Origin of the sequence: Clostridium sp. OM02-18AC, from assembly GCF_003481825.1 — a bacterium.
GTDB lineage: Bacteria > Bacillota > Clostridia > Lachnospirales > Lachnospiraceae > Brotaphodocola.
Window position 1 is genome coordinate 1 of the sequence record NZ_QULW01000012.1, and the last position, 57,671, is coordinate 57,671.

Below are 57,671 nucleotides of genomic sequence, written 5' to 3' on the forward strand. Positions count from 1 at the left end.
AAACTGGTAAGTCTATCTTACATCAATTTGAAGGTTTACACAAACTTTGGGATACTCCCGGTGATATGTTTTGCTTTTACCGTGTGTCCACTGTTTTGCTGGCGTATACGCCAAGGTGATGCTCATTGACTTCCACTTTTGCAGGAACAAAACGGTATCTGCTGGGTATGCTTCATCTTTGCAGAGGAACGTCCAAATCGATTTTTATTAGCTAGGACAATCTGTTCCATCATGGCCTGCATCTTATCATCCAGTGACTTCAGCTTGTCATTGAGCTGTTCTAACTGTTCCTGCTGATGCAAAAACATCTGAACCAGCATAGACTTGTCAACTATATTCAATTGTTCTTCCGTGTATTTCATCGCCATGGCAGGAACTCCTTTTCTGATGAGTCCATTGTATCAGATTTACGTTATTTCTGCCACTTGGATGCTGTTTTCCTTCCGTCATGAAAATTTCAGAATACCTGCAGTGCCTTGAATATGCTCTATATTCCAAGTATAATGTTAATATAAAAATAATTATGAGAGGGAAATTTGATGTTACTTGGGTTTCTCGCAACGATTCAGAATGAGTAAAAAAGGAACGGGAGAAGAATGTCAAATGGGAATTATATACAAAAGACCAATAAAATTCACATATTATAAAGTTTGTTTAATGTCTACAGAGAGTGACAAAGAAAAAGCAAAAGATTATGATCTTACGAATTGGCTTGCTTCAGTATCAGAAGAAGATCAGATGTATAAGAATATTGAATTGACGGATACAAAAGTGAATTTTCAAGAATTATATCATGATCCAAAAGAGGAACTATATGTATTCCGGGTTTACAAATTACGGGATTATAATGTTCCGTCTAAAATTAGAGAAGGACAATCGGCAGAACCTATTGATCTTGAGGATGATGAGTCTCTTGGCGAAGATATGACCGTTTTGTATGATTGGAAGAATTCTATCTGTATGATACAGCAGAACCGAATGTCAGTAGGTGTTTCCAGACTGGCTGAGTGGATTAACAAGGAGAATGGATACGATGTTTCGAAAAAAGTAGTTTTCTATCCTATTTCTGATCATTTTACGAAAAATAAACTGCGAAATAAATACATAAGGACGATTGAATTTTCGTTTTCAAATATGGAATCGGTGAATGAAGACGGACCTTTGAGCAGTATTATTAACAGCATTGGCAGATATGATGGAGTTTCTGCAAAAATTACAATTAGTGTTGGACGTGCAAGGGATGCGCAGCTAAATCCTCAAAATTCCTATGATCTGATTGAAGACATTCAAAAAAATTCTGGATGTATCGGAAGTGCGCGGGCAAAATTGAAAAGTATGTCAGATGACGATAAAGCAAGAATTGAGATGGTAGATATCTTTGAAACCACATCTCATGATTATATTGATTTCGACATAATCGAAAAGAAACCGCTTGATTTTCTGCAGGCACGTAGAAAAATGTGTAGAACATATCTGGAGAGGAGAAAGGACCTGTTGAGTCTCTGTCAGCGATAATAATGAAAAAATTATTGTTGTTAAAGGAAAGAATATATCCGTATATAATAGCGGCTTCTGGGGCATGGTTGATTTGGAAATTTGGTTCAATAGAGTTTTTGGCAAGCGATAATTTGAATGACGCATTGACAGCTATTATTACGGTCACGTCGATTATCATTGGTTTTATAGGAGCAATTTTGCCGGTAATTCTAAGTATGAAAAATGATTCTACTCTCGATGAAATGAAGTATGATTTTGGAGAAAATCCAGACTGAAACTTTCAAAAAAAGCAGCCAAGGAATCCTGTTGTTGATTAGTGAACCATATGATAGACTACAATTACAAAATGCTTAGAAAATCATTGTTTTGGCATTTAAAAGAATACGTATGGTGCCAGAATATCGCATCTAAGAAAAGGAGCAAACATGAGAGTTAGTGCTAGAATAAAATCGACATTACAATTTGTAGCGTTTGCTTTTTATCCGAAAACGACACTGATTGCCTGTGCTGTTTTTTCTGCAGTAGTCATGGCGGCACTTGGTGTGGTTATGGCAGTAATACCGCAGGACTCCATCTGGTATGATCTTGTTTTTGCCCTTACAACCGGTGCGGCTGGCTCTTTCTTTGTCTCATTTATTGTGGAACTTACAGGCAACTATAGGCATAACAAGTTGGCCTGGCAGGAGTTGCAGAATTACTATGCAGCGGTTATGTATTACGAAACTTATAAACAGATAAAGATGCAGATGACTCCGCATCAGCGGGCAGAGAAGAAAGCGTATGAAGAATTTGTGGCTGCTGGCGGGATAGACGAACGGAACGAAGACGAGAAGCCAAAAGACAGGATTCAGATAACATGGGAACAGTTGCCGGATATAATTCCGGTTTTCAGACGGACGTTTGAGGAGAAAAAAGAATTTTTGAGCGATGCCGAGATTTGGGAATTGGAAAGAATTCTTTCGGAATATGAAGAGATTCAGCATGTTATTCGTGAGCGTATTTTGATGTCACCGATGACCTATGATGCGCTTAACCATCCGGATGAAACGTATTTAGAATCAAGCTATCCGCTGGATGTCATCAAAAACATGCCGGATTGGGTAAGAAAACATCTGGCCAGCATGGAGAGCCAAAAGGCATGTGAAAAGTATGCGGATGCAATTCTTTCCGATACGTTTTTGTTACTGCAGTTTATGAAGAATTATGAGGTATCGGAGAAAGGTCTTGCGTGGCATTATGATGTGGAAGACAGTTTGAACGAAGAATCTGCCGAGACGGAAAATATCGATTATGAGAAACTTGATTTTGAGGAAGCAGATGATGAAGAATCGTTTCGGGCACAAAATGAAGAATTTGATAAGCAAATGGAAGTGCAGCAAAGACCATTTGTAAGCTGGCGTTTGAGTAGTTGTTGTAAGAACATATCTGAAAGTATGGATATCCTTGAAAAGAGTATTCTCAAGAAACCATATTATGGAATGATGATAAAATTTAGCCGCGACTCCGCAAGACAACCGCTTGATGACGATATGTCAGTGTTGTCGTATGAGTATGAAAAGATACGGTTGGATGAGATACTCTACTCAACAGACAGAAGAAACTCTTCGGACCTCGCTGGGGAAGGCTTTGACAACGATTCTGGAGTGCCGAAACGATGAGGAATATTATTGGGAGTTTTACTGGGAATGATATTGAACAGAAGACTCTTCCGATCATTAAGATGGAGGGCTAAGATGGATAAAGAAATCAAAGACGTTTTTACACTGGATTTAGAGACCACAAATGGAAATACCTCTTTCCACAGAAGAATGCAGCGCTATTATGAGGTACTGAGGGGCAAGAAAAACCAGAACGATAAAACAGATACACAGGAACAAAAATGCGGCAATATGGAATGAACGGATAAAACCTGAATAGGCACTGGGCAGCAGTTAATCATTCCGAGAGATATATTGGGACGCATAGCCGAAAAGAATTCCAGAATGCGCCAAGGCTTGGTTGTATCTGGACCGCATTATCAGCCAGGGCATGTTACATACGCTTTCTTACGGATTCAGAATATATCCGAAAATACCATTGTTCTACATAAAGGAATAAAAATTGCGCAGATTATGTTTGAACAGTTGTCGGAAATTCCAGATATGCCATATGATCAGCAAAATAGTGCTGCATTCCAGAATGAAGAACAATATCGTGGCTTGGGAAATTACAGGGTAGAGTATGAAAAACAAACTTGACAGAAGATGGAAAAAGTCAAGGAAGATGTAGAAGATAAAATTTGAGAATTTGAATACTATCTAAAATGCGAATGTGTCTTGGAGTAAGATACATTCGCATTTTTATATATTTTTAGATGTTTAATTCTTTGGCGATATGATCAAGAGGATATATTTTTGAAAAATCGTTTTTTACATAGTGAGATAAAGCGCTTTGACTTAAATAACTATTCAAATTGTTAATAGAAATATCCATATATTCCATAACGTCTTGCAATGGAAGGGTTTCTAGTAGATGATGGAACACCCATTTACGAATGTTTTGAGGAGTTAATAATTTGGAAAAAGCATCTTCAGGATCCGTATTTGCGATACTTGTTAGAATGTCATTAATTCTGCTTTCTTCAAGCGGACTTTTAAAATCAGTTCCAAGATTACCAAAAACATAAGTAGCATTTTTGGATGTCTCATTTTCAAATACTAGTTTTTTTAGCCAGTTGCCAAGATTTTCAGGTATTGCTTTGGGAACATTGCCTGTATTCAGCATACGGAAGTCTTCTGATATATCTATCCACTTCAAATGACATAATTTCCTTCTTTCTGTACCAAAAGTAAAGAGAAACAAACACAGCGTGATATTTCGGGTAGAATTATAATTTTCTTTTTTTGTATTATTTTCAAAGTTTTTTGTATTTTTGAAATATCAATCTTGGATATCTCAATTGCAGTTTTATCTGGAATGGAAATTAGTGTATTTAATAATGTTTTACTGCTTATAGTATAGTCTTTATTTGTTGTTTTCTTCAACATAAAATCTTTTATGTAAAAAATTGATTTTTCACGGTTGTTTTTGAGGTTATTGTATTTCTACTTTCTATGTATGTTTTGAAATGGCGGATCTGTATGGCGTCGTATGGATTGCTCTTTGGTAATGAGTCTTTCGAACTCCATCAGGCATTACTTTCTGTATCGAAAGCGTATGCGGCCCGCAGACTTCTTGATACGCTGACTGCTACTGGGGCATTTATTCATATTTATGGGGTGGAAAAAATCGTAGAACAGGCGGTTCATTGTATGGTGCAGGTATACTACGGTCGGAAAGCTGAGAACTGGTTGGCAATGGAGCACTTATACAGAACTTCCGCTGTGCATAGCACGTATACGATAGATCAGGAACTGCTGAAGTATTTTGAAGAGACTAAGACGAAGCAGGAATTGTTTGTCCGCCTTTTACGGGATAGCCTGAGTCAGGATGGGCATTACGCGCAGACATATCTTTTGCGTCGTTTGTTGGATGAGCCGGTGTCTGTATGGATTTTGGAGCAGTATCAGGAGCGAAAGTTGAGGGATGCTGAGGCAGCATATTGCCTGGATCTTATGAATGCCGGAAATCTGGTGTATGAAGAACTGCGGATGTTGTATCAAGACAGGACCGGGAACATCATTCATGTGCGACCTTATATAGATTATGAAGCATGTCGACGCACAGGGGAAGCTTCTTATCAGAGGGCAGTGGGAGACCGTGCACATTATCTGGAATTGTTGGAAGAATGTTTGCGACAGATAGATGTGGATGACTTAAGTTCGCAGGAAGTGTGGGAGTTAGATGATATTTTTTATCACCTAGAAAGTCGAATGGATTTACAGAAAGTGATTCAAGATTATCATGTTTGTGCAGGAGAGAGGAAAACAGTGCGGCAATGGATGAATCTGCTTGCTGGAAATGACTAGGTATGGGAAGCACTTCAGGTGCGGCTTGTATGGCAGTGGCTGCAGGATCAAAAGGAAAGCGAGATTCCATCGGTTATGAGAACAGTCGCAGAAACATTTTATAAAAAGTATATGGAACAGGTAGACTTTGCCGGATGTGAGGTATGGAAAGAAGACCATACGTATGATGGGTCTAGGGACTGGAAGCGGAGGAAATTCGCATGACAGTGTATGAATGGTTGATTCAGTTACAGGATATTCGCGGGTTGCGTGCTTACCGGGAACTGCTGGAGCAGAAGCAGACAGTACCAGGAAATCCAAGTTATGCTGGGCCGCTTGAGTCCATTGCGATGGTGGAAGATCCAGTGCTTTGGTCAGAACTTGCCCGTTTGACGGAGCTGTGTCTGAAACCGGAATTTAAAGACCGCGATTTCTGTGGCCTTTCTACTTACTTGTCTCGTGCACTGAATAACGTGGCTGCCGGAAGCGAAGAAGGATATCGTTTCGTATGCGATGTATTGGAACACCAAGGGCAGGTTTATGTGAATGATTTACAGCGTGAAGCTTGGATCAATTTGGAAAAATCGGAGGCCGCGGAGGCGTATAAAACGAGCGTGCAGCGACGTTGGCGCGTGGAGCAGGTCTTGAATTTTCAAGAGAATAGAAATTTATAATATTAGTTAACATTCATATTGATTTTAAGGAGAAGATTTATTAACATAGAAGAAAGAACGTACGTTTTGGGCAGACGTCAAAAGGGAAATTTTGAAAGAAGGTTGGAGGGATAGAAATAAAGTGGGTGAAAAAACTTTTGATAAGCAACATCTTCATAATGCAGAGGGTGCTGTGGAAAAAACGGATATATGTGTTTCCTTTATAGATATTAGAAATAGTTCCAGCGTTGAAAGATTGTGGATGTATTATTTCGCATTTATGCGTAATAAAGGGCATGATACGGAGCAGATATGCCGGAAACTGGAAAAATCATTAAATGATGAAAAAATCAAGATATTTTTGGAAATCCAGATAAAACAGAACACACAGCAATTGGTATCGGATAGCATTACATTGTATTCGACAATCGAACGTGACAAAAAAACAGTGCCGGTTCGGTGTATCAATCGTCTATGGAGTGCCCTGAAAGAATTGGCGGAAAGCGAAAAACACTGGGAAAACTGGATATATGAAAAAATTCGGAACATAGCAGATGGACGACCAGTTCTTCAAAAAATTGCAGCAGTTATGCTGGGAGTGGCAATTGGTTTTTCTGGAGATTTCTTACATGATGCAGTGCAGGAAACGTATTTCCAACCGAAGCAGAATGCGGTAACTATAATAAACCAGTTTTACATGCAAAATGGAAACTGGGATATAGAATGGCATGGAAATAGAAATGGAACTGGGAATAGCAGCATCAGCCCGGAAGGGAACGGTGCTTCGCTGGCAACAGCTTCGGATGCAGTCAAGCCTTGATTGGGATGTGATTCCGATCATGCCTTTTTCCCATTCAGAATCTCCAATCCATGAGCTGCAAGCTTGTCGTTGATGGCATCGATATCAAAATTTTCCAGGTTGATCGCAGTGGCGATGATGATATCGCGGGAATCCTTGACGTAAAGATCGCGCAGTTGGAACAGTTCCAGCGTGCGGCGCATTTCTTTCCGGTTCATGTGGGCAGCGAGACAGAGAATCAGGATGATATCCCGGGAAGGTTGTTCTTTCTGACCATTTAACAGATCATATACATACGATTTGGAGATCAGTCCGCTGCAGCGTCTGGCGATCTCTGCAGTGGTGACAGAGTGGCTGGCAATATAGTCGTTGAAGTAATCGCGGATGGAGGTGGTGACAGTGTGTTGGGCTAGATACTGTTCCATCTCTTTTTCGGTGCGGACTTTGGAAAAAAGATGGAAAAGTTCGGTGGTATCGGACTGAGACATGAGTGTTCCTTCTTTCGTGGATTTAGGGCTAATATAGTTATGAGATGATACCCAGGGGCAAAAGACCTTTTGTTCCCAACATCATTATATCAGAAGATAAATAAGGGGAAAAGAGTTTGTAATATGACATTACAGGAAGAGTATGAATTGTCTTGCTACCGGGTGCTGGATCGCCTGAAAGAGAAAAAAGAAGTCTATCTGGTGCGTCATGTGGAGACGGGGCAGCTGTGTGTAAAAAAACAAATCGATCTGTATAACCGTAAGGTGTACGAACGCCTGAGGACGCTGGAGATTTCAGGGATTCCAAAGATTTATTGCAGCGTGGAGCAGGATCAGAAACTGGTTGTGATTGAGGAATACATTCACGGAAAAACATTGGAGGAATATCTGGAGGAACATGGAAGCGTGCAGGAGGATACCGCTGTTTCGTTCATGCTGCAGCTATGCGAGATTCTGAAACAGCTGCATAGCCTTCAGCCACCGGTCATTCATCGGGATCTGAAACTGTCGAACATTATGATCAGCAATGATAGGGTGATCAAGCTGGTTGATTTTAATGCGGCGAAAGAAGTCCAGGCGGGGCAGATGGAAGACACTTATCTGATGGGAACTCGGGACTATGCTGCGCCGGAACAGTATGGTTTTGGGCAGTCGGATGCTCGCACGGATATCTATGCGCTTGGCATTATATTAAATAAGCTTTTGACAGGAGACTTTCCTAAAAATAAACGATATGAGGGAACATTAGGAGTGGTGATCCAGACCTGTATTCAGATGGATGTGGAGACCCGTTATCAGAGCGTGGAAGATTTGAAAATGGCACTGAAACGCTGTTGTTTATCGGAAAAGAAGGATTCTGGGACAACAGAAAGAAATGCTAATGTGAAGAGAAAAAACGCTGCAGAGAAAAAAGCAGGTGCAAAGAGACATGCACAGGAAAAGCCACAAATGGATCCGAACAATGATTCACAGAAACGAAAACGAAAAAATATCGGAAAAGAATATAAGGAACTATATCCCCCAAAATGGTATCTGCCGGTTGGGTTTCGGACTGGCCGTATCTGGAAGATTCTGACAGCGGTGTTTGGCTATTGGATGATCACGTATTGTTGTCTGGGGATGGAGTTTCACGATAAAAACGGAGCATTGTATAGCGGATATGCTCTGTGGGTAAACCGGATCATGGTGTGGATATACATGCTGTTTTCTGTCTTTTTTGTTGGAAATTATGCGAAGATGCGGAAGAAATTTCCTGCAATGAAAGGCAGTGCCTGGAAACAGTTGTTATTTGGATGTGGGTATTTGTTCTTGTTTTTATGTGCAGCAGCATTGATCATAAGTATTCTCGGAGGCTGAGAAAGCGGTTAAGAAAGCAGTACCGGAGGGCAGGTTGTCCGCTGGCAGCGGACGAGAAAAGACTCTGTCTGTGGTAATCTTAGGAAAAAGGAGGTTACCATATGAGAGAGAATATGACAGAACGAGAGCATCTGGTATTGCCGGTTTACTTAAATGAGAAAGTCGTGCTGGATATGCTTGCAATCCTGCAGAATGGATTTTCCATGGTCAGCGAGATCAGTACGACATCCCAGGACAGCAATGCAGTGAGTGGAACCACGAAAGCAGAAATGAATACGGGCAGTTTGCTGAGCCGTGTGCTGAAAATCAAACTCGGAGCAGAAGCTTCCGGAGAGAAAAAACAGGAAGATCAGTGGGTGAGCAAGGAAGCGCGTTTCCATACGAGTGCATCGCTGTTCTCGGAATTTCGCAGGCAGTTGATCGAGCAGGATATGCTTACCTGTATGGCATCAGATCCGCTAAACATTCGTGAAATTCATACGGGAGATTTCATTGAGGTGGAAGGCGCTTTGATGAAAAATCCATTGATCGATATTTTAGAAAAGTTCCTTTCGGTTTACCGGATGAGTAAAATTTTCACGGAACCGGCTGTGGCTGCAGTTGGGCAGAAGAAGCAGATGGCGCAGAAAAAGAATCAGGAGGATATTCAGGTTCAGCAGATGGAAGCATTGCTGGAGGAGCTTCGTGTTACGGAGACCCTGGATTTTGTATTGAAGAGCAATTGTGCGTCCCTGGTATTATCTGCGCAGGAAAAATATCTGGAAAATGACAATATCTCGGAATTGATTGGGGGCAGCTTCAAAGTCCTGGGCAAGGTGATCAAGGTCTGTGCGGAGGATGGGGAAGGCGTAAGTTTATTGAGGAAGACAACACTGGATATTCTGGATGCAGATACTTTGAATGGATTGCTTCAGATATTTGAAAGCGATGAACTTAGAAATTTACACTTGCCGGAAGTTGAGTTTCAGATTAAGGCTCCAGCAGCGATTGTGATTCCAGTGGCGATTTATGCGTAGGAGATTTGCAGAAATTTTAAGATGAATATAAGATAGACTGTAGCCAGTATCAATCGTTACTTGCACGTTGGAATCAGTTTTTTGCTGAAAATGCGATAAAACAATTTTGGAAGAGCATGTTTCCAGAACTGCAGAGAAAGTGATTTTGTCCCTCATTTTATGTCGGTTTATATGGCAAAATCCCCCATTTCTCAGCATTTTCCTCTTTCTCCTTTGTGCGAACTTCTGAATCTGTGAAATCCGTTTTACAAAAATATTTCCCTCTAGTATAATTAATTCGTTTCACTAACAAGGTAGATGAGCTTCCTGGGGGAGATAAAGAATAGGTATGAGAAATGCGTTAATTTTTGATGATAATAAAATTTTGGCAGAGCTTGTGCAGATCAAGGTTGAAGCCTTGTTCCGAAAATATGATTTGGAATTTGAAGTGGACCGGATGAACAGTATCAAACAGCTGGAGGCTTGCGAAAAAACGTATCAGCTGGTATTTATGGATATTGTGCTGCCGGAACAGGATGGAATTAATATTACGAGGGAGTGGAAAAATTCTGGCCGCTTTGGGGAAGTGGTTTTTGTTTCCGCATATGATGACAAAGTGTTTGCTTCGTTTGACACGAATCCGCTTTATTTTGTTCGAAAAAATAATCTGGATGAGGATCTGGAGCAGGCTATTATTTCCTATAAAAGAAAAATTTCCGCAACACAGGTAATCGTGCCGGAGGGTGCGAAGTACCATGTGTGGGACGTGAACGAGATTATGTATCTGGTGAGCCGGAATCATTATATCGATGTCTATATGGCTAATGGCAACAAGCCGTTGGTACGCGGCAAGCTGGATGATATGGAGAAGATCCTGCAGGATTACAATTTTGTGCGGGTTCAGGTGAGTTATCTGGTGAATCTGAAGTATGTTGATGCGGTGAAGAGCCAGGCGATCCGATTAAAGAATGGAGAAGTATTCCGCATCAGCCCGAAGTACCGGGAGAAGGTTGCGTCCCGTATGGAAGCTGGATGGTAGAAAGATTGCCAGTTTCAAGTGAGTCGTAGGAAGAAAAGGCTTACTGGATTCGGGTAGGAATTTTCAGAATCAGCAGATGTGCCACTGGCGCTTCCTCGATATGCAATCCAAAAGGTGACAAATAACCGGGAAAGTTGACAGTATGGTGTCTCTTTTTGCGAAAGTACAGTAGAATAAAGGCATTACATTACAAAGGACAGTCCGTAGTGGAACTGTCTTTTTCATTATCTTTATTTTTGCGAAGACAAGGGGGATGAGAATGCCAGTACTGAAAAACAGACATATTGTGATCAGCCGTTCCAGAAATTGCCGGGAATGTTACGATACGGTATGTGAATGGCTGAATACGACAAATTATTTTAAATGGACGGATGATTCGGTGAGTTATAATAATGAATTGGAGGATCCGGAGCGGAAACAGCGCCGGCTTCTTTTGCGTCATCGGATTTCGGAGTGTGGTTGTGTGGTGCTTTTTGCGGAGATGTATGATGCGTATCGGGAGTGGATCGACCTTGCGATTGATCTTGCGAACGAATATCATAAGCCATTGATCGGAGTGCGGCCGCGGGATGAGCAGAGCCCGGTACCGAAACGAATGCAGATCAACTGCCGTGTGACCGTGAAGTGGCAGCGCAGTGCGATCGTGGCGGCGATTCAGGAGTATTCGCTGTAGATGTGAACAGAAATTTTCTATATTGCGTTTGCTTTCTCATCTTCGTATAATGAAGGCAGCAGAGTCGTCAGAAATGCTGTGGTGTTTCGCTGTTTGGCATGCATGATGTATGCGTGAACAGCAAATTTTGGCAGAAGAGGGGGAAGTACACGGTGACGAAGAAATCTGATGCTGGAGAAAGAATGTGCAGTGCGGAGAGCGCAAGTGATACAGAGAAAATGTGCAACGCAGAAACAACGTGCAACACAGAGAAAATATGCAACGCAGAAAAAATGCGCAACACAGAGAAAATATGCAACGCAGAAAAAATGCGCAACACAGAGAAAATATGCAACGCAGAAAAAATGCGCAACACAGAGAAAATATGCAATGTAGAAACAACATGCACCCCAGAAACAACGTGTGATACAGAGAAACAACGCGATATGGCGTGGAAGCTTCTAAACCGCGACATCGTTTTCCAGGATACCTGGGTACAGCTTGAGGCATCACGCTGCGAGCTGCCAGATGGGCGGATTATTGCCCCATTTTATATAAGAAGAGATCCGGATTTTGCAGTGGTGGTTGCTGTCACGAAGGACAAACAGCTGGTGCTGGTTCGTCAATATCGTCTTGGTGCGGAGAAAGTTCTGTTGGAACTTCCGGCGGGCTGCATCGAAAAGGGCGAAGACCCCAAAGTGGCTGCTGGGCGGGAGTTGTTGGAAGAGACCGGATACCAGGCAGGAAACCTGCAGTTTTTGCTGAAAACAGCACCGAACGCATCAAATTCTACGGCATACGCGTATTGTTATCTTGCCACAGATGTAGAATTGGTGGCAGCGCAGCATCTTGATGAGATGGAAGATGTGGCCGTGGAATATATGGATTTGCGTGAGGCGCGAAGTGCATTGCGGGATGGTGTATTTGAGCAGGCTGTGCATGTGGCGGCGCTTTACTGTGCATTGGATGTGTTGGAGAAGCAGTAAGAAATCGTGAGAGAATGGTTCGAACGGGCGTTTGGATGAGCATTGGATGTAGTAGAGAAGAGGAGCGGGTAAGAGGGAAAGTGTGGTTGAGTCTGGTGCTTTACTGCGCATGGGATCTACCTGGAGGAGGAATCGCAGCATGAAATTATCAAAAGAAGATCAGGAGTTTGTGAAGCATTACGATGATTCGAAGTATGCAAAGCCTTCGGTCACGGCGGATATGGTGATTTTTGCTTATGATGGGAAGCAGCGGGAAGATCTGCAGGTGCTCTTGATCCGGCGTGGGCGTCCGCCATTTCAAAATCAGTATGCACTTCCAGGCGGATTTGTGAATCCGGATGAATCGGTGGATGATGCCGCGCAGAGGGAGTTGTTGGAAGAGACCGGCGTAGCGTGTGGGTGTCTGGAACAGCTTCGTACTTTCAGCACACCGGGGCGTGATCCGAGACGCTGGGTGATCACCTGTGCGTATCTGGCATTGGTAGAGCAAAGCCAGGTTTGTGTTAAGGCAGGAGATGACGCAAAGGCGGCAGAGTGGTTTCGGGTACGGCTGACTGCTGGGGAAAACACGCAAAGCAATCCGGATTATCTGGAAATGCAAGGAAGTGAGACAGAAAGCACAGAGCAAAAATGCCTGGAGCAGAAAAATCTGGAGCAAAAGAACACAGAGCAGAAATGCCTGGAGCAGAAAAATCTGGAGCAAAAAGACATAAAGCAGAAATATCCGAAACCGGAACTTTCCGGTCAGGCGCATCTCTGGAATCTGGAACTGCAGGGAGAGAATGAGACGATCGAGATTCCATTTTGGGAAAAACAGATCCCGGGGCGTTTTACACCGGAATTGTCTTTAAAAGAATCAGAGAATGGTCTTGCGTTTGACCATGCCCTGATTCTGGCTTATGCAGTTATGAAGGGAAAGCGCGATTTTTCGTTTGTCCTGTAAACATAGGCGCTAACAGCCGGATTGCCGCAGCTCCGATGCTGTCGATGAGCACATCGGTAAAACGGCCTGACCGTCCCGGCACAAACAGCTGGTGGATTTCATCGGTGCAGGCATAGAAAAAGGTGATGGCGAGTGCGGCATTGAGCAGCTGTTTGCCGTGCAGTCCAAAGGTGCGCAGACCGAAAAGCAGGGAGAGGAAGAATACGGTGTATTCTGTGATGTGGGCGCATTTGCGCACGGGGGTACTCAGAAGTTCGCAGATTGCGGGCACATCGATGTTTTGAAGTTCCAACAGATGGAGCTTGTCTGCGATGGATAAGAGCATCTCGGTGACGCCGTCACTCATAACGGTAGATTCGGCAGCCGGTTGACTGGAAAAATAAAAAATGGCAAAGGCAATGGCGATGGAAGGGACCATCGCCATTATTTTTATTGCATTCCTGGAGAAGCTGGGTGATTTGTTTGCGGACTGATTCATGGAAACCTCATTTTTGCATGTTTTTTTGCTGCGGACATTGCGTGGGAACAGTAACATTTTCTTCGCGCATGGCTTCGGAAAGTCTTGGCGTGTGGCTCCAGAAAGTCTTAGCGCATGGCTTCGGAAAGTTCTTTCCAGAGCTCGATGTCTTCTGCACTGAGGCGCATGTTGGTGACGAGTTCCTGACCGTCCGGAGAGGTGACTTTGAATTCAAAAACAGTGCCTTCCTGGATTCCTCTTCTTACGACCGCATTTAAAAAACGTGGAAATTTTGGGTGGTTGGCCGTAAAACGGGACCAGGCATTTTTCATTTTCATCAATTTCATTGGGTTGATCATAGTTTATTGTGTCTCACTTTCTGATATCATGTGTGGTTTTTGGCATGGAATCGTTCGCTGCTGTTTGCGCTGCGCGTGAACAGGAACCAGTTTGTGCTGCTGTACACGGGTAGGAATTTTCCGGGCAGCAGCAACATTCCTAGTATATCCCAGAATTGTCTCCATGAAAAGTGCTACTTGTAAATTTGCGTCAAAATGAGTATGATGGAGTTACTGTACACAGGTAGGAATTTTCTGGACTGAAAATTCCGTACAATACAGTTGTGCCAGCAGATTTTGCCGATTTGGAATGCGAAGCATCGGCAAAATCCGTTGCTGTTTGCGCAACGCGTGAACAGTAACATGATGGAAGTATCTGTTTGCAGAAGAAATCATATAGAAAATACAGGGGATAATGGCATGGACATGTTTTCGCGAAAGGATTTATTTCGTCTGTTTGCACCGCTTTTGGTAGAGCAGCTTTTGGCTGTTTTGGTGGGCATGGCGGATGTTGTCATGGTGGCGGCTGTCGGGGAAACTGCAGTTTCGGGCGTTGCGCTGGTGGATTCCATCAGCCTGCTGGTCATTCAGGTTTTATCGGCGATGGCGACCGGCGGAGCGGTTGTCTGCTCCCAGTATATTGGCAAGAAATCGCCAAAGCAGGCATGCCGGGCGGCTGGACAGCTGGTCCTGATCACTGCAGCGCTTTCTCTCATGATCGCAGCGGTGGCATTTATTGGGAACAGGCATTTGCTGCAGCTCATCTTTGGGGCGGTCGAAGTGTCTGTTATGGATAACGCACAGATTTATTTCTGGTTTACGGCGATGTCGTATCCATTTCTGGCGCTTTATAATTCCGGGGCAGCTTTGTTCCGGTCTATGGGAAATTCCAGAGTGTCCATGAAAGTTTCCCTGGCCATGAATGCGATCAATGTCGTGGGCAATGCATTGTGCGTGTTTGGGCTTCACATGGGCGTCGAAGGTGTGGCGATTCCGACCTTGGTATCGCGCATGTTTGCGGCAGTGGTGATGGTGATTCTGGTGCAAAATCCCGAGAACAGCATTTGCGTGACCAGTTTTTCGCAGCTGATTCCAAAGCCGGATATGATCAAAAAGATCCTGGCGGTCGGCATCCCGAGCGGTCTGGAAAATGGCATGTTCCAGTTTGGCAAGATTGCCCTGCAGAGCCTGGTTTCTACACTTGGTACGGCATCGATTGCAGGCTATGCGGTAGCAAGTAACCTGGTGACGTTTCAGTATCTGCCGGGTGTGGCATTGGGACTTGGGCTGATCACCATTGTGGGGCAGTGCGTAGGAGCGGGCAAGCCAGAGCAGGCAAAAATGTATACAAAGAAAGTGCTTATGATCAATTACGGACTGGCGTTTGTCATTTGTGCGGTCATGGCAGTTTTCCGGAGCAATGTGGTGGGAATTTATAATCTGTCTCCGGAAGCATCTACTCTGGCACAGAATCTTTTGCTGATCCATTCCTGCGGCATGGTGCTTTGGCCGTTGGCATTTACGGTGCCCCATGCACTGCGTGCCGGACTGGATGCGAAGTTTACGATGATGGTTTCGGTGTTTTCCATGTGGATGTTCCGCATTGGATTCAGCTATGTGTTTGTCAAAGGGTTTCATATGGGCGTACTGGGAATCTGGTATGCGATGTTTGTGGACTGGACGTTCCGTCTGATCGTGTTCGTGTGGAGGTTTAAGGGATTTTCTTCGCGGGTGCGTCAGGTATAAAAGCAAAAATCAGGAGGATGGGTTATGAAACGGGCATGTGGTATGCTGCTTCCGGTGGCGAGTCTGCCGTCGGAGTATGGAATCGGGGCTTTTTCAAAAGAGGCATATGACTTTGTAGATCAGCTTGCAAAGGCGGGGCAGCGGTATTGGCAGATTTTGCCTCTGGGACCGACCGGATACGGGGATTCTCCGTACCAGTCCTTTAGTGCGTTTGCGGGCAATCCGTATTTTATCGATCTGGAAGTGCTGATTGCCAGAGGACTTTTGCGCAAGGATGAGTGTGATGCGGCGGATCTCGGCACAAATCCTCAGGATATTGACTATGAGAAGCAGTATTTTCATCGAATCCCGCTCTTAAAAAAAGCGTTCGAACGCTGGAAAAAACAGCAGAAAAAGAAAGGGCGCAGTGATAAAAAACTGCAGGAATTATTTGAGGATGCACTTGCAAAAGACACCCGGGAATATTGCTTTTACATGGCAGTAAAAAATCATTTTGAGGGAAAAAGTTTTCTCTTGTGGGATGAAGAGATCCGGACGAGAAAGCCGGAAGCCGTGAAAAAATATCAGGAACTCTGTCAGGATGAAATCCTCTTTTATGAATTTTTGCAGTACGAGTTTCAGGAGCAGTGGGCGCAGCTAAAGTGCTATGCCAATGAACAGGGAATCAAGATCATTGGCGACATTCCGATCTATGTTGCCATGGACAGTGCAGACAGCTGGGCACATCCGGAATTGTTCCAGTTCGATGCGGATGGGCAGCCAGAGGCAGTTGCCGGATGTCCGCCGGATGCATTTTCCGCGACGGGGCAGCTGTGGGGCAATCCACTGTATCGCTGGGATTACCATAAAAAGACGGATTATGCCTGGTGGCTGGCACGCATGGAGTACAGTTTCCGCCTGTACGATGTTGTGCGAGTAGACCATTTCCGTGGATTTGATGCATACTATTCCATCCCGGCCAATGATAAGACAGCGGAATTTGGACATTGGGAAAAAGGTCCGAGATATGGACTCTTTAAAGCGATGAAAAAGCGGTTTGGAAAGCTGCCCATCATCGCAGAGGATCTTGGCTTTTTGACGCCTTCTGTACTGGAACTGGTAAAGAAAACAGGGTTCCCGGGCATGAAGGTTCTGGAATTTGCGTTTGATGATAACGGGGAGAGCAGCTATCTGCCGCACCGCTATCCGAAAAACTGCGTGGTCTATACGGGTACCCATGACAATATGACGCTGCAGGGCTGGTACCACAGCCTGGCGCCGGAATCGAAGGCATTTGCATTGCGCTACCTGGGAAATTCCAATACACCGGAGGGAGAGATTCACTGGGATTACATCCGCCTGGCGCTTGCAAGTGTGGCAAAATTGGCGGTAATTCCGGTACAGGATTACCTGGGACTTGGAAACTGGGCGCGCACCAATGAACCGTCCACGCTTGGGAAAAACTGGCGCTGGCGCATGAAGAAAGAGGATCTGACACCGGAACTTCTGGAAAAATGCCGGGAGATGGCGGAGATGTATGGACGGGTGAAGAAAATAAACAATATTGCACAGTAAGTATCAAAGGGGCGAAAGTTTCCACAGCCGCCATGCATGGCGGCTGCGGGAACTTTCGCCCCTCGTTCGTTATCGTGCGATATTGTTATTGCACGGATACGGTGGCTGCGGTGTCAGTCCCCATATTCGTTTCGGCTGCCTGTGCGGTATCTTCCTCCTCCGGATCCACTGCGCCGCCTTCCAGGGTTTCGACACTGCCTTCCTTATGGGAAGTGAAGGTTCCCTGCACTTCATTGTCGGCTTTGTCGCGTGCGAAGACATGCAGTCCTGCAGGATCCATCTCGAACGAGAGGGTGTTGCTGGCGCGGTCTACGCTGAGCGGATTTATCCGCTCGCCTGCGGAATCCAGTGCATAGATGGAATCGAAGTTGATGCCAGACTGGCTGTCTGCAACGGTGATGGTCACAATGCCGTCCTGGATATCGGTGCTGGAAAATTCCGGCGGGTTGTCATCCAATACGTTGACGTGTTCGAAGACGGTAGCCGGCATGCCGTTTAAGTTCACGACAGAGGACTCGATGGAGCCGTTTTTGTAAACCGTTGCGGTGTAGGTGCGGCCTTTGCCCTTTTCCAGCTCCAACGGTTCGCCGTCCAGTGTCATGCTGACGGACTTGGTTGGGAAAAAGGATTTTACAGTCAGAACGACGTTGGTGGAAAGATAGTCGTTGGTGTCTTCTACGACAACTGCAAGTTTTGGCTTGGTTGTGAGACAGAAAAATAAAATGCTGTTAAATACAAGGAACGGAAGCACATAAAATAAGAGAATGTGCGGCCATTCGCTTTGTTTTTTCCTGCGGTAGCGGCGGTCACGCCGGGAAGCAGAAGTCTGATTTTGTTCCATAAAAAACTCCTTTTATCGCAAGGCAAAATGCCCGATGATCTGTCCAATAGCATAGCAGAAAAATGGCGGATTTACAAGATAACTTTTCTTACGATTCCTTTCGTTTCCCTTTTCAGCAAGCGGGGGAGTGTGATAGAATAGAAGCAGAATGGTGACTGTGGCGGCACGGAGTCGTTATGCAAAGGGAAAGATAATGCGGAAGTTTCGATCATTCCTTGCCGATAAGGTTCACTTTATGCCAAAGAGGAGACAATGCTGTCCGTGTGGTCGGTTCTTTTATAAGATTTATCACAGACAGAGGGATCAACATATGAACGGGGATAAAACGATGATTCAGAAAGCAGCGTTATTTGCAGCAAAGGCCCACGAGGGCATGATGCGGAAAGGAAGCCGGATTCCGTATATCTATCATCCGATGGAGGTGGCACTCATTGTGGCGCAGCTCACAGACGATCCGGAAGTCATTGCGGCGGCGTATCTTCACGATGTTCTGGAGGATACCAGTGTGACACCGGAAGAACTGGGCGCAGCATTTGGAAGTCGGGTGTTGTCGTTTGTACAGGCGGAGAGCGAGGACAAATCGCTGAGCTGGAAAGAGCGCAAGGCCAGTACGATCGCGCATTTGAAGCAGGCATCTTACGAAGTTAAAATCCTGACTCTGGGTGACAAACTCAGCAATATGCGCAGCACCGCCCGCGATTATATGGTGATCGGGGATGAAATCTGGCAGCGTTTCAATGAAAAGCACCGGGAGTCGCATCGCTGGTATCTGGACGGGATCCTGGATGGTTTGCAGGAACTGAAGGATTCTGCACAGTTTCAGGAACTGAAGCGTCTGTATCATATGGTATATGAAGCATAACGTGCATACGGAGCGGAACGTGCATACGGAGCATAAAGTGTATACGGATCGGAAATAGGATGCCATGTATAAGAATCATATTAAGAAATGAAAAACAGATAAGGAATACGAAGGATACAAAGCAAACGATACAAAGCAAACGATACAAAGCAAACGATACAAATCAAAGAATATAAATCAAAGGATATAAATCATAAGAAAGAAGGAATGTCGAATTTTGCGGCATTCCAAACTGCTTGCGGGCAGGAATACGCTTGACGTGTGTTCCTGCCCGAAGTACAATGTGCGTAAATGATGAGATGTTTCATCGGCGCAATCTGCCGTTTCCGGCATGCGCAAAACAGACCCGTCCAGTTCTTGGCGGGAATTTCCATAGAAAAAGTATTGAAAGACGATAAATCAGGCAGAAAACGAGGGAATGCAGGGGCAGGACTGATAGAAAACCGTGAAGAAAATCGAAAGCAAAAAACAGCGAAAAAAGGAAAACTGAGGAAACAGGAGAATAGTGGAAACAGAAGAACAGCGGAAACGGGGAGAGAGGAAACAGCAAAAAACGAAAAAACAAAACAGGGAAGAACAGAGAACGATAGTCAACAATAGGGGAATAATGTATGACAAAAGAAAATACGAAGACGATACAGACCGCACTCTGGGTTGCACTGGTCCTGGTCCAGATGGCAGTCGTAGACTGTCTTGAAGTGCATGCAAAACCAGTGCAGGAAGAACCAGCACAAGCAAGATCACTGCAGGCAGGAACAGCAGATTCCGAACCATCCGATGACACAAAGGTGCGCCGTGAGGTGCTGTATGAAGCAATCGAGGGAGAAGCAGCGTTGCCTTCGGTGATCGATGTCTCGATTCTGGCTGGCAATGAGGAAGAAGTTGTGCCATGTCAGGCGGTGGAACAGCTGGAAGAATCGCTTTACTGGCAGGATGATTTTTCTTTTCCGCTGATGTTTTATGAGTATGGGGCGGATGCGTATCAGATGGGAGATGTGGTGCTGGACGGGGAGAATTTGTCGGAGCTGGTCCGGCAGTATGGCGAAGAACTCTTGCAGGATATGGGTCTTTCTCCAGAGGACTATGAAGTGACAGAGTTAAGCTGGGCCGGTGAACCGTATGTGAATGAGGATGGGATCACGTGCCGTGATGCAGTGGGGCGTGGCAGCCGTCTCCTTAGGGATTACCGGGTGGTGTATGAAGGTTATGTAGATCCGCAAAGGTGGAAAGAACTGAAAGCTGCAGTGCAGGGAGAGGAACTGGAACTGGCGCCGGAAGTATCCGAGATGGAGACGGAAACGCTGGAAAAACCAACCGAAGTCCGCATAGAGACGGAAAAAGAAGTGGAAGCGGAACCTGAAACGAAACCGGAAAAATCCAGGCTTCGGGAATTTCTGGAGAAGGTGACAAAAATTCTTCTGATTGCAGTCGGAATCGGAGCGATCTTCTTTTTGGGGGGACTTTTGGTGCTGGCATTGCTGTGGGTGGTACGAAAAGTACGGGGAAAGTGACATGAATGCCGGACCCGGGCATAGGATAGAAAGTAAGGATGCTGCGGGTGCAGATTGCCAAAATGACCGTGGCCGGAAAATAAAAATGCGCGGGGCAAAACATGAAAGAATGGTATCGGATGACGGCAGAGGAAGTCTTGCGGGAAATGGAGAGCAGAAAAAGCGGACTTTCGCAGCAGCAGGCTGATGTGCGCTGTGGGCAGTTTGGGGAAAATGTGCTGCAGGAAGATTCCGGGGAAAAGGTCTGGCAGGTGTTTTTGAAGCAGTTTCAGGATCTTCTGGTCCTGATCCTGATCGCAGCGGCAGTCATTTCCGTGCTTTCCGGCAGTGGAGAAAGTGCGGCGGTTATTTTTGTTGTGCTCATCATGAATGCCTTGTTGGGGACGGTTCAGCATGAAAAGGCAAAAAAGTCACTGGAAAGCCTGAAAAAGCTGTCGGCGCCGACGGCACAGGTGATGCGGGATGGAAGTGCCAGGGAAATTCCGGCTTCGAAGGTGGTGCCGGGCGATATTGTCCTGCTGGATGCCGGAAGCATGGTAGCGGCAGATGGACGTCTGCTGGAATGTTATCATCTGCAGGTGAATGAAAGTTCGCTGACGGGGGAATCGCTGCCTGTGGAAAAACAGGCAGCACCGCTTCCGACCGGGCCGGGCACATCCTCCAAAAGGGCGGCAGAATGTGCGTCTGGACTTGCGAAAACAGAAAGAAAACCGGCAAAACATGTGGTTGGAGTTGCCCTGGGCGATCAGACCAACATGGTCTTTTCCGGTTCGCTGGTGACGGGCGGCCGCGGTATTTTTGTGGTGACGGCCACAGGCATGGAGACGGAACTTGGAAAAATCGCCCGCCTCATGAATACGGCAAAAGAAAAGAAAACACCACTGCAGGTTAGTCTGGATGCGTTCAGTACGCATCTTGCGGCGTTGATTTTTGCTATCTGTGTCCTGGTGTTTGGGCTGAGTCTGTACCGCGGAACGAATGTCCTGGAGGCGTTGATGTTTGCCGTGGCGCTCGCGGTCGCGGCCATCCCGGAGGCGCTTGGTTCCATTGTGACGATCGTACAGGCTATGGGGACGCAGCAGATGGCGAAAGAACATGCCATTATCAAAGATCTGAAAGCGGTGGAGAGTCTTGGATGTGTGTCTGTGATCTGTTCGGATAAGACTGGAACTTTGACACAGAACCGTATGACTGTGGAGCAAGTGTTTTCGGATGGCAGGATTCTGGTACCGGGAGAATTGAACGTGTATAATCCGGTTCACCGATATTTTTTGTACGCGGCCATCCTGGATAACGATGCCGTCATTCACGGAGATCTGTTTACAGGGGATCCGACGGAGGCGGCGCTTCTTTCCATGGCAATGCGGGCCGAGATCGCGCCGGATGCAGTGCGCAGTGAGATGCCGCGCCTTGGGGAACTTCCATTTGATTCGAAGCGGAAACGAATGAGCACGCTGCATGTTTGTGATGGTTCCCCTGTGCTGTTTACGAAAGGGGCACCGGAGGTTTTGCTGGAACGGGCAGATCAGGTCCTCACGAAAAATGGGGTAAGGGCGATGACATTAGAACAAAAAGAGCAGATCCGGCAGCAGAATGAAGCCTGGGCATCGCAGGGACTGCGGGTCCTGGCTATGGCATATCGCCCGCTGGAACCGATACAGGTCTGCAGCCTGGATTTGGAGGACTCCTGTATTTTTCTGGGAATGGCAGCTATGGCAGATCCGCCAAGACCAGAGTCCAGACCTGCTGTGCGGATGGCAAAAAGGGCGGGCATCCGTCCGGTGATGATCACAGGCGATTATCAGGTTACGGCGCTGGCTGTGGCCGGAAAGATTGGAATTCTGGAACCCGGGGACCTGGCTGTGACAGGACAGGAGCTGGAGCAGATGAATGATGCACAACTGGACCGGAAACTGGCTTCCATTTCCGTTTATGCGCGGGTTTCACCGGAACACAAGATCCGCATTGTGGAAGCGTGGCAGAGGCAGGGACGGATCGTGGCAATGACCGGGGACGGTGTGAACGATGCCCCTGCCCTGAAAAAAGCGGATATTGGTGTGGCAATGGGAATTATGGGGACGGAGGTATCGAAGGATGCAGCGTCCATGATCCTGACGGACGATAATTTTGCAACGATGATCCGAGCGGTGGCAAATGGGCGAAACGTGTACCGCAATATCCGCAATGCGATCCAGTTCCTGCTTTCTGGAAATATGGCGGGGATTCTCTGCGTGCTGTATACATCGGTTCTGGCTTTGCCGATGCCATTTGCACCGGTACATCTGTTGTTTATCAATCTGCTGACGGATTCGCTTCCGGCGATTGCAATCGGCATGGAACCCCAGGAGGAGGGACTTTTGGAACAGCCGCCGAGAAATCCGGAAGAAGGAATTCTGACAGTGCCTTTTTTGCTCCGTCTGTTTGTGCAGGGTATGCTGATCGCAGCCAGTACCATGACGGCATATCATATGGGAATGGAGACCGGGGGAACGGGGACCGCGAGTACCATGGCTTTTTCTGCATTGACACTGGCGCGATTGTTTCACGGATTTAACTGTCGCAGCAGCCATTCCGTTTTGCGTCTTGGACTTTGCAGCAATATGTGGAGCGTGATGGCATTTGAAACCGGTGTATTGCTGCTGGCGGCGGTATTGTTTTTGCCTGGGCTGCAGGTAATGTTTGCTGCAGCAGATTTAAGTTTGCGCCAGATCATCGCGGTTATTGTGTGCGCAGCCGTACCGATGGTCGTGATCCAGGCAGCAAAGCTGATCCGGGAAAGTCTGTTGTAGTTTGTAGGATTTTTTCAAAAAGAAGAGGGAAATAACACAGAAAAAAAGTCATTTATCCTGACAAAATGAATGATTGTATAAAAACAGATACTTGTCAGAAGTTGAGAAAAAAACGCATATATACTGCTTGCAATTTAAAAAAAATATGATATTCTATATGCAGGTCAGATGACTGGCCTGCTCTAGAATGAATCGTTATGAATTTAACAAATCATGACGGTATTAAAGAAACTGCAATGTATATAAGGAACGTTGTTTTGGACAAAATCCATAGAACTTGCAGCCGTAAGAATGCGGAAGCTTTGGCAAAGCAGCGGATGACGGAAAGACGATATGACTAATCATATATCAGGAAGTATTCTGGTTTGAGAAGTTATATTTTTTTCTGGCAAAAATGTATACAGTATGCAAAAACACAGACAATCGTTTCACACAGACTGTGTGAACACCGTACAATTTTAAGGAGGAAAACACCAAATGACGAACTTTGAGCAGTGGGATGGTTTTGATGGCCGCCTCTGGAAAGAGGAAGTAAACACCCGTGACTTTATTCAGAAGAACTATAAGCCGTATGATGGCGATGAGTCTTTCCTGGCTGGCCCGACTGAGGCTACTGACAAACTGTGGGGAATTCTGCAGGGTCTGCAGAAAGAGGAGCGCGCAAAAGGCGGCGTTCTGGATATGGATACCCATATCGTTTCCGGCATCACTTCCCATGGCCCGGGCTACATCAGCGAGGCTGATAAGGATTTAGAGCAGATCGTTGGTCTTCAGACCGATAAGCCGTTAAAGAGAGCATTCATGCCTTACGGCGGTATCAAGATGGCGGAGCAGGCTTGCCAGAACTATGGTTACGAGCCGGATCCAGAGCTGCACAAGATCTTCACCGAGTACTGCCGTACGCACAACCAGGGTGTATTCGACGCTTATACCCCTGAGATGAAGAAAGCACGTCACAACAAGATCATCACCGGACTTCCGGATACCTACGGCCGCGGACGTATCGTAGGCGACTACCGCCGTGTGGCTCTGTATGGTATCGATTTCCTGATCCAGGAGAAGCAGAATGACTTCGCAAACTGCGGCGATGGAACCATGGTTGATGAAGTAATCCGTCAGAGAGAAGAGCTGTCCATGCAGATCAAAGCTCTGAAAGACATGAAGGTTATGGCTCAGTCCTACGGCTACGATATCTCCCAGCCGGCTAAGACTGCAAAAGAGGCTGTTCAGTGGCTGTACTTCGGATACCTGTCCGCAGTTAAGACCCAGAACGGTGCCGCAATGAGTGTCGGCCGTATCTCCACCTTCCTTGATATTTATATTGAGCGTGACCTTGCAAACGGTGTACTCACCGAGGCTGAGGCACAGGAGCTGATCGACCATCTGGTAATGAAATTCCGTATGGTGAAATTCGCAAGAATCCCGTCCTACAACCAGCTGTTCTCCGGTGACCCGGTATGGGCTACCCTGGAAGTCGGCGGCATCGGCGTAGACGGTCGTTCCATGGTTACCAAGACCGACTACCGTTTCCTGCACACCTTAGAGAACATGGGACCGAGCCCGGAGCCGAACATGACGGTTCTTTACTCCTCCGCTCTTCCGATGAGCTTCAAGAAGTATGCAGCTCACATTTCCATCAACACCAGCTCTGTTCAGTACGAGAACGATGACGTGATGAAGCCGGTATGGGGCGATGACTACTCCATCTGCTGCTGCGTATCTGCTACCCAGACCGGTAAAGAGATGCAGTTCTTCGGCGCACGTGCAAACCTGGCTAAGTGCCTGCTGTATGCTATGAACGGCGGTCGCGACATGAAGAGCAGAGAGCAGGTTGGTCCGGAGTTAAGACCGATCACCTCTGAGTACCTTGATTATGATGAAGTGATCAAGAAATATGATGTTATGATGGACTGGCTGGCAGGTCTGTATGTCAACACCTTAAACCTGATCCAGTACATGCACGACAAGTACTTCTATGAGGCAGCTGAGATGGCTCTCATCGATACCGATGTACGCCGTACCTTCGCTACCGGTATCGCTGGATTCTCTCACGTTGTTGACTCCTTAAGTGCGATCAAGTACGCTAAGGTAAAAGCAATCCGTGATGAGGAAGGCATGATCATGGACTTCGAGACCGAGGGTGACTTCCCGCGTTACGGTAACGACGATGACCGTGCAGATGACATCGCTGTATGGCTGTTAAAGACCTTCCTTGAGAAGTTAAAGAAACGCCACACCTACAGAAATTCCGAGGCTACTACCTCCATCCTGACCATTACCTCCAACGTAGTATATGGTAAGGCAACCGGTAACATGCCAGACGGAAGAAGAGCAGGCGAGCCGTTATCTCCTGGTGCAAACCCGTCCTACGGTGCAGAGAAGAGCGGACTTCTTGCTTCCTTAAACTCTGTTGCAAAGCTTCCGTACGAGTGGGCTCTGGATGGTATCTCCAATACCCAGACCATCAACCCGGACGCACTGGGACACAGCGCAGAGGAGCGTATCGACAACCTGGTACAGGTTATGGACGGCTACTTCGATCAGGGCGCTCATCACTTAAACGTAAACGTATTCGGTACCGAGAAGCTGATCGATGCTATGGAGCATCCGGAGAAAGAGGAGTACGCAAACTTCACCATCCGTGTATCCGGCTATGCTGTTAAGTTCATCGACTTAACCAGAGAGCAGCAGATGGATGTAATCTCCAGAACCTGCCACGCCAGCATGTAAGGAATTGTGTAACAGCATATAAAAAAATAACATGTCAAAAATGCGTCACCGGCGTATTTGAAAACAGTAAAAGAAAAACACTCCGGTGGGGAACGAAAATTTCCCCATATCGGAGTGTTTTCACTTTTTAGGAGATACTATATAATATAGAAAAATAAGACAACAATTCCACCAATTACGCTGCCAGGTGTGCCTGCGTGAACCGTGGTGAGAAGCGTGGAGTTGGTTGAATAAATGAAAATAGGAGGAGAGTTCATGGAAGAGAACAAAGCACTTGTGGGTCACGTGCATTCCCTGGAAACCTTTGGTCTGGTAGACGGACCGGGTGTCCGCACCGTGGTATTTTTGCAGGGCTGCAGAATGCGCTGCCGTTACTGCCATAACCCGGAGACCTGGAGCATGTCCGGCGGTGAAGAATGGACCGCAAAGGATCTGTTCAACCGGGTGTACCGCTACCGCACATACTGGAAAAACAACGGCGGCATTACCGTGAGCGGCGGAGAACCACTTTTACAGATTGACTTTCTGCTGGAATTTTTTAAGCTGGCGAAGGCAAAAGGCATCCACACCACACTGGACACGGCTGGAAATCCATTTACCAGAGAAGAGCCGTTTTTCAGCAAATTCCAGGAGCTGATGAAGGTGACAGACCTGGTGATGCTGGACTTTAAGGAGATGGACAGCGTCCGCCATAAAGAACTGACCGGCTGCGACAATGACAACATTTTGGATCTGGCAAAGTATCTTTCGGATACTGGAAAGGATATGTGGATCCGCCATGTGCTGGTGCCGGGACTGACGGACCAGGAGGATGATCTGAAAGCGATGCGCGGGATGTTAGAGGAATTAAAGACTGTGAAAAAGGTAGAGATTCTGCCATATCACAGCTTGGGGCTGTTTAAATGGCAGAACCTGGGAATTCCGTACACGCTGGAAGGCGTACCGGCACCGACGAAGGAAGAAGTGGTGCGGGCCGAGAAGATTCTGGGGATTGTCAGATAACCGGCTGACAGGTCATCCGGTTGTTGACCGGAAGAGCAGTTAAGCGGATAATCCGCTGTTGGGCCAGCAGGAGTAATCTGCTACAGTTCCTGGTATCGTTCTTCCAACAGTTTCCGTATGCAGGGGTAGAGTGGGTTCAGCGCCTGCTCTTCTTTCCAGACAAGCAGCCCTTTTACAAAAAATGGTTCCGGCAGAGGAATATGGAGCAGGTCTGCTTCTATTATATGAAACAGACTTTCCGGAAGAATGCTAAGTCCCTCTTTTTCGCAGCAGAGGCGTGCGGCTTCCTGATACGTGCTGGTTTTGACGATGTTTGGGCAGTCAGCCAGCCCGGTTTGTTCCATGGCTTGTTGCTGCAGGGATGGGAAAAGGGAAAAATTTTCTTTCATAAAAACGCGGTCATACTTCCAGGAGCCTTTGGATTTCATTCTTTCGATTAGATCCATTTGCTGATACCGGGAGCGGGATGCGGCGAGAAGATAGGAATCCTGGTGAAAGATCTGCTGAATGCAGGGCTTGGAAAACATGGTCCGGGTATTTACGATAAGCAGGTCAACGACATCATTTTCCAGAAATTGCCAGGCATTTTCACAGTCTCCGGCTGTGAGTGTAAGCCGCGCCTGCGGATAAAGTTTTAGGACTTTCGACCAGATGTCTTTCAGGAACATGTTTCGCATGGTGTATTCAATATAGATACGGACATTTTGCAGAGCAGTCTGCTTCAGGGAGGTTAAAGCATCCTGAAGCTCCTGCTCTGTTTTTGCAATCTGCTTTGCGGTCTCCAGCACGATTTTTCCGCGTTCAGTTGGAAGAATAGCAGATTTGGAACGCGCAAAGACCGGAAAACCAAGTTTTTCTTCAAAGATTTTCAGCTGTTGGGAAAGTGCTGGCTGGGAAAGCAGGCAGCGCGCTGACGCGCGGCTGATGTTCTGTTCTTCTTCAATGGCCAGAAGGTATTCGTAAATTCTGGAATTCATAAGCAGTCTTCTCCATATTCTCTCAGAATTTGTCTGGTGTTTTCATCCGGGCATAAAAACGCAGAATTTGCCTGGTGCAGGCGTCGGTATTCCAGATAAATAAAAAATTTTTCCATTGGGGTCAGAACATGCCCTTTGCGAAAGGCAAATCCTTCGAAAAGAGTGGGCATACCTGGAAGTGAAAAATAATGGAGCTGTGGAAGACCAAAAGCGCTTGCTTCATCCAGAAAACCGGCATAGCTTCCTTCTGCAAGCAGATGTTCGTTTGTCAGGCGATTCGAAGTTTTGAGCTGAATATTGAACTTCAGATGATTCTGTTCCAGAAAACGGCTGACGCGTTCCCCGATTACGGTTCCGATATCTGGGAGAATAAACGGGGCATCTTCCATGGCAGAAAGCTCTGAAACGGATAAGGCAGCAGGCGCGGTGGCAGTACCTCCTTTGTCATAGAGCGGGTGAAAACTGGGAATGCCAAGCAGGATCTGTTTCTGTTCAAGAGAGAAAAACAGGTAGTCGTATTTTCTTTGAAGTTCGCAGTCATCGATCATCAGAAGAATAAAATCCAGCTGATGGGCGAGAAGCTTTTCATGCAGAGAGGCAGATCCCTCGTTTGTCACCGAAACCTGAATGTATGGATACTGCTCCAGAAGATACGGATAAATATAGGCAAGCGCAGCGCCTCCACGGATGGGCGGAATCCCGAAACGTACTTCGTTTGGAGAATCCTGTTCCAGAAGAGCCAGCTTTTGATGAAGCTGGGATTGCAGCAGCTGGATCTTGCGTGCGCTTTTCAGATAAATCTGTCCGGCCTGGGTCAGGGTATAGCAGCCGGAAGAGGTGAGAAAAAGGCGGATCCCGGTTTCTTCCTCCAGATTTTTCAAGTAGCGGCTCAGCACGGACTGTGAGACATGAAGCGTCCGCGCAGCGTGGGAAAGTGTTTTATTTTCAGCGATGGCAATGAAGTAATCGTAGTGGAGTGTGTTCACGAGTCTCCTCCTGAAAAGCATCTGAGTTGCTGTCAGAAATACGGTGGAGACAGTAATTCCGCGTATGGACAGAGATGCTATGCTTTTTTCTTATAGTATTATGTTTAGTATATATTAGAAAATCCGAAGATTCAAGCGTATGATGGAACTATAAGAGGTGCTGGGTACGCATGTGTAAACAGTAACCTGTTGGAATCAGGCCTGGATTCAAAATCATTACGATGCAGTTTTCTTATGGTACAAAGGAGGAGGCAACAAAAAATGAACACACAACTGATCATTACCCTGGCGGTGCTGGTATTCATGGCAGTATCGTTTATGGTGAGAAAAATATCATTCGGTCTGACTGGCATGATCTGCATGCTCGCACTGGCAGTGACCGGAGTCATAGATTTAAACACGGCGTTTTCCGGTTTTTCCAATAAAACCACAATTCTGGTTGCAACTATGATGCTGGTAGCTGGTTGTATCGGAAAGACAAGTCTGGTAAGCGTAATCCGCAAGCGGATGTCTTCCATTCAGGAGAAAAGCGGAATTTTCCTGCTTTTGGCGATTCTTGGTTTCACCATTTTATTGACCCAGCTGATCGGTATGACTGCCCTGATGTCTGTCATGCTGATGTTAGTCGTTACACTGGATGATGACAGTGATCTGGCACAGTCCAGAATTTATTTCCTGATCGCAGCGGTCAATGCAGCCTGGTTCGGACGTTTTCCGATCGGTATGGGTGCAACCCTGCCGATGATCCATAACTCTTACTATGAGGGGCTGGTAGCAGAGCATCCGGAATTCCTGCTTGGTGTATTTGACTATATGAAAGTGGGACTGATCCCGTCCATCGTGTTGACGATCTACTGCCTGTTTGCATGGAAGCTGATTCCAAAGACAAAGATGGACGTGAATGCGATGCAGCACACCAACAAAGATACAAAGGCCTCCCAGCTGACAAAACGTCAGGAGCAGATTGTCTGGGGCGTATTTGGAGTCATCATGCTGGCATTTGTATTTTCTACCCAGCTTGGAAATCTGGTTTATCTGCTTCCGATCGCAGGCTGCATTATCCTGGTGCTGACCGGTGTTGTTTCCAGTCAGGAAGCTTCCTGCACACTTGCCGGTGACATGGTATTCTGCGTAGCGGGTGTTCTGGTTGTTTCTTCAGCGCTGAACTCTTCCGGTGCAGGTCAGCTGATCGGTGATTTTGTGCTGAAGCTTTTGGGAAGCAATCCGTCCAGCACCCTGGTTATTACGGTGTTCTGTGTTGTTACCGTGATTATGACTACGTTCTTAAGCAACAATGGAACCATTGCGATCATGACACCGATCGCAGTTTCGACGGCACTGGCCGGGGGCATGAATCCAAAGGCAATTGTTTTGGTTGTATTCGGTGCATCCTGCCTGGCGATTGCATTCCCAACCGGATGCGCCGGAGCGATGATGGCATTCTCCATTGGAAATCATAACCCGATGAAGCTGCTTCGGTTTACGCTGCCGTTTTTGATCTTGGGATCTGTTTCCCTGATCATTTCCGCAAGTATTTTTTTCCCGGTTTACAGTTAAGGAGGTAAAGTGATATGACGAAAGAGTTGCTTCAGGAACAGCTTGAAATCCTGGATCGCACCAATATGCATAAAAACGCAGCAAAAGAACGCGTGATCCCGGAAAGCTATCTGGCTTACAAAAACCAGGTGGAACAGAAAGAGACGATGCTTGAGAGCCCGTCAACCGGTGTGCCGGTGCGGTGTGTGATCACAAAAGCAAACAATCTTGAGAAAGATGCCCCGCTGTTTATTAATCTGCACGGGGGCGGATTTGTCCATCCGCAGGATGGAGATGACGACCTGTTCTGCGCCAGGGTGGCAGCCGAAATCGGTGGAATTGTAGTGGATGTCGATTATGCGGTAACACCGGAATATGTATTTCCAACGGCGTTTGAGCAGGTCTGGGATGTGGCAGAATGGGCTTTTGCACATGCAAAAGAGCTTGGCGCAGACTCGAACCGGATTTCCATCGGCGGTCACAGCGCTGGAGGTGCGCTGACTGCAGCCATCTGCTTGCGTGCAGCAAAAACAGGAAACATGAAATTTGCGCTTCAGATCCTGGATTATGCGGCACTGGATAATGCAATGTCGTTTGAGCCGGGCGGAAATGAACGCAGCCGCGCGTTCTCCATGCTTTACTGCGATGGAAATGTACGTGTATTAAAGAGCCCATACTGTTCTCCGGTTTTTGCGTCCGGTGAAATGTTGAAAAATCAGCCGCGCACCTTGATCATCAACGCAGAGCATTGCCCGTTTCGGACGGTTACCGAGCGTTATGGACAGCGGCTGGCACAGGCCGGAAACGAAGTGGCATTTCGGCTTTTCCCGGGAAGTGCCCATGGATTTACCATCCGCATGACAGGAGCATGGTTAGAAGCCCAGGACCTCATCATACGGTATCTGAAAAAAGCAGAGTACAGGGAGGTAAAGTAAGATGACAGAGGAGAGAAAACAGGAAATTCTCGAAATCATAAGAAATACAAACCGGAGACCGGCACAGACCGGCAAACCGCTGTACCCGGAAGAAATTATGGCATATCCCAATCTTTGTGAAGAGATGGAAAGCATTAGCCGCACCGTGGATGGCTTTTCCTATCGCATGGATATTCTTCGGGCAAAGAACCGGGGAGAAAACTGCCCGCTGTTTATCAATATCCATGGAGGCGGATTTATTGGTCCGCACCGGGAAAACGATACTTATTTCAGTGCGTACATGGCAGATCAGATTCATGGAATTACGGTAGATCTGGACTATACCCTTTCTGATGCAGCCCCATATCCGGTGGCACTCCATCAGTGCATGGATGCGCTGGATTATGTGGCAGAGCATGCAAACACGTGGGGCGCGTCGGCGAAAGATATCAGCGTTGGCGGTTACAGCGCCGGCGGCGCCCTGACAGCAGCAATGGGAATCTGCTGTGCAGAGCGCGGCGGCTTTGTGCCAAAACTTCAGATTTTGTGTTATCCTCCGCTGGAATATCGTATCCCGGATCAGTACAAGATCGATGCTTACGACCGTCAGATTGGAATGGAACGCTGCAAGGCATTTGCAGATCTCTACTTCGATGATAAGAAAGAAAATTTTGAGGATATTCATAATTCTCCGCTTTATGCGCCGAGAGAGATTCTGGCAAAGCAGCCAAAAACCCTGATTCTGTCTGCAGGTCTCTGCAATTTCCGTTATGAAGACGAAGATTACGCGATCTGCCTGGCAGACGCAGGCGCGGAAGTCATCTTAAAACGCTTCCCGGAAGCATCCCATGGATTTATTCCACATTTTATGGATGGCTGGAAGGAAGCAGCTGACCTGATGGTGCGGGAAATTTTGGAGCAGTGAGTGAATAAATTCGAGCGTAAAACAATGGACCGTGGAAGTTACCTTTGGCAGCTTCTACGGTCCTGTTACGTTAGCGATATTGCTATAATTTACTCATCGCAGCTTCATCTGCCACCACGGTGACATCGCTGTGCAGCTGCAGGATGGATGCCGGTACCTTCGGTGTGATCGGACCGCTGATCATGGCTTTTAGTGCATCGGCTTTATCTTCTCCGCTGACTACGACCAGAATCTTTTTGGCAAGCATGATGCTTCCAATGCCCATAGTGTAAGCCTGACGCGGCACATCCGCTTCGGATTCAAAGAAGCGTTTGTTGGCTTCGATGGTGCTTTCAGTCAGGTTGACGCAGTGGGTTTCCCGCTCAAAAACATCGGCTGGTTCATTGAATCCGATGTGTCCGTTGCGGCCGAGCCCCAGAAGCTGCAGGTCGACACCGCCGGTTTTACGGATGATCTCTTCGTATGATTTGCAGGCGGTTTCGGAATCTGGTTCCAGTCCATTTGGGACAAAGGTGCGGCTCTTGTCGATGTTGACATGGTCAAACAGGTTGGTGTTCATAAAGTAGCGGTAGCTCTGAGGATTTTCCGGGCTTAAGCCTTTGTATTCGTCCAGATTGATGGTAGTAACCTGGGAAAAATCCAGATCGCCTTTCTGATACCATTCAATCAGCTGTTTGTAGGTGCCGATCGGAGATGATCCGGTGGCGAGACCAAGGACGCAGTCTGGTTTCATGATAATCTGGGCGGAAATGATGTTGGCAGCCTTGCGGCTCATATCCTGATAGTGTTTTGCTTTGCAAATATTCATAACGAACCCCTTTCCTTATAAAAATTCCCCCGATAAATATAGAAGCTAATAAGCTGTCTGCTTTAAGTATATCGGATTTTACGGGAAATACAATACAAAAAATATTACGAGGTACGTGTTGGGGGACAGGAACAAACTGAAAATTCTGTCACACAAATTACACAGAAATCAGTTGAAATTTTGTCCGGAGTCAACTATACTACGCCCATAGGGGGTGTACATATGATCATTAAGAATGTACAGATTTACACAGAAAACCAAACATTTATGCCGGGGGATATTGTAATAGAAGGAGACCGGATAAAACAGATTATTCCCGAGGCAGAGTCTGCTTCAAGACAGGATGGAGAAATGGACGATACGATCATCGACGGACAGGGTGCCTACGCGATTCCCGGACTCATTGACCTTCATTTTCATGGCTGTATGGGAGCGGATGTCTGTGACGGAACTGAGGAAGCATTGCAAACCATTGCCCGGTATGAGGCTTCGGTGGGCGTGACAGCGATCGCACCGGCTACCATGACGCTTCCGGTGGAGGAACTGGAGCAAATCCTTCGAAACGCAGCAGCATATAAACGGAAGCAGGAAGTGCAAAAACGGCAGAGAGTTTGTGTCAAAACGGGCGAAAATGGAGAAGGTGTAGAAGTCACGGAAACTGCAGAAGTCACGGAAGCAGATCTGCTTGGCATCAATATGGAAGGTCCTTTCATCAGTCCGGTGAAAAAAGGTGCACAGGATGAGAAAAATATTATTCCGTGCGATGTGGAGATTGCGAAACGTTTTCTTACGGCATCCGAAGGACTGGTGAAGTTTATCGGAATTGCACCGGAAGAAAGTGAAAAATCGGTGGAGTTCATTGAACAAATGAAAGACTCTGTGGATATTTCCCTGGCGCACACCAATGCCGATTACGATACGGCGATGGCAGCATTTCAGGCTGGTGCGAATCATGCAGTGCATCTGTATAACGCCATGCCGCCGTTTACGCACCGGGCGCCGGGCGTGGTGGGCGCCGTGGCAGACAGTAAGCATGTGATGGTGGAAATCATCTGTGATAATGTCCACATTCATCCGTCTGTGGTGCGTGCAACGTTCGCCATGATGGGAGCTGACCGCATGATCCTGATCAGTGACAGCATGCGCGCTACGGGCATGCCGGACGGTACCTATACGCTGGGCGGACTGGACGTCCAGGTGCATGGAAACCATGCGACTCTGGTAGATGGCGGTGCGCTGGCTGGCTCCGTGACAAATCTGATGGACTGCATGCGCACCGTTGTGAAGGTGATGGGCATTCCGCTTGAGACGGCAGTAGCCTGTGCAACGGCAAATCCGGCAAAGTGTCTGGGCGTGTATGATATATATGGTTCGATATCAGAAGGGAAAAAAGCAGATATTGTGCTGCTTCAGGAAAATATGGACCTTAGCATGGTTATTAAGGATGGATCTGTGATTTGTAAATAGTTCGCAGGAACACGTAGAAAATGCGAAGAGGGCCGAAGAAATCACGCAGAAACTACGAAGAAAACCCAAAGAAAACCAAAAGAAAACCCAAAGAAAACCCAAAGAAAACCCAAAGAAAACCCGAAATATCCGACGAAACTTGCCGGATATTTCGGGTTTTTGCTCAGTGATTTGTGGTCTGCAATTCTGGTCTGATATCAGCCCAGTTTCGTGCGATACAGTTCCCACGCAATATGCGCACTTTCCTCCAGCTCTTCCAGACAGTAAAATGCATCCATAATGGATTTGCCCGGAACAACGGGACCGTGTGCTTTCAGAAGATAGCCATCGCTGGCAGCAGCGCGTTCGCGGAATGCGGCAAAGAGTTCCTGGGAACCTGGTTTTTCGTATGGAATCATGCCGACTGTGCCCAGTTTCATTTTCAGATAAGGTGTGTGATCCGGAATGCAGTCGGTTTCATTTAAATCCGGGACGAAACTCCACAGAATGGAATAGGGACTGTGCGTATGAATGACTGCCTTGATATCTGGTGATTTTGCAAAAAGAGCCAGATGCAGCGGCCATTCCTTACTCGGTTTTCTTCCTGCTACGTGTGTGCCATCCGGAAGCAGGACGGAAAAATCGTCTTTGGTCAGCGTGCCAAAGCAGGTTCCGCTGGCGCTGACATAAATTTTCCCATCATGATAGAAACTCATATTGGCGGAAGAACCGGAAGTTTTTCCCCGCTCAAAAAGGCTGTGTGCTGCCCACACGGCGTCCTCTAATTTCTGTTCTAATTCCTGTTCTGTATTCATAAACAATGCCTCCATAAATTATTTTTCTTTTGTCATGGCAAGGGCACGGGAGAAGAAATCCTCCTGTCCAAAGTTTCCGCTTTTCAATACCAGGCGAATGTCGGAACGTGTTGCCGGGATCATGACCGGGACACCCGGGGCAATGCTTTCTCCAATCTGGTAAGAGGAGAAATGAAGTCCTTTTGTGATGGCACCGGAGGTTTCGCCGCCGGCAGAAATGATGCGGGTATAACCATGTTCAACTGCTTTTTGTGCCAGATTGGCGGAAGTCTGTTCCAGCAATGCGGCAATCTTTTCGGTCCCGAGTTCCTGATATTTGCGGATTTTGTCCGGGGTATCAGAACTGTATACAAGAACAGCCTGATCCTTCGTTGTGTGCTGCTCGATAAATTCCCAGATTTGATCCAGGGTTTGTGTGCCGTTTAAAAGGGCGAGCGGATCCATGCGTACGGATGGCATGTTTTGTGCCTGATAGTCAGCAATCTGCGCAAGCGTCATTTTGGAACAGCTGCCTGCGATCAGGATGGCTTTGCCTGGAACGGCTGTCTGCGGAATTTGTCCGGATTTCTCGGAAGCCGGGATTAAACATTCTGCCAGTGGTTTTAAAAGTCCGCTGCCTCCGGACAAAAACGGCAGATGACCAAACTGCCGGGCGATAAATGTGCCGTCCTCATCGGTTTCGTAATCAGGAATCAGGTAAAATGGTTCCGCATGTTCCGGCTCCGGCTCATGCCACGCGGTGCCGCGTAAAAGAACCTGACACGGGTACTGGCTTTGCGGACGCATCAGTTCTGCAATCCGGCTGTCCCACATTGGCGTAAGCGGGTGATCTTTCATGGGGCTTTCATTCAGCGGGACTCCGTTTACGAAAAGGTTTCCGTTACGGACGGTCCGTCCATTGACAGGCAGGGACGGGCACAGAAGGGAATAGGAAGCGTGCATCTGCTTCATGAGTGCGTCACATACCGGTCCGATGTTGCCGTGCGGTGTGGAGTCGAAGGTGGAACAGTATTTAAAATAAAGGTGGGAGATTCCCTGATCCTGTAAAAATGCAGCGGCTTTTAAGCTGTCCGAAACTGCCTGTGCAGTTTCCTGTGTCCGGGATTTTAAGGCGATCACGATCGCCTGAACCGGTTTTAAGTCGGCGGTGTCTTCTGGAATTCCGTTGTAGAGCTGTACGCTCATGCCGCCTTTTACAAGAAACGAAGCAGCATCGCTTGCTCCGGTGAAATCGTCTGCGATACATCCTAAGATGGCCATATAGAAACGTCCTCCTTACTGTAAAGGTTTGTAACTGTGATGATGCAAAACACCACAAAATCCGTTGCTGTCTGCGCAGCGCGTGAACAGTAACAAATAGAATCGGGCAGAAATAAGATGCCTTATCTTATGATAAATAGCAAAAATCATGCCAGGTGGAATGAAAACGGCAGGAAAACCGAGTGAGTCTGACCAAAACCGCGGCTGCGTGAGGATTTGTGTATGAAAACAGAATAAAAAAATGGGCGAAAGGTGTCGGACGCAGCCTTGACAGTTCCTGTTGCAGTGTTGTAACATGAATTACAATTCATGCAATTTGAACGATTATGATGCAATATGCAATATGTAATATACCAGGGGCGAAAGTTCAGAAATCTGATGCAAGCTTGCTTGCAAGAGGATTTTTGAATTTGAGCCCCGCCAAAACATGAATAAGTAGCCATTTTTCGCAGAAAAATGAGCGGATTATGAATGTTTTGAGGATTGTGGGAGCACGCAGTGCGAAACAATCCGGTATACCAGGGTCAAAATATACGGGAAGGTGGTTACCAATATGATACGTTTATTGTTTGTGGTTCCGTATCCGGAACTGATGGAACAGGTCAAGGAAGTGGTGGCAAAGCATCCGGAACATGAAAAAGTTGACGCGGACGTGCAGGCTCTTATCGTGGAAGAAATGCCGGATATTCCGGTCGGAGCTTACGATGCGATCATTGCCAGAGGCTACACGGCGCAGAAAACGATTGCGAAATATTCGGATACCACCCCAACGATCCGGGTCCATATTTCCGGCTTCGATATTACGCGGGCGATTTATGAGTGCCGGGAAACCTATCATCCGAAGAAGATCGCGATCTGCGGATTTGAAGAAAATCTGTATGAGGCGGCCAGTATCTGTCAGATCCTGGGAGTTGAGGCGGAAATCTATGCTCCGATACGAAACCAGGATTTGCCAAAAGCGCTGGACCGGGCGATGCGGGAAGGCTGCGATGCGCTGATCGGCGGTTACTCAGCCAATATGCTTGCAAAGGAGCGCGGGCTGAATTCCGTTGTGATCCAGACGGGTACGGCGGCATTTGCGCAGGCATTGGATGAGGCGATCCATACGGTGGAACGTGTCCGCCAGGAGCGGGTGATCGCGCAGATGTATAAGACCGTCATTTATACTTCCGATGCCGGACTTCTTTACGTGGACCGCAGTGGCACAATTCAGGTGCGAAATCGCGTGGCGCGGCAGATGAATGGAAATGTCAGCATCAAGGGACGAAAGATTAAAGAAGGAATTCCGTGGCTGTATCCCTTATTCCAGAGTGTGATGAAGACCGGAAACGCAGAGACCCGGTTACTTGCCATTCCGGACACGAAGCTGACGGTTTCCGTAAAATGTTCTCCGGTTATTGCAAACCAGGAATGTTCCGGTGCAGTATTTAATCTGACTGACGTGACCAAGATCCAGGAACTGGAAAGCCAGATCCGGCGAAAACTCAGTGAGCGGGGCCTGAAGGCGCGCTATACCTTTGAACATATCCTCCACAAGAGAAAGGTGATTGACCGGACGATTGAGATTGCCAAACGGTATGCGGCATCCGATTCGAACATCATCATTGTCGGAGAGACCGGAACCGGAAAAGAACTTTTTGCGCAGAGCATCCACAATGCCAGCAGCCGGAAAAATGGACCGTTTGTGGCAGTGAACTGTGCGGCACTTACGGAAAATCTGCTGGAAAGTGAACTGTTTGGTTATGTGGAAGGTGCGTTTACCGGAAGCAGCAAGGGCGGAAAAATGGGACTGTTTGAGCAGGCACACGGAGGAACATTGTTTCTGGATGAGGTGGAAGAGGTTTCGATGGCGATCCAGACCAAGCTTCTTCGCGTGCTGCAGGAACGGCAGGTGCGCAGGATCGGCGATGACAAAGTCATCGATATCGATGTGCGCATCATTTCTGCTACTAATAAAAGCATTCAGAAAATGGCAGAGGCAGGAACGTTTCGAAAAGATCTGGTCTACCGTCTGGATGTGCTCCGCCTGTTTTTGCCGCCGCTTCGAGAGCGGGAAAATGATGTGGAACTGCTGTTTGTGAATCAGCTTCAGGGAATGGAAAAGAACATTGATCAGGAACCATTAAAAATTGAAGACGGGGTATTTCCGCTGCTGCACCAGTATCCGTTTGGCGGAAACATCCGCGAACTGCGAAACATTGCAGAGCGGGTCTATGTCCTTCATGAGGGCAGCACGATCCATGTGCAGGATATGCAGGAGGCGCTGTATCCGGCAGATCTGGCGCCGGAACCGCAGAAGCAGAATGGGGCAAAAAACGGAAATTCCGTTTTAGTGGAAGCGGGAGTGCAAAAGACTTCTGCGCAGATTTTGCCTGGGGAGGAAGAACGCATTCGTCAGGCTTTGCGGCTTAGCGGCGGAAATAAGGGAAAAGCTGCAGCTATGCTGGAAATCGACCGGTCTACGTTGTGGCGGAAAATGAAAAAATACGGAATCGCGGATGAACGATAGAAAAATGATGCAATACAACGCATAGTGTTGCAAATAACAATAAAAATGCAATGTTTGCAATAGACGGATGCGACCGATGGGAAAGAAAAAATGGGGAGGAAATAGAAAATTTTCATCCCCGTTTTTCTTTTCATTGCAGATCGAAAAGGCGCGTAAACAGTACGTTTGTGGAATTATTTTTCGTAATTGATAAAATATTCAGGAAAAAGTTGGCATGATTTGTGCTTTAAAGATGGTCAAAGCATTATGGCATACAAAATAACAAAGGGGGTTACATTTATGTCAACATCGTATGTACTTATTGTTTTTGTAATCGCTATTGCGTTGATGATCTTTTTGATCTCAAAATGCAGAGTGAATGCAGCATTTGGTATCCTGATTGCAGCACTGGTTCTCGCCATTGCGTTAAAGACACCGTGGCAGGATATTGAAAGCACCATCAATGGTGGTTTTTCGGGAACCATTAAGAGTGTAGCAATCGTAATTTTCCTTGGATGTGCTATGGGCACCGTGTTGGAAAAGACCGGTGCAGCAGTCCGCATTACAAAATGGGCGATCGACCTGTTTGGTGACAAGAACATCATCTGGGCCATCGCACTGAGTTCTGCAATCCTTGGTATTCCGATTTTTGCAGATACCGTAGTGATCCTGCTGATCCCGATTGTATCCCTGTTAGCAGTAAAGTCCAAAAAATCCATGATGAGTTTTGGTACAGTACTTTACAGTGGAGCGCTGATAACCGCTTCTCTGGTACCGCCGACACCTGGTCCGGTTTCTGCAGCAGCATTATTAAATGTTCCGTTAGGACAGGCAATCCTCTGGGGTATTATTGTTGCAATCCCGAGCGTTATTGCAGCTGTTTTCTATTGTAAGACATTAAAGACACCGGTTGCGCCGAAGGAAGAGTTCCTGAAGGCAGCGGCAGAAAGCGAAGGACAGGAGCTTCCGTCCCTGTCAAAATCCATGTTGCCGATCGTGCTTCCGCTGGTTCTGATCCTGTTAAATACCGTTGCATCGGTTCTTATTCCGGAAACTCCGGTTGCAAACTTCCTGGCCTTTATCGGAAGCCCGTTAGCAGCACTGTTTAGCGGATGTATCAGTTCCCTGCTCCTGTGCGGTAAAGAGTGGAAAACCAAGAAAGTCTTAAATGACTGGGTAAATGAAGGTATCACCGCAGCAGCAATGCCGATCATCGTAACCGGTATGGGCGGTGCACTGGCTGTATTTGTAAAGAATGCAGGCGTTGCAGACAAGATCGCAGAGATCGTTATGCAGTCTTCATTCCCGGCAATCCTGATCCCGATCATCATCGCAGCACTGATCCATGTTGTTACCGGTTCCAACTCACTGGGTGTTATGACTGCAGCAGCACTGGTTGAGCCGATGCTTGCAACGCTGGGAATCTCTCCGGTTGCAGCTTTCCTGGCATGTGGTACTGGCGCCCTGATGTTCAAACATGCAAACTCTTCCGGTTTCTGGGTAACCGTTTCCATGTCCAACATGGATGTGAACCAGGGTATCCGTGCAGTCGGTGGTGCATCTACCGTAGCAGGATTTACCGGAGCAGTCATCACCTGTATTTTAGTTGCCCTGCATGTGATCTAATGGTATTACATGGGAAAATGTATTACATAAGGTAGCAATGCTGTGTCTTGTCGGCTGTTTACGGAAGATGCGATGAGACGCAGCGGCACATTTGAGATTCATTAGTCTGTCGAAAACAAAAAATGACGAAAAGGAGAAGCAGTTATGGAAAAATTTGTGACAAGAGCAGCAAGACTGAATAAAGCCTATGACATCGAACTGATTGAGCGTGAACTGGAATGCGGCGAGGATGACATCATCGTAAAGAACCATATGATGGGAATTTGCGGATCAGATAAGAGCTTTTACCGGGGCTTTATGCCGCCGCAGACTGCAGAGTTCCGCCAGCCGCCGGAATTTCCATTCCTGCTTGGACATGAGAGCGGCGGTACGGTTGTTGCTGTCGGAAGCCGTGTCAGCGATTATAAGGTTGGCGATCAGGTTATGGCATTTGGCTGGAACAACAACTTTGCAGACTACTTTAAGTCCAAAGCGTTTCAGCTGCAGCCAGTTCCGGAAGGACTGGATATGGATATTGCGGCACTCGGAGAGCCGACCGCCTGTGCCATGTACTCCGGATTAAATACCGGTGTCCAGCTGGGTGATACCGTTGTGGTTATGGGCGGCGGTTACGCCGGACAGATCATTGCCCAGTGTTCTAAATTAAAAGGAGCTTACCAGGTGATCGTGGTGGATGTGCTGGAAGGCAAACTGAATCTGGCAAAATCACTCGGTGCGGATATCGTGATCAACTCCAAAGAAGAAGATCCGGTTGCAAAGGTGAAAGCCCTGACTGGCGGCAAAGGTGCGGATGTGGTTGTTGAGGCAGCCGGAACCGCAGAATCCTTCAATGCAGCCAGCGCGATGATCAAACATAATGGCAAATTTGTATTTTACAGCTGGGTAACGACTCCGATCACGTTAAACATCAGCCGCTGGCATGATGACGGACTGGAGTTTGTGAATACCTGCCTGGTTCATCATACCTGGCAGCAGAGATATGTGTGGGTACCGGAAACCATGCGCCCGATCATTCAGGGAAGCGTAAAGATCAAACCGCTCATTACCAATGAGTTTAAGCTGGCTGATATCAAGGCGGGATTTGATCTGGCCGATAAGGATGATGCAGCGATCAAGATTGTGTTCCGCCCATAATACAGGATTCATGGAAGTAAAGATTCCCCCCAAATAAGCGTGTGGGTAACTGGAAAAGAACAAAACCGTACGCATGTGGAAAATAGAGGATAAGGAGTGATGTTGTTGTGGATTACACAAATTTATTAAAGGATAACAGTGGAAAAGTATCAAAGGTTGGTATCGTAGGAGCTACAAAGGGATATGGTTATACACTTCTGGCACAGATGCCGAAGGTGGCGCACATGGAACTGCGCGTCATCTGCTCCCGTCATCTGGAAGAGTGCGAGGCGGTATTAAAGGAGACCGGATTTGGCGACAAGCAGATCATTGCCTGTGCGAACATTGAGGAAATCCATGCGGCTCCGGAAGATGCGGTTTTAATTGTCAGCGACTACCGCCTGGTTATGGAGTGCGGCATCACGGCCCTGGTAGAATGTACTGGAAATACTAAGGTCAGCTCCGATGCGGCCATTTCAGCACTGGAGAGAGGCATCAATGTTTATATGGTATCAAAGGAAACCGACAGTGTCTGCGGACCGCTGTTAAACCAGATTGCTGCAAAACACAATGCCGTTTATGCACTGGTAAATGGTGACCAGCCGAGAAACCTTCTGGATTTGTGGTCCTGGGCAAAGCTCCTTGGACTTGAGATCGTGGCAGCTGGTAAATCCAGTGAGTATGATTTTGTATGGGACCGTGAGACCGGTGAATTTACTTATCTGGATGGCAATGCAGCTCCGGAGCAGCTTCCGGAAATGCAGAACTGCTGGTATTATGAAGGAACCAAGACGCTGGAAGAGAGAAGCCGCCTGTTAGAGAAATACCGTGAAGTCATTTCCGCAGACCTGTGTGAGATGAACCTGGTATCCAATGTGACCGGAATGGTACCGTCCTCCCCATTCTTAAGCTACCCGATTGCGAAAGCCAGTGAACTTGCCAATATCTTTATCCCGAAGGAAGATGGCGGTATCCTGGATAAAACCGGTGTTGTGGATGTGTTCTACAACCTGAGAGGAAAAGACGAGGCCAGCTTCTGCGGCGGCGAGTTTATTGTTGTGAAATGTGAAAACGAGAAGATGTGGGATATCTTAAAAGGCAAAGGACATGTGATGAGTAAGAACGGCAAATATTGCTGCATTTATTATCCATATCATTACATGGGACTGGAAACCCCGGTATCCATTCTGCTCGGTGATCTGATGGGAATCGGAACGCATGAGGAGTGCCGTCAGGTTTCGGTTATGGCCGGTGTGGCACAGCGCGACCTGCCGAAAGGTACTGTTCTGAAGGTCGAGGGACACCATCATTCCATCGATGGTCTGACACCGGAGCTTTTGGAACGGAAAGCAACCGGCAATGCAGCGCCGTTCTACCTGTTAAATGGCTCTGTACTTCTGAACGATGTAAAGAAGGGACAGCCGGTAACAACGGATGATGTGGATCTTTCCGCACTGGAAACCTATCAGCATTATAAAAAAGGACTGGAACTGGATTAACATAGTAAGAAAGAGACGGAAGAACTGCCGCAGCAGTTCTTCCGTCTCTTTCTTTGACAGACTCCTATATAATATAGAAGAAATATTATTTCCAGATCATATTTAAGATCAGCAGTTCGACAATACCAACTCCTGTCATGATGAAGGATACGGCTGTCTTACAGCGCAGCTGGTCTTTGATCTCGGTCAGACCGAACATACCGTTGAACACCCAGAAACCACTGTCGTTGAAGTAGCTGAATGCGATCGCGCCGATACAGGAAGCCTGTGCCAGCAGAACCGGATTTAAGCCAAGGGTGGTGATGAGCGGAGCAGTCAGGGATGCTGCGGTGGTGATCGCTACGGTTGCGGAACCAAGTGCAAGACGCATCAGGGCACCGATCAGAACCGGGATCAGGATAGCCGGAATCGGCCAGGAAACTACGGTTGCGCCGAGTACATCGCCGATACCGCTGACTTTGATGATGTTTCCGAGGGAACCGCCTGCACCGGTGATCAGCATGATCATACCGGTATCTTTGATGCTGTCGCCCATGATGTTCATGAGCTCATCCTTCGGGATGTCTCTGCCAAGACCGTAAACAGCCAGGGTCGTTCCAAGACCAAGTGCTACGATCGGGGAACCTAAGAGGGTGATGATGCTGTAAAGGAAGCTCTCTTTGTCTACACCGATGAAATCGCATACGGTCTTGCTCAGGATGAGAACCAGCGGAATCAGGATCGGAGCGAGGGACTCGCCGAGACCTGGAAGCTCTTTGCCGCCCATGATCTCATCTAACTGATCCATGGTCTTTAAGTATTCTTTCTTGAACTCTTTGCGGTCGTAAGTACCATCCTCACGCGGGATCTGGTAGATCTTTTTGCCGATCCAGTTTGCGTAAAGCAGGGCTGCGATGAGGATCGGAACGGACATCAGCGCACCTGCGATGATCATCTGACCAACGTCAACGCCCATCATGCCGGCAGCGGTTAACGGACCCGGAGTCGGCGGAACCATAACGTGGGTACACTGCAGACCACAGGCAAGAGCCAGGGCCAGGGCGATAACCGATTTACCGGTTACGCGGGACATTGCCTTACATAACGGGGCAAAGATTACGATCGCGGAATCTGCGAAAACCGGGATGGATACCAGCCATCCGGTGATACCAAGGGCAAGCTCCTCTTTGCCGCTGCCGATCTTCTTGATGAAAGAATAGGCCATACGCTCTGCAGCGCCGGTTTTCTCGAGGATACCGCCCATCATAACGCCGAGGCCGATGATGATACCGGTACTTTTTAACGTGTTTCCGAAGCCGTCCTGAATAGCAGTGATTGCCTCAGATGGGGACATTTTGCCGATCAGACCTGTGATCAGTGCAGCGAGCAGCAGCGCGATGAAGGTGTGGGTCTTGGTCTTCATAACCAGGAAGATCATGATCGCGATGCCTAAGAACAGGCCAAGCAGCATCTGTGTTTCATGTGACATATAGATACCTCTTTCTGTAGTGTGTTCACTTCGCTGCTGCATGATGCATTTGGAAACATACAGGACAGCTGCGGGGGCAGCTGCATGACGAAAACCAAGGATGTTCCATGATGTGTCAGATGCATGTTTTACAGCAGTTTCTACGCATCGTAAAAAATGGGGGGATGCGTCCGCAATCTTTCTTGAAAGGTGCTGCGGGAAGTGATAAAATTATGACAAGAGGCATTATAACCAAATTTAGTACATAAGTAAAATTAACTGTACTTAGCCATCTCTTAAAAAAATTAATGATAACTCTTAATACAGCGGCTCTGAGTTTTCCCAGTACTGCTTTGCCAGGCGGATAAATTCCCTGGCACCGGAGTTTAAGTATCCGTGCTTCTGGCAGCAGATGGTGATCTCCCAGGACGGGCGGTCCGGGAGCGAGAAGCAGGCAACCCCTTTGTCCAGTCCAAGCGTGTAGTACCGCGGAATAATGCCGCAGCAGAGCGTGGACTGTACCATGGCGGCAATGCCGCTGGTATTGTTGGTTTCAAAGAGAATGTTTGGGGCGAAACCGGCTTTCTCGAAGAGGGTGTCGCACATGGAGCGCAGGGTGGACGATTTGTCCATCAGTACAAAAGGTTCGTAGCACAGTTCATTTAAGTCCAGGACCGCCAGGGGTTCCCCGTCGGGCGCAGCCTTTTCGGCAAGCGGGTGTCCATCCGGGATAATGAGTACCAGTTCTTCCTTTTTTAAGGAATAGTAGGTGTCGTTGGTCTGGTCCCTGGGTGAGAGCGTCATGAGACCGACATCGATCTCCCCTTTGGCGATCGCTTCCTGCTGGGCACGCACCCGCATCTCGATCGGGCGCACATCCAGATTTGGAAAGTTGCGGTGCAGTTCCGGGTAGATTGCAGTAAACATGCGCAGTCCCCGGCCGGGAGTCAGTCCCAGTGTCAGGTGTCCTTTGCGGGCACTGACGACATCGTAAATACGGTTATAAGTGGTATTTTTGATCTGAAGGGCGGCTTTGGCTCCTTCGATATAAATTTCCCCCGCTTCCGTCAGGCGCCAGTTGGTGCGGGAACGGTGAAACAAGGGGGTACCCAGTTCTTTTTCCAGCTTTAAAAGCTGCTGGTTTAAGGCAGACTGGGTGATGAAAAGTTTTTCTGCTGCTTTGGTAATATTATTTTCTTCCGCGATTTTTAATATGTATTCAATTTGCTTTGTATCCATGAAAACCTCCCGGGATCGCTGCGACATGAGTTCTTCCTTATATAATGCCAAAAAAGGCAGAAACCGTCGTCAGCCAGCCAACCATATCCGTACAATAAAACTGATATGGATCATTATAACAGGTTTCCGGAGAAAGATAAACAAGCAAAAATATTAAGAGAAATATAAATACTATTAATTTTACTTATTTGCCTGTTCGTGCTATGATAGCATCAGTAAGAGATACAAGAACTCAATAATATTTATCATATATAAGGAGGGTATTTCAATGAATCAGATTCCAACAATCACAAAGATGGAAGTTTTCCCGGTTGCAGGACACGACTGCATGGAGCTGAACTTAAGCGGTGCACATGCTCCGTACTTCACCCGTAACATCGTGATCCTGACCGACAGCACCGGTAACGAGGGTATCGGTGAGGTTCCGGGCGGTGAGAAGATCACTGCTGCATTAGAGCAGATCAAAGATCTCGTAATCGGTTCCAGCATCGGCGACTACAAGCAGACCTTAAACAAGATCCGTGCATGGCTGTCTGCTAACATCAAAGACGACAAGCGTGGTCTGCAGACCTTCGACCTGCGTGTTGGTGTACATGTAGTAACCGCAGTAGAGGCTCCGCTTCTTGACTTACTTGGTAAGTTCTTAAACGTTCCGGCTGCAGCATTAATGGGCGACGGAATCCAGAGAGAGAAAGTTCGTTTCCTGTCTTACCTGTTCTATGTTGGCGATCGCAAGAAAACCGACCTTGAGTATGAGGAAGAGCCGGATGCAGCGTGCGACTGGTACCGTCTGCGTCACGAGGAGGCTATGACTCCGGAAGCAATCGTGGCACTGGCAAAAGCTACCAACGAGAAATACGGCTTCGAAGACTTCAAGCTGAAGGGCGGCGTTTTAGCTCCTCAGGAAGAGGTTAAGGCTGTTACCGCTATCAAGGAAGCATTCCCGAACGCACGTGTAGACCTTGACCCGAACGGCTGCTGGAGCTTAAAAGAGGCTCTGGAAGTTGCTCCGGACTTAAAGAAGGTTCTGGCTTACTGTGAGGATCCGTGTGGTGCTGAGGATGGTTTCTCAGGCCGTGAGGTTATGGCTGAGTTCAGAAAAGCAACCATGATGCCGACCGCAACCAATATGATCAACACGGACTGGCGTCAGATGTGCCACGCAATCGCTCTGCAGAGCGTAGATATCCCGTTAGCAGATCCGCACTTCTGGACCATGGAAGGTTCCGTACGTGTTGGCCAGCTGTGCAACGACTTCGGTCTGATGTGGGGCTGCCATTCCAATAACCACTTCGATATCTCCCTGGCTATGGTTGTACAGTGTGCAGCTGCAATCCCGGGCAAGATGAACGGTATCGATACTCACTGGATCTGGCAGGAGGGCCGTGAGCGCCTGACCAAAGAGCCGATGCAGATCGTAGGCGGATGCATCGACCTGCCGAAGAAGCCGGGTCTTGGTGTAGAGGTTGACCGTGACCAGGTTATGAAGGCTCATCAGCTGTACATGGACAAGTGCTATGGCAAGGGCGCTCGTAATGACGCTGTTGGTATGCAGTACTTAATCCCAGGCTGGACTTTCGATAACAAGAAACCGTGCATGGTTCGCTAATCCGAATAAAAGAAAGTGTCATATAAGAAAACAGCCAGGTTCCGGCATTGCCGGAATCTGGCTGTTTTCTTTTGCTTACATAGCATATTGAGGAGGCGCCGGTGGCGCGTCCGCTGATTCAATTATGTTTCCAGTACGCTCTGCACAATTCCAGAAAATACTCTTCCGCATGACTTAAATATGCATTTTTTCTGCAGCACATGGTGACTTCCCAGCTTGGATGACCTTCCAGACGGAAATACCGGATTCCGGGATCGGACTGGGCGAAAATTTCCGGCAGCAGGGCGCACCCTACATCGGCGAGGACCATGCGGTATTTGCTGACATTGCTGCTGGTGGAAAAGAGCACCTGTGGCTGGAAAACGGCCTGGGAAAACAGCGCCTCCTCCAGCTGATACATCGTCGAACGGCGCGTGATCAGAATGAAAGGATCCGCGGAAAAGCGGGATAAGCTGATTTCAGGCGCATCTTCGGATTTACAGCTTCCGAGGTGCGCCAGTGCATGGCTGACCGGAACTGCCAGAAAGATTTCTTCGTCTTTCATATGAAGATAGGTGTTTTCATCTTTCTGGGATTGCATCAGGGTAATGAGCCCTAAATCAAGTTCGTTTTTTGTGATGAGATTTTGCATGGTGCGGACATTACACTCCACCGGTTCAATGCGGGTATCCGGAAATGTCCGGTGAAATTCCGGATAGATGGCGGTAAACATATTGACACCGCGCTCCGGGATGAGCCCCAGGCTGATACGGCGGCTGCCGCTTTCTTTTAAGTCCTCGATCTGGCTGTAGGCATCTTTCTTTAAATTCAAAATCTGCCTGGCGGTCCGCACATAGATTTCCCCGGCTGGAGTCAGCTGCCAGTCGGAGCGGTTTCGGACAAACAGGGCGATGCCGAGTTCATTTTCCAGCTTTTGCAGCTGCTGGTTTAAGGCAGACTGCGTGACAAAAAGCTTTTCGGCAGCTTTGGTGATGCTGCGTTCTTCACTGATCTGAATGATGTATTCTAATTGTCTGGTATCCAAGATAACGCTTCCTTCCTATATAAATACAGATTTATAGATGCAGATTGCGTGCAAAATCCGGTACGGGACTTTACGCGTGATTTTACTAAAATTCAAATGTTAGAAAAACTAATATAAGTATTATTTATATAAATTTGACTGACATACGTGCTTATTATACAATGTGATTATCAATAAGACAAGCTGTGCTGGAAAGGCAGCGCAGCTGGAACAGTGAAAATCCGGGGCAGCGGTGAGCGCAGTGGATTTTTGCAGGAACGAAGTGAGAAAGTGAGGATGGATCAGTATGATGTCCTATGATGTGATCGTAATCGGCGCGGGAGTTGTCGGTTCGGCTGTGGCACGTGAGTTATCACGCTATCAGTTAAACGCGGCAGTGCTGGAGAAGGAGCTGGATGTGGCATGCGGAAACAGCAGCCGCAACACCGGTATGCTCCACGCAGGATTTACCTACAAACCAGGCAGCTTAAAGGCAGAGTGTGCGGTGGAAGGAAACCAGGAGTTTGACCAGGTGGCTAAGGAGCTGGGTGTTCCATTCAAGCGGACCGGAAAGCTGGTTGTTGGCTTTACCGACCATGACCGCGAGAATATCTTAAAGTACAAAGCCATTGGCGAGCAGAACGGTGTCAAGGGCATGCGCATGATCGACAAGGACGAGATCAACCGCATCGATCCGAACGCAGGCGGTGAGTTTGCCATGTATGTGCCGTCTTCCGGTATCCTCGATCCGATGCAGTACACCATCGGTCTGGCTGAGAATGCATGCCAGAACGGTGTGAAATTCCATTTTGGACAGAAGGTAACCGGCATCACGAGAGATGAGGCAAAGGATGTCTGGGTAGTAACGACTGAGACCGACACCTTTGAGACGAAGTGGGTCATCAACTGCGCCGGTATGTACGCATCGGAGATCTCTGAGATGCTGGGTTACCCGAATTACCCGGTAAAGGGCTTTAAGGGTGAGTATTATGTGCTGGATAAAAAGGCAGGAAAGTTCCTTTCCATCCCGGTTTACCCGGCGCCGAATGACAAGGGCGGTTTCTCCACCCACGCAACCCCAACGGTTGACGGAAACGTGCTGGTAGGACCGGACTCCTATGTGACAGAAGGCCGCGAGGACTATGTGGTGACCAAGGAGCATATGGACGGACTGTTCCGTGACGGAAGCAAGATGTTCAAACAGATGAAGCGCGAATACTTTATCCGCAATTTTGCCGGTATCCGCTGGAAACGTTACAATCCGGAGACTGGCGAGATCCTGGATTTCCTGTTAGAGTCCGATGATGCGCATCCGCATACCGTAAACCTGGTCGGCATTGAGTCTCCGGGTGTGACCTGTGCATTGCCGTTAGCAAGACGTGCAGTAGCACTGTTAGTTCAGAAGGAGCAGCCGCAGAAGAACGAAAGCTTTCACCCGGTACGTCCGGTGAAGAAACGCTTCCACGAGATGAGCCATGAAGAGCAGCAGCAGGCAATCAAAGAGAATCCGCTGTACGGCGAGGTGGTCTGCCGCTGTGAGACCGTGACAAAGGCTGAGATCCTGGATGCGATCCGCAATCCTCTTGGTGTCTGCACGGTAACCGGCATCAAGAACCGCACCCGCGCGACCATGGGACGCTGCCAGGGCGGCTACTGCGAGACCCGCATTACCGAGATGATTGAGCAGGAGAAGCATCTTGCGCCGGAAGAGGTACGCTATTCCAAACGTGATTCTTATATTTTCACAGGAAAGGTCAGGGACGTAAAATGAGAAATGTAGATGTAGTAATTATCGGCGGCGGCCCGGCTGGCCTTGCGGCAGCCCTGGAGCTTTGGAAAAAGGGTATTCATGATATTTTGATCTTAGAGCGGGAAAAGGGACTGGGCGGAATCCTGCGCCAGTGTATCCACGATGGTTTTGGTCTGACCCGTTTCGGCGAGACCTTGAGCGGACCGGAATATGCTTCCCGCTTTGCAAAGCAGGTGAAAGAGCTGGGCATTCCGTACATGACAGATACCACAGTCCTGGAGCTGACACCGGACAAGCAGGTGTTCGCGGCATCTCCGGAGGGACTGTTGGAGATCCAGGCGAAAGCTGTGATCCTGGCTATGGGCTGCAGAGAGCGCACCCGCGGCGCCATCAGCACACCGGGTACCCGTCCGGCTGGCGTGTATACAGCAGGTGTGGCACAGGCTTACATCAACTTAAAGAACCGCATGCCGGGAAAGAATGTCGTGATCCTTGGATCTGGTGACATCGGCATGATCATGGCAAGACGTATGACCCTGGAAGGTGCGAAAGTGCTTGGCGTGTTTGAAATCCAGCCTTATGCGAGCGGACTTCCGAGAAACATTGAGCAGTGCTTAAACGACTACAACATTCCGCTGCACTTAAGCCACTCCGTAACCGAGATCCGCGGTGTGGACCGTCTGGAGAGCGTTGTGATCTCCGAAGTAGATGACAAGCTGCAGCCGATTCCGGGAAGCGAGAAGGAGTATCCGTGCGATACCCTGATCCTTTCTGTCGGACTGATCCCAGAGAACGAGCTGACCTGGATGGCTGGCGCGAAAGAAGACTTGGGTACCAAAGGCGCATCCGTTGACGAGAACTTCCAGACCACCGTTCCTGGTGTGTTTGCAGCAGGAAACGTGCTCCATGTGCATGACCTGGTAGATTTCGTTTCCATGGAGGCAGAGGAGCTGGCAGACGGAGCAGCCTGCTACATCAAAGAGGGTTCTCTTCCGGAGTGTGGACTTGCGATCACCGGAGATAACATGGTAGGTCAGTTAACCCCGGCCCGTTTCAGCGGAACCGGCAATGTGACCGTGTCCTTCCGTATGAGAGAACCGGTGAGAAACTGTACCGTAGAGCTGTGGCAGGGTGACCATCTGGTAAAACAGAAGAAGTTCCCGAAGGCACTTCCGGCTGAGATGATCCAGATCGCGTTGAAACCGGAAGAGCTGAACGAAAAGGATAACCTGGAGGTGAGAGTGGTATGTTAAGAACCTTTACCTGTATTATGTGTCCGCAGGGCTGCGAGATCACTGCGGAGGGAAATGAAGCACCCTATACCATTACCGGCAATAAGTGCAAACGTGGTCATGAATATGTCGAGCAGGAGCTGGTAAACCCGATGCGAAACATCGCAACCTCCATTCTGGTAGAGGGCGGAGAGATGCCGCTTGCCAGTGTACGTTTGAGTGCACCGATCCCGAAAGCAAAGATCTTCGATGTCATGAACGAGATCCGCAAGGTAAAACGCACCGCACCGGTTCATGAGGGCGAGGTTGTCATCGAGAATGTGCTGGGACTGGGCAGCAATGTGATCGTGACCAGGACTGTGGAAGCGGAGAAATAACAAGATCGCACAGTAAGTCAAAGGGGCGAAAGTTTCCACAGCCGCCATGCATGGCGGCTGCGGGAACTTTCGCCCCTCGTTCGTTATCGTGCAATATTGTTTATAGTGAAATCGAATATTTCTCCGCAAGATACGGCTGTTCCGTATTATTTTTGAAATAGTTGAGGATGAGATCCATAAAAGCTTGCTCCGGCTCGTTGAGCACCCAGTCTTTCTGGCGCACGACAAGGTTTAAGCGTTTCATGGCCGGTGAGAGCGGGTAGTAGGCGATGTTGTTGCGGTTGACAGAGCACGACTCGGAGATGAATGCGATGCCGGCATTCTGGGCAACCATGCTCCGGGTGGCGGAAATGTTGTTGGTCTCGCACACGGCAACGGGCTCAAAACCGCAGGATTCAAAGAACTGTTCTCCGAGCATCCGCAGGGAAGAGCCTTTTTTGGATAACAAGAGACTGTCATTCGCAAAGTTTGCCTTTACTTCTTCTGCCGTGATGGGAGAGCCGGACGGATGTGCCAGTGCGTAAGGGTGGAACATGGAGACGGCAAGAAAAACTTCTTCTTCCCGGAGTATCTGCACCAGGCTGCCAAATGGGACTGTGCTTACGTCAGCGGCAAGTCCGACATCCAGAGTGCCCTCTGCCAGGAACTTTTTGAAGCTTGGCAGATTGGTTTCCGTGATCTCTATGATGATCCCCGGGTACTGTTCCCTAAACAGCGGGATGATCTCAGCCAGCATGCGCAGTCCCCAGTTCGAGGTGACACCAACCCGGATGCGGCCTTTGTGATTTAAGGCGGCAATGTTCTGGTAGAGTTCTTTCTGGATCTTGACTACTTTTTTTGCAGCTTCTACATATAGGACTCCGGCGGGGGTCAGGCTTAGTTCGCCCTTCGAGCGGACAAAGAGAGGTGTGCCGAGTTCCTGCTCCAGTCTGGAAAGATACTGGCTTAAGGAAGACTGGGAGACGAATAAGTCCTCTGCTGCCTTGGTCATGTTGTGTCGGTTGGCGATCGCCAGAATATAGTTAAGATATTTTACGTCCAAAAGAGTACCTCCGTAAGTGCGTGAGTAAATCGGTCAGTAATCGTAAGTATTGTATCATTATAGCAAAAATGCGAAAAAAAGTAAATTCTACAGAGGCAGGCGCCCCCAGTATTCCCGGGCAAGTTTTATAAAATATTGTGCTGCATCGGTGAGGTAGCTTCCTTTTTTATAGCTTGCATTGATGGTCAGGGAAGGATGGGACGGAAAGGAAAAAAATGCCACATGTTCGAAATGCGTTGGGTGGGCACCGATCGCAAAAAAAGCGGGAACGACACTGCAGCAGATGCCGGCGGAAACCATTTCCAGGGCAGTGGCAGAACGCTGGGCATAAAACAGGGTATCCGGGTGAAAGTCATATTCCTGGAATGTCCGGCTGATGACTTCGTACATGGTGGATTGCTTGTACATCATGGCAAACGGTTCATGGCGGACATGGACCGGATCCAGCTCGGGATAGCGGCTGCGATCGGAATGCGTGGCAGTGCTGCATGCCGGGTGGATGTCCGGAATGGCGAAAAGAAGCTCTTCTTTTGCCAGCGGGATATAGATATCTTCAGTCTGCTGCTGTTCGGATAACGTTAAAATGCCAAGATCCAGTTCGCCGGAAGCAAGCATTTGCTGCTGGCTTCGGACATTACTTTCGTAGATATTGATGGTCACTTCCGGATAGCGCTTGTGAAAGTCCGGATAAATGTGGGTGAAGGTGGAAGTTCCATGCTCGGAGGTGACTCCGATGGTGAGGGAACCTTTGCGCGTATCGGCGAGGTCCTGGAGCTTTCGGTCGGTTTCCCGCCGGATCTGCAGAATCTCGCGTGCGGACTGCAGATAGACAAGCCCGGCTTCGGTCGGTGTCCAGCCACTTCGGGAACGGTAAAAGAGCGGAAGTCCGATCTGCTGTTCCAGATTGCTGACCTGCTGGGTGAGCGCCGAGGGTGTGACGAAGAGTTTCTGTGCAGCGCGGGACAGTTTCTGTTCGTCTGCAATTGTGACGATGTATTCGATTTCTTTTAAATTCATAAATAACAGGTTCTCCTGGTTCGTGAAAATAGTTGGATTGTATGGTTTGTGCTGTGCAGAACCGGGACATTTTCCGTGTGTCTGTCATGCTCTGCGTTGTGTATCCTGTGTTTAGTATAACATTTAGAAAAACTAAAGAAAACACAAAAAAGTTTAAATTTACTTTTGCATGGAAACTTGCTACTATTATTTTAAGGAAGAAATTGCAAAAAACAAAACAGCAGGAAACAGAGACAGAAGCAGGAAACAGAAGCAGGTAACAGAAACAAAAGCAGGCAGCAGAAACAAAGGCAGGCAACAGCAATAAAAACATTCAGGAGGCAGCCATGAATATTGTAGAAGGCGGAAAAGTATCAGAGTTACTGCGGGACATTCCGATCCCGAAAATGTTCCACGCAAAGCAGACATTCCCGCGTGAGGTGATCCGTCCGGAGGATATCCCGGCGGTGATCAACGAGCAGATGGGACAGGAGCAGTTTGCATCACTCATCAAACCGGGAATGGAGATTGCGATCACGGCAGGAAGCCGCGGAATCCGCAATGTGGATATCATCACAAAAGCTGTGGTGGATTTTGTGAAATCCAGAGGTGCGTATCCGTTTATCGTACCGGCTATGGGCAGCCACGGCGGTGCAACCGCAGAGGGACAGCTGGAGATTCTCGCCGGTTACAACATCACGCCGGAGACGATGGGATGTCCGATCAAGTCTTCCATGGAAGTAGTAGAGCTTGGCGTTTCCGAGCGCGGAAAGACCGTTTATCTGGATAAGAATGCTTATGAGGCAGACGGCATCATCCTTTCCTGCCGTTTAAAACCGCACAATGCATTCCGCGGTCCTTACGAGAGCGGTCCATGCAAGATGATGACAGTTGGCCTGGGCAAGCAGAAAGGTGCGTCCCTGGTGCACTCTGACGGCATGGATGTGATCGCGAAGAACATTCCGACTATGGCAAAAGTGGTTCTGGAAAAGGCGAAGATCCTGTTTGCGATCCCGTGTATTGAGAATGCTTATGATGAAACCTGTAAGATCGAGGCAATCCTCGCAAAGGACATCCTGACCCGGGAACCGGAACTTTTAAAATTTGCGTTTGGCAACATGCCGAAGCTTCTGGTGAATGAGACGGATGTACTGGTTGTAGACGAGGTTGGCAAGAACTACAGCGGTACGGGCGTGGACCCGAATATCACGGGAACCTTCTCCACACCGTATGCAACCGGCGGCATCAAGGTGCAGCGTACCTGTTTCCTGAATCTGAGTGAGGAATCCCACGGAAATGCACTGGGCTGCGGACTGGCTTCCGCCATCACCCGCAAGATCTTCGATGAGATGGATGTGGAAAAAATGTACCCGAACTGCATTACCAGCACGGTTCTGGCATCGGCGCGGATCCCATGCATTGTCACAAACGATAAAGAGGCTATGCAGATCTGCATCCGGACCTGCAACAAGATCGACCGCGAACATGTGAGAATGGTCCGCATTCCGAACAGTCTCCACATCGGCGAGATTATGCTTTCGGAATCCTACTATGAGGATGTGAAGAACGGAAAATATCCGGGCGTGGAAGCTTTGGATGAGCCAATGACCCTGGAATTCGACGAAAAAGGAAATGTGATAACCCCGGTTAAAGTACAGGCATAAAAATTAAGGACCGGTTGAACGGAAAAAGAAAATACAGGATCATAATACAGATAATTAAGGAAGTATCCCATTCAAAAGGGCATGTAAGAAAATGATTTTACATTTTTTTTACATGCCCTTTTTGCGCCAATTCTATTGAAAAACCAACAGAATTCTTATATAATAAGGGCAATGAGCCTGTGAAAAATCTGGCAAAAAGTTCGTGACTATGATGAGCAAACCTCGTGCTCAATACTTAAAATATGTAAGGATATTCAAAGAATTATTAATTTTACTTACAGTACTAAATGAGATACAATCTCATTCGTGCGTTTCTATAAGTTATTTTACGAGCTGCTATTAGGAAAAATAATTGTAGCAATCATTTATAAATATTGGACAGAATCCTCGAGACATTTTATCATATATGGTATAACGATTGAACAAAGATGATTTGTCCGGATGCACATTTTTTTACGTTTGGAATGTTAAGAAACTGCGTGAAACTGATATTCGAGCGATACAAAAGTGTTAAGCACCGGCAAGAGGAGGAAGAAATATGAATAAAGGTACCCCTACAGTAACAGAGATGCAGGTGATTCCGGTAGCCGGATATGACAGCATGCTCATGACCTTAAGCGGCGCGCACGCACCGTACTTTACCAGAAACCTGGTAATCTTAAAGGATAGCGCAGGTCACACCGGTATCGGTGAGATCCACGGTGGTGACTACACCTGTGACGCGTTAAAGAGCTGCATCCCGTTAGTCGTTGGACAGCCGGTCGGCAAGTACCGCGCGATCCTCGACAGCATCCACAAAGCTTCCAAGAGAGCAAAAGAGGATGACGGCGAAGGTATCCAGAGCCTGGATATCAGCAAGCTGAAATTCGTTGTAAAAGCAGAGTGGGCAATCGAGTGTGCACTGCTTGACTTACTTGGCCAGTACTTAGACCTGCCGATGTGCGAGCTGTTAGGCGACGGCAAGCAGAGAGATCAGGTTGAAACCCTTGGCTATCTGTTCTACGTAAGCGACAAGAACAAGGCGAAAGAGTTAAATTACCTGGATGAGAGCGACAGCTCCGATCCGTGGTTCAAGCTTCGCCGTCAGGAAATGCTGACACCGGACCGTATCGTAGAGCAGGCTCAGGTTCTTCATGAGAAGTATGGTTTCCGCAACTTCAAGTTAAAGGGCGGCGTACTGAAGGGCTCTGAGGAGATGGAAGCAATCCGCGCACTGAAGAAAGCATTCCCGAACGGACGTATCAACATCGACCCGAACGGCGCATGGAGTCTTGCTGAGGCAATTGAACTGTGCAAACCGATGGAAGGTGTTCTTACATACATCGAGGATCCTTGTGGTCCGGAGTCCGGATTCAGCAGCCGTGAGATCATGGCTGAGTTCAAGAACAAGGTAAACCTTCCGGTAGCTACCAACATGATCGCAACCGACTGGAGACAGTTCTATCATGCAGCAGCACTGAAATCCGTTGATATCGTTCTTGCAGATCCGCACTTCTGGGGATTCGGAGGAAGCGTCCGCATGGCTCAGATCTTAAATGACTGGGGCTTAACCTGGGGCAGCCACTCCAACAACCACTTCGATATCACCCTGACTGCATTTGCTCATGTAGCAGCAGCAGCACCGGGCAACCCGACTGCACTGGATACCCACTGGATCTGGCAGGATGGTCAGAACCTCTTAAACGATACTCCGCAGATTGTTGACGGATATCTGCAGGTTCCGAAGAAACCGGGTCTTGGTGTTACCATCAATAT

At 47.8% G+C, this 57,671-nt stretch carries 51 protein-coding genes (1 of these 51 running past the window's edge); 35 read left to right on the forward strand and 16 right to left on the reverse strand.

Annotated features, from left to right (window positions below; genetic code table 11):
* Positions 1 to 122: 122 nt before the first annotated feature.
* Positions 123 to 368, reverse strand: coding sequence for a hypothetical protein (locus DXB18_RS09495; RefSeq protein ID WP_118707444.1), 246 nt, complete (start codon positions 366 to 368; stop codon positions 123 to 125).
* A gap of 202 nt (positions 369 to 570) precedes the next feature.
* On the opposite strand from DXB18_RS09495, the gene DXB18_RS09500 reads away from it, so the two are divergent.
* The 4 genes from DXB18_RS09500 to DXB18_RS16180 all read left to right on the forward strand — a co-directional run bounded on the left by DXB18_RS09500 (position 571) and on the right by DXB18_RS16180 (position 3,395).
* On the forward strand, positions 571 to 1,515 hold the full coding sequence (locus DXB18_RS09500) for a DUF6731 family protein (protein ID WP_207665777.1): 945 nt from the start codon (positions 571 to 573) through the stop codon (positions 1,513 to 1,515).
* Between the two features lie 2 nt (positions 1,516 to 1,517).
* Positions 1,518 to 1,772 (forward strand): hypothetical protein, encoded by a 255-nt coding sequence (locus DXB18_RS09505; RefSeq protein ID WP_118707448.1) that lies wholly within the window; start codon positions 1,518 to 1,520, stop codon positions 1,770 to 1,772.
* Positions 1,773 to 1,922: 150 nt separating this feature from the next.
* Complete coding sequence (locus DXB18_RS09510; protein ID WP_118707450.1) at positions 1,923 to 3,155, forward strand: hypothetical protein; 1,233 nt, start codon at positions 1,923 to 1,925, stop codon at positions 3,153 to 3,155.
* A 75-nt stretch (positions 3,156 to 3,230) separates the two neighbouring features.
* The gene (locus tag DXB18_RS16180) at positions 3,231 to 3,395 is read left to right on the forward strand and encodes a hypothetical protein (RefSeq protein ID WP_182430531.1); all 165 of its coding nucleotides are present in this window, start codon (positions 3,231 to 3,233) and stop codon (positions 3,393 to 3,395) included.
* A 451-nt stretch (positions 3,396 to 3,846) separates the two neighbouring features.
* On the opposite strand, the gene DXB18_RS09520 is transcribed toward DXB18_RS16180, so the two are convergent.
* Positions 3,847 to 4,293 (reverse strand): hypothetical protein, encoded by a 447-nt coding sequence (locus DXB18_RS09520; protein WP_118707454.1) that lies wholly within the window; start codon positions 4,291 to 4,293, stop codon positions 3,847 to 3,849.
* 323 nt (positions 4,294 to 4,616) lie between these two features.
* On the opposite strand from DXB18_RS09520, the gene DXB18_RS09530 reads away from it, so the two are divergent.
* From DXB18_RS09530 to DXB18_RS09545, 3 genes are all read left to right on the forward strand, one after another.
* Positions 4,617 to 5,444 (forward strand): hypothetical protein, encoded by an 828-nt coding sequence (locus tag DXB18_RS09530; RefSeq protein ID WP_118707458.1) that lies wholly within the window; start codon positions 4,617 to 4,619, stop codon positions 5,442 to 5,444.
* A gap of 200 nt (positions 5,445 to 5,644) precedes the next feature.
* Positions 5,645 to 6,097, forward strand: a complete 453-nt coding sequence (locus DXB18_RS09540) for a hypothetical protein (protein ID WP_118707462.1) — start codon at positions 5,645 to 5,647, stop codon at positions 6,095 to 6,097.
* Between the two features lie 91 nt (positions 6,098 to 6,188).
* Positions 6,189 to 6,896 carry a hypothetical protein gene (locus DXB18_RS09545; protein WP_147354154.1) on the forward strand — a complete coding sequence of 236 codons (708 nt, stop codon included), beginning with the start codon at positions 6,189 to 6,191 and terminating at the stop codon, positions 6,894 to 6,896.
* A gap of 17 nt (positions 6,897 to 6,913) precedes the next feature.
* On the opposite strand, the gene DXB18_RS09550 is transcribed toward DXB18_RS09545, so the two are convergent.
* Positions 6,914 to 7,363, reverse strand: coding sequence for a hypothetical protein (locus tag DXB18_RS09550; protein WP_118542349.1), 450 nt, complete (start codon positions 7,361 to 7,363; stop codon positions 6,914 to 6,916).
* 123 nt (positions 7,364 to 7,486) lie between these two features.
* On the opposite strand from DXB18_RS09550, the gene DXB18_RS09555 reads away from it, so the two are divergent.
* The 6 genes from DXB18_RS09555 to DXB18_RS09580 all read left to right on the forward strand — a co-directional run bounded on the left by DXB18_RS09555 (position 7,487) and on the right by DXB18_RS09580 (position 13,334).
* A complete protein-coding gene (locus tag DXB18_RS09555; RefSeq protein WP_118707464.1) occupies positions 7,487 to 8,719 on the forward strand; it encodes a serine/threonine-protein kinase in 1,233 nt (410 codons plus the stop codon).
* Positions 8,720 to 8,820: 101 nt separating this feature from the next.
* Positions 8,821 to 9,735, forward strand: a complete 915-nt coding sequence (locus DXB18_RS09560) for a hypothetical protein (RefSeq protein ID WP_118707466.1) — start codon at positions 8,821 to 8,823, stop codon at positions 9,733 to 9,735.
* Between the two features lie 328 nt (positions 9,736 to 10,063).
* The gene (locus DXB18_RS09565; protein WP_118542355.1) at positions 10,064 to 10,753 is read left to right on the forward strand and encodes a LytTR family DNA-binding domain-containing protein; all 690 of its coding nucleotides are present in this window, start codon (positions 10,064 to 10,066) and stop codon (positions 10,751 to 10,753) included.
* Between the two features lie 259 nt (positions 10,754 to 11,012).
* A complete protein-coding gene (locus DXB18_RS09570; RefSeq protein WP_118542357.1) occupies positions 11,013 to 11,426 on the forward strand; it encodes a TIR domain-containing protein in 414 nt (137 codons plus the stop codon).
* Positions 11,427 to 11,851: 425 nt separating this feature from the next.
* Positions 11,852 to 12,391 (forward strand): NUDIX hydrolase, encoded by a 540-nt coding sequence (locus DXB18_RS09575; RefSeq protein WP_243103308.1) that lies wholly within the window; start codon positions 11,852 to 11,854, stop codon positions 12,389 to 12,391.
* A 139-nt stretch (positions 12,392 to 12,530) separates the two neighbouring features.
* The gene (locus DXB18_RS09580; protein WP_182430533.1) at positions 12,531 to 13,334 is read left to right on the forward strand and encodes an NUDIX hydrolase; all 804 of its coding nucleotides are present in this window, start codon (positions 12,531 to 12,533) and stop codon (positions 13,332 to 13,334) included.
* Here the strand turns inward: DXB18_RS09580 and DXB18_RS09585 are convergent.
* Complete coding sequence (locus tag DXB18_RS09585; RefSeq protein ID WP_182430534.1) at positions 13,297 to 13,812, reverse strand: VanZ family protein; 516 nt, start codon at positions 13,810 to 13,812, stop codon at positions 13,297 to 13,299. The genes DXB18_RS09580 and DXB18_RS09585 overlap by 38 nt on opposite strands.
* 107 nt (positions 13,813 to 13,919) lie before the next feature.
* Positions 13,920 to 14,129 carry a hypothetical protein gene (locus DXB18_RS09590; protein WP_243103310.1) on the reverse strand — a complete coding sequence of 70 codons (210 nt, stop codon included), beginning with the start codon at positions 14,127 to 14,129 and terminating at the stop codon, positions 13,920 to 13,922.
* A gap of 420 nt (positions 14,130 to 14,549) precedes the next feature.
* Here DXB18_RS09590 and DXB18_RS09595 point away from each other — a divergent pair, with 420 nt between their 5' ends.
* Both DXB18_RS09595 and malQ read left to right on the forward strand, forming a co-directional pair.
* Positions 14,550 to 15,875, forward strand: coding sequence for an MATE family efflux transporter (locus DXB18_RS09595; RefSeq protein ID WP_347560877.1), 1,326 nt, complete (start codon positions 14,550 to 14,552; stop codon positions 15,873 to 15,875).
* Positions 15,876 to 15,899: 24 nt separating this feature from the next.
* Positions 15,900 to 17,429, forward strand: a complete 1,530-nt coding sequence (gene malQ / locus DXB18_RS09600; RefSeq protein ID WP_118707472.1) for a 4-alpha-glucanotransferase — start codon at positions 15,900 to 15,902, stop codon at positions 17,427 to 17,429.
* Positions 17,430 to 17,514: 85 nt separating this feature from the next.
* Here the strand turns inward: malQ and DXB18_RS09605 are convergent, their stop codons facing one another.
* Positions 17,515 to 18,270, reverse strand: a complete 756-nt coding sequence (locus DXB18_RS09605) for a hypothetical protein (RefSeq protein WP_118707474.1) — start codon at positions 18,268 to 18,270, stop codon at positions 17,515 to 17,517.
* A 310-nt stretch (positions 18,271 to 18,580) separates the two neighbouring features.
* Here DXB18_RS09605 and DXB18_RS09610 point away from each other — a divergent pair, with 310 nt between their 5' ends.
* The 6 genes from DXB18_RS09610 (at position 18,581) to pflA (ending at position 27,164) form a co-directional block, all read left to right on the forward strand.
* Positions 18,581 to 19,132, forward strand: a complete 552-nt coding sequence (locus tag DXB18_RS09610; RefSeq protein ID WP_347560878.1) for an HD domain-containing protein — start codon at positions 18,581 to 18,583, stop codon at positions 19,130 to 19,132.
* Positions 19,133 to 19,516: 384 nt separating this feature from the next.
* Positions 19,517 to 19,732: a hypothetical protein gene (locus tag DXB18_RS09615; protein WP_147355235.1), complete on the forward strand. Its 216-nt coding sequence runs from the start codon at positions 19,517 to 19,519 to the stop codon at positions 19,730 to 19,732.
* Between the two features lie 11 nt (positions 19,733 to 19,743).
* Positions 19,744 to 20,643, forward strand: a complete 900-nt coding sequence (locus tag DXB18_RS09620; protein WP_118707476.1) for a hypothetical protein — start codon at positions 19,744 to 19,746, stop codon at positions 20,641 to 20,643.
* Between the two features lie 101 nt (positions 20,644 to 20,744).
* A complete protein-coding gene (locus DXB18_RS09625; RefSeq protein WP_118707478.1) occupies positions 20,745 to 23,432 on the forward strand; it encodes a cation-translocating P-type ATPase in 2,688 nt (895 codons plus the stop codon).
* A 477-nt stretch (positions 23,433 to 23,909) separates the two neighbouring features.
* Positions 23,910 to 26,162: a formate C-acetyltransferase gene (gene pflB, locus DXB18_RS09630; protein WP_118707480.1), complete on the forward strand. Its 2,253-nt coding sequence runs from the start codon at positions 23,910 to 23,912 to the stop codon at positions 26,160 to 26,162.
* A 255-nt stretch (positions 26,163 to 26,417) separates the two neighbouring features.
* Positions 26,418 to 27,164, forward strand: a complete 747-nt coding sequence (gene pflA / locus DXB18_RS09635; RefSeq protein ID WP_118542377.1) for a pyruvate formate-lyase-activating protein — start codon at positions 26,418 to 26,420, stop codon at positions 27,162 to 27,164.
* A gap of 80 nt (positions 27,165 to 27,244) precedes the next feature.
* Here the strand turns inward: pflA and DXB18_RS09640 are convergent, their stop codons facing one another.
* Complete coding sequence (locus DXB18_RS09640) at positions 27,245 to 28,141, reverse strand: LysR family transcriptional regulator (protein ID WP_118707482.1); 897 nt, start codon at positions 28,139 to 28,141, stop codon at positions 27,245 to 27,247.
* On the reverse strand, positions 28,138 to 29,127 hold the full coding sequence (locus DXB18_RS09645; protein ID WP_182430535.1) for a LysR family transcriptional regulator: 990 nt from the start codon (positions 29,125 to 29,127) through the stop codon (positions 28,138 to 28,140). Before DXB18_RS09645 ends, DXB18_RS09640 begins: the two co-directional genes overlap by 4 nt.
* 261 nt (positions 29,128 to 29,388) lie before the next feature.
* On the opposite strand from DXB18_RS09645, the gene DXB18_RS09650 reads away from it, so the two are divergent.
* The 3 genes from DXB18_RS09650 to DXB18_RS09660 are packed head-to-tail and all read left to right on the forward strand — an operon-like array spanning position 29,389 to position 32,502.
* Positions 29,389 to 30,684, forward strand: coding sequence for an SLC13 family permease (locus tag DXB18_RS09650; protein ID WP_182430536.1), 1,296 nt, complete (start codon positions 29,389 to 29,391; stop codon positions 30,682 to 30,684).
* A gap of 14 nt (positions 30,685 to 30,698) precedes the next feature.
* Positions 30,699 to 31,598, forward strand: a complete 900-nt coding sequence (locus DXB18_RS09655; protein ID WP_118531613.1) for an alpha/beta hydrolase — start codon at positions 30,699 to 30,701, stop codon at positions 31,596 to 31,598.
* 1 nt (position 31,599) lies between these two features.
* The gene (locus DXB18_RS09660; RefSeq protein WP_118707488.1) at positions 31,600 to 32,502 is read left to right on the forward strand and encodes an alpha/beta hydrolase fold domain-containing protein; all 903 of its coding nucleotides are present in this window, start codon (positions 31,600 to 31,602) and stop codon (positions 32,500 to 32,502) included.
* 82 nt (positions 32,503 to 32,584) lie between these two features.
* Here the strand turns inward: DXB18_RS09660 and nagB are convergent, their stop codons facing one another.
* Entirely contained in the window at positions 32,585 to 33,310 is a 726-nt protein-coding gene (gene nagB, locus DXB18_RS09665; RefSeq protein WP_118707490.1) for a glucosamine-6-phosphate deaminase, read from the reverse strand.
* Positions 33,311 to 33,532: 222 nt separating this feature from the next.
* Between nagB and nagA the strand changes: the two genes are divergently transcribed.
* A complete protein-coding gene (gene nagA / locus DXB18_RS09670) occupies positions 33,533 to 34,777 on the forward strand; it encodes an N-acetylglucosamine-6-phosphate deacetylase (RefSeq protein WP_118707492.1) in 1,245 nt (414 codons plus the stop codon).
* A gap of 197 nt (positions 34,778 to 34,974) precedes the next feature.
* On the opposite strand, the gene DXB18_RS16560 is transcribed toward nagA, so the two are convergent.
* Both DXB18_RS16560 and otnK read right to left on the reverse strand, forming a co-directional pair.
* Positions 34,975 to 35,571: a class II aldolase/adducin family protein gene (locus DXB18_RS16560; protein ID WP_243103312.1), complete on the reverse strand. Its 597-nt coding sequence runs from the start codon at positions 35,569 to 35,571 to the stop codon at positions 34,975 to 34,977.
* An 18-nt stretch (positions 35,572 to 35,589) separates the two neighbouring features.
* The gene (otnK, locus tag DXB18_RS09675) at positions 35,590 to 36,831 is read right to left on the reverse strand and encodes a 3-oxo-tetronate kinase (protein WP_243103314.1); all 1,242 of its coding nucleotides are present in this window, start codon (positions 36,829 to 36,831) and stop codon (positions 35,590 to 35,592) included.
* 553 nt (positions 36,832 to 37,384) lie between these two features.
* On the opposite strand from otnK, the gene DXB18_RS09680 reads away from it, so the two are divergent.
* The 4 genes from DXB18_RS09680 (at position 37,385) to DXB18_RS09695 (ending at position 43,557) form a co-directional block, all read left to right on the forward strand.
* Positions 37,385 to 39,340 carry a sigma 54-interacting transcriptional regulator gene (locus tag DXB18_RS09680; protein WP_118707494.1) on the forward strand — a complete coding sequence of 652 codons (1,956 nt, stop codon included), beginning with the start codon at positions 37,385 to 37,387 and terminating at the stop codon, positions 39,338 to 39,340.
* A gap of 279 nt (positions 39,341 to 39,619) precedes the next feature.
* Positions 39,620 to 40,945, forward strand: a complete 1,326-nt coding sequence (locus DXB18_RS09685) for a GntP family permease (RefSeq protein ID WP_118707496.1) — start codon at positions 39,620 to 39,622, stop codon at positions 40,943 to 40,945.
* A gap of 144 nt (positions 40,946 to 41,089) precedes the next feature.
* Entirely contained in the window at positions 41,090 to 42,079 is a 990-nt protein-coding gene (locus tag DXB18_RS09690; protein WP_118542397.1) for a zinc-binding dehydrogenase, read from the forward strand.
* A 107-nt stretch (positions 42,080 to 42,186) separates the two neighbouring features.
* Positions 42,187 to 43,557 (forward strand): SAF domain-containing protein, encoded by a 1,371-nt coding sequence (locus tag DXB18_RS09695; protein ID WP_118542399.1) that lies wholly within the window; start codon positions 42,187 to 42,189, stop codon positions 43,555 to 43,557.
* Positions 43,558 to 43,642: 85 nt separating this feature from the next.
* On the opposite strand, the gene DXB18_RS09700 is transcribed toward DXB18_RS09695, so the two are convergent.
* Positions 43,643 to 45,025, reverse strand: coding sequence for a gluconate:H+ symporter (locus DXB18_RS09700; protein ID WP_118542401.1), 1,383 nt, complete (start codon positions 45,023 to 45,025; stop codon positions 43,643 to 43,645).
* A 297-nt stretch (positions 45,026 to 45,322) separates the two neighbouring features.
* Positions 45,323 to 46,243 carry a LysR family transcriptional regulator gene (locus tag DXB18_RS09705; protein ID WP_118542461.1) on the reverse strand — a complete coding sequence of 307 codons (921 nt, stop codon included), beginning with the start codon at positions 46,241 to 46,243 and terminating at the stop codon, positions 45,323 to 45,325.
* Positions 46,244 to 46,511: 268 nt separating this feature from the next.
* Here DXB18_RS09705 and DXB18_RS09710 point away from each other — a divergent pair, with 268 nt between their 5' ends.
* Positions 46,512 to 47,852, forward strand: a complete 1,341-nt coding sequence (locus tag DXB18_RS09710) for an enolase C-terminal domain-like protein (protein WP_118542403.1) — start codon at positions 46,512 to 46,514, stop codon at positions 47,850 to 47,852.
* A gap of 118 nt (positions 47,853 to 47,970) precedes the next feature.
* Here DXB18_RS09710 and DXB18_RS09715 read toward each other — a convergent pair whose 3' ends face one another.
* Positions 47,971 to 48,876: a LysR family transcriptional regulator gene (locus DXB18_RS09715; RefSeq protein ID WP_118542405.1), complete on the reverse strand. Its 906-nt coding sequence runs from the start codon at positions 48,874 to 48,876 to the stop codon at positions 47,971 to 47,973.
* A 286-nt stretch (positions 48,877 to 49,162) separates the two neighbouring features.
* On the opposite strand from DXB18_RS09715, the gene DXB18_RS09720 reads away from it, so the two are divergent.
* The 3 genes from DXB18_RS09720 to DXB18_RS09730 are packed head-to-tail and all read left to right on the forward strand — an operon-like array spanning position 49,163 to position 52,214.
* Entirely contained in the window at positions 49,163 to 50,626 is a 1,464-nt protein-coding gene (locus tag DXB18_RS09720) for an NAD(P)/FAD-dependent oxidoreductase (RefSeq protein ID WP_118707498.1), read from the forward strand.
* On the forward strand, positions 50,623 to 51,858 hold the full coding sequence (locus DXB18_RS09725; protein WP_118707500.1) for an FAD-dependent oxidoreductase: 1,236 nt from the start codon (positions 50,623 to 50,625) through the stop codon (positions 51,856 to 51,858). The genes DXB18_RS09720 and DXB18_RS09725 overlap by 4 nt, the downstream gene beginning before the upstream one ends.
* Entirely contained in the window at positions 51,852 to 52,214 is a 363-nt protein-coding gene (locus tag DXB18_RS09730) for a DUF1667 domain-containing protein (protein ID WP_118542411.1), read from the forward strand. The genes DXB18_RS09725 and DXB18_RS09730 overlap by 7 nt, the downstream gene beginning before the upstream one ends.
* 100 nt (positions 52,215 to 52,314) lie before the next feature.
* On the opposite strand, the gene DXB18_RS09735 is transcribed toward DXB18_RS09730, so the two are convergent.
* Entirely contained in the window at positions 52,315 to 53,256 is a 942-nt protein-coding gene (locus DXB18_RS09735) for a LysR family transcriptional regulator (RefSeq protein ID WP_118707502.1), read from the reverse strand.
* A gap of 87 nt (positions 53,257 to 53,343) precedes the next feature.
* Positions 53,344 to 54,273: a LysR family transcriptional regulator gene (locus tag DXB18_RS09740; protein WP_118707504.1), complete on the reverse strand. Its 930-nt coding sequence runs from the start codon at positions 54,271 to 54,273 to the stop codon at positions 53,344 to 53,346.
* Positions 54,274 to 54,599: 326 nt separating this feature from the next.
* Here DXB18_RS09740 and DXB18_RS09745 point away from each other — a divergent pair, with 326 nt between their 5' ends.
* Together DXB18_RS09745 and DXB18_RS09750 are read left to right on the forward strand one after the other, a co-directional pair.
* The gene (locus DXB18_RS09745; protein WP_118707506.1) at positions 54,600 to 55,916 is read left to right on the forward strand and encodes a lactate racemase domain-containing protein; all 1,317 of its coding nucleotides are present in this window, start codon (positions 54,600 to 54,602) and stop codon (positions 55,914 to 55,916) included.
* Between the two features lie 538 nt (positions 55,917 to 56,454).
* On the forward strand, positions 56,455 to 57,671 hold the 5' portion of the coding sequence (locus DXB18_RS09750; RefSeq protein ID WP_118542419.1) for an enolase C-terminal domain-like protein. Its footprint extends 130 nt past the window's final position; 1,217 of the gene's 1,347 nt are visible here — the first part of the coding sequence; its start codon is at positions 56,455 to 56,457; its stop codon lies beyond the right edge, outside the window.

Coding starts and splice junctions, on each gene's coding strand:
- DXB18_RS09690 (WP_118542397.1), top strand. CDS start 41,090: ATGGAAAAATTTGTGACAAGAGCAGCAAGACTGAATAAAGCCTATGAC.
- DXB18_RS09740 (WP_118707504.1), bottom strand. CDS start 54,273: ATGAATTTAAAAGAAATCGAATACATCGTCACAATTGCAGACGAACAG.
- DXB18_RS09555 (WP_118707464.1), top strand. CDS start 7,487: ATGACATTACAGGAAGAGTATGAATTGTCTTGCTACCGGGTGCTGGAT.
- DXB18_RS09530 (WP_118707458.1), top strand. CDS start 4,617: ATGGCGTCGTATGGATTGCTCTTTGGTAATGAGTCTTTCGAACTCCAT.
- DXB18_RS09710 (WP_118542403.1), top strand. CDS start 46,512: ATGAATCAGATTCCAACAATCACAAAGATGGAAGTTTTCCCGGTTGCA.
- DXB18_RS09650 (WP_182430536.1), top strand. CDS start 29,389: ATGAACACACAACTGATCATTACCCTGGCGGTGCTGGTATTCATGGCA.
- DXB18_RS09575 (WP_243103308.1), top strand. CDS start 11,852: ATGGCGTGGAAGCTTCTAAACCGCGACATCGTTTTCCAGGATACCTGG.
- DXB18_RS09560 (WP_118707466.1), top strand. CDS start 8,821: ATGAGAGAGAATATGACAGAACGAGAGCATCTGGTATTGCCGGTTTAC.
- DXB18_RS09610 (WP_347560878.1), top strand. CDS start 18,581: ATGAACGGGGATAAAACGATGATTCAGAAAGCAGCGTTATTTGCAGCA.
- DXB18_RS09705 (WP_118542461.1), bottom strand. CDS start 46,243: ATGGATACAAAGCAAATTGAATACATATTAAAAATCGCGGAAGAAAAT.
- DXB18_RS09595 (WP_347560877.1), top strand. CDS start 14,550: ATGGACATGTTTTCGCGAAAGGATTTATTTCGTCTGTTTGCACCGCTT.
- DXB18_RS09550 (WP_118542349.1), bottom strand. CDS start 7,363: ATGTCTCAGTCCGATACCACCGAACTTTTCCATCTTTTTTCCAAAGTC.
- DXB18_RS09580 (WP_182430533.1), top strand. CDS start 12,531: ATGAAATTATCAAAAGAAGATCAGGAGTTTGTGAAGCATTACGATGAT.
- DXB18_RS16560 (WP_243103312.1), bottom strand. CDS start 35,571: ATGAATACAGAACAGGAATTAGAACAGAAATTAGAGGACGCCGTGTGG.
- DXB18_RS09605 (WP_118707474.1), bottom strand. CDS start 18,270: ATGGAACAAAATCAGACTTCTGCTTCCCGGCGTGACCGCCGCTACCGC.
- DXB18_RS09700 (WP_118542401.1), bottom strand. CDS start 45,025: ATGTCACATGAAACACAGATGCTGCTTGGCCTGTTCTTAGGCATCGCG.
- DXB18_RS09745 (WP_118707506.1), top strand. CDS start 54,600: ATGAATATTGTAGAAGGCGGAAAAGTATCAGAGTTACTGCGGGACATT.
- pflB (WP_118707480.1), top strand. CDS start 23,910: ATGACGAACTTTGAGCAGTGGGATGGTTTTGATGGCCGCCTCTGGAAA.
- DXB18_RS09500 (WP_207665777.1), top strand. CDS start 571: ATGAGTAAAAAAGGAACGGGAGAAGAATGTCAAATGGGAATTATATAC.
- DXB18_RS09640 (WP_118707482.1), bottom strand. CDS start 28,141: ATGAATTCCAGAATTTACGAATACCTTCTGGCCATTGAAGAAGAACAG.
- nagA (WP_118707492.1), top strand. CDS start 33,533: ATGATCATTAAGAATGTACAGATTTACACAGAAAACCAAACATTTATG.
- DXB18_RS09660 (WP_118707488.1), top strand. CDS start 31,600: ATGACAGAGGAGAGAAAACAGGAAATTCTCGAAATCATAAGAAATACA.
- DXB18_RS09505 (WP_118707448.1), top strand. CDS start 1,518: ATGAAAAAATTATTGTTGTTAAAGGAAAGAATATATCCGTATATAATA.
- DXB18_RS09590 (WP_243103310.1), bottom strand. CDS start 14,129: ATGAAAATGAAAAATGCCTGGTCCCGTTTTACGGCCAACCACCCAAAA.
- DXB18_RS09620 (WP_118707476.1), top strand. CDS start 19,744: ATGACAAAAGAAAATACGAAGACGATACAGACCGCACTCTGGGTTGCA.
- DXB18_RS09565 (WP_118542355.1), top strand. CDS start 10,064: ATGAGAAATGCGTTAATTTTTGATGATAATAAAATTTTGGCAGAGCTT.
- DXB18_RS09655 (WP_118531613.1), top strand. CDS start 30,699: ATGACGAAAGAGTTGCTTCAGGAACAGCTTGAAATCCTGGATCGCACC.
- pflA (WP_118542377.1), top strand. CDS start 26,418: ATGGAAGAGAACAAAGCACTTGTGGGTCACGTGCATTCCCTGGAAACC.
- DXB18_RS09540 (WP_118707462.1), top strand. CDS start 5,645: ATGACAGTGTATGAATGGTTGATTCAGTTACAGGATATTCGCGGGTTG.
- DXB18_RS09570 (WP_118542357.1), top strand. CDS start 11,013: ATGCCAGTACTGAAAAACAGACATATTGTGATCAGCCGTTCCAGAAAT.
- DXB18_RS09510 (WP_118707450.1), top strand. CDS start 1,923: ATGAGAGTTAGTGCTAGAATAAAATCGACATTACAATTTGTAGCGTTT.
- otnK (WP_243103314.1), bottom strand. CDS start 36,831: ATGGCCATCTTAGGATGTATCGCAGACGATTTCACCGGAGCAAGCGAT.
- malQ (WP_118707472.1), top strand. CDS start 15,900: ATGAAACGGGCATGTGGTATGCTGCTTCCGGTGGCGAGTCTGCCGTCG.
- DXB18_RS09725 (WP_118707500.1), top strand. CDS start 50,623: ATGAGAAATGTAGATGTAGTAATTATCGGCGGCGGCCCGGCTGGCCTT.
- DXB18_RS09720 (WP_118707498.1), top strand. CDS start 49,163: ATGATGTCCTATGATGTGATCGTAATCGGCGCGGGAGTTGTCGGTTCG.
- DXB18_RS09625 (WP_118707478.1), top strand. CDS start 20,745: ATGAAAGAATGGTATCGGATGACGGCAGAGGAAGTCTTGCGGGAAATG.
- DXB18_RS09495 (WP_118707444.1), bottom strand. CDS start 368: ATGGCGATGAAATACACGGAAGAACAATTGAATATAGTTGACAAGTCT.
- DXB18_RS16180 (WP_182430531.1), top strand. CDS start 3,231: ATGGATAAAGAAATCAAAGACGTTTTTACACTGGATTTAGAGACCACA.
- nagB (WP_118707490.1), bottom strand. CDS start 33,310: ATGAATATTTGCAAAGCAAAACACTATCAGGATATGAGCCGCAAGGCT.
- DXB18_RS09685 (WP_118707496.1), top strand. CDS start 39,620: ATGTCAACATCGTATGTACTTATTGTTTTTGTAATCGCTATTGCGTTG.
- DXB18_RS09680 (WP_118707494.1), top strand. CDS start 37,385: ATGATACGTTTATTGTTTGTGGTTCCGTATCCGGAACTGATGGAACAG.
- DXB18_RS09585 (WP_182430534.1), bottom strand. CDS start 13,812: ATGAATCAGTCCGCAAACAAATCACCCAGCTTCTCCAGGAATGCAATA.
- DXB18_RS09730 (WP_118542411.1), top strand. CDS start 51,852: ATGTTAAGAACCTTTACCTGTATTATGTGTCCGCAGGGCTGCGAGATC.